Source organism: Acidiphilium iwatense, assembly GCF_021556475.1.
Lineage (GTDB): Bacteria > Pseudomonadota > Alphaproteobacteria > Acetobacterales > Acetobacteraceae > Acidiphilium > Acidiphilium iwatense.
Genome location: NZ_JAKGBZ010000026.1, coordinates 1 through 49,119, shown reverse-complemented (window position 1 = coordinate 49,119; position 49,119 = coordinate 1). Strand labels below are relative to the sequence as shown.

Genomic DNA, 49,119 nt, shown 5'->3' with positions numbered 1-49,119 from the left:
CCATGGCTGTTCCTCGATGATGCTTGGGGCCGACCCATTCGGACCCCCGTTCAACACACCATCACTCTGGGGGACAGCCACCACGCCGCCTATAGCTCGGCCACAGGCCCATTACGGCATCTAATCTTTGACGGGAGAAAGCCCGGCGCTTGCGCGCCGGGTTGGAGCAAAATCAGCTCATTTTCATCGTCTTGAGGTCGAAGTTCACCACGCTCTGGGTGCCTTGCGTGCCGTCGTCCTTCATCGGGATGCTGACGAAGCTGATCGACGAATAGTTGAGCGAGAGGGATTCGCTCGGCTTATCACCGCCCGAGCTCATGCTCAGGCCCGACATGATGACGTCCTTCAGTTTCACTTCGAGATATTTATCGACGCCGGAGCCAGATTTGTTGGTACGGGTGAAGACGATATCGACATCCTTCGCACCGCCGCTCAGCCCTTCCTTCAGGAGGTCGGGGCTCGAAACGTCATAATCCTTGGTGACGGTCACTTCGGACAGACTCGGCAGGCTGGATTCGCGGCCTTCGCCGCTGCCCGACTGCATCGCGACACCACGGCCGACACCCCATTGCACGCTGTTCAGCTCGATATATTTCGAATATCCCTCGGTGGTCACATCGCCGTCGATCGATGCGTATTTCATATAGATAGCCATAGTCTCTCTCCTGCTGGGTTGTGAAAAGCCTAGCCAAGCTCGTAACGGAACGATCCCTGCGGATCGATGCCGACAGTCACGCGGGAAATCGTCTCGCCCTCCGCCAACCGGGCCAGCACCTCCGCCGACAGCTCCGGCAGCAGGCTGCGCGAGAGGATGTTTTCCACGTTGCGCGCGCCGGACGAGCTTTCCTTGCAGCGCGCCGCGATGGTCTCGACCAGTTCGGGAACGTAATCGAAGCTCGCCTTGTAGGATTCGCGCACCCGGCGCGCGATCCGGTTGAGCTGCAGCCCGACGATCTGGCGGATCACCGCGTCCGATAGCGGGAAATACGGCACGAGCGTCACCCGGCCGAGAAAGGCCGGCTTGAAATATTTCATCAGCTCCGGGCGCAGCGCCTCGGCCAGCCCCGCCGCGTCGGGCGCGGTTTCGGGATCGGCGAACAGCTTGTCGATCAACTCGGTGCCGGCGTTGGAGGTCATGATGATGACGGTGTTCTTGAAGTCGATGTCGCGCCCTTCGCCGTCCTTCATGTTGCCCTTGTCGAACACCTGGAAGAACACGTCCTGCACGCCGGGATGCGCCTTTTCCATCTCGTCGAGCAGAATGACCGAATAGGGCCGCCGCCGCACCGCCTCGGTCAGCACGCCGCCCTCGCCATAGCCGACATAGCCGGGCGGGCTGCCCATCAGGAGCGAAACCTTATGCTCCTCCTTGAACTCGGTCATGTTGATCGTGGTGACGTTCTGCTCGCCGCCATAGAGCAGGTCAGCGAGGGTCAGCGCGGTTTCGGTCTTGCCGGTGCCCGAGGTCCCGACCATCAGGAACACGCCGATCGGCTTGCGCGGATCGGTCAGGCGGGCGCGCGAGGTGCGGATCGCCTGGGCGACGGCTTCCAGCGCGTGCGGCTGGCCGACGATGCGGCGCTCCATCGCCGCGCGCAGGTTGAGCACCGTGTTGATCTCATCGGACTGCATTCGTCCCGCCGGAATCCCGGTCCAACTTTCGACGATTTCCGCGACCGCCTGGCCGTCGACCACCGGAAAGATCAGCGGTTCCTCGCCCTGCAGGGCCTTCAGCGCGGCGGTTCGCTCGGCAAGTTCGGCGCGCAGTGCGTCCTTGTCCTCGGCGGAATCAGGGGTTTCGAGCTTGCCGCGCAATTCGGCTATCTTGGCCGCGAGGGTCTTTTCCTCGGCAAAGCGCGCGGTGAGCGCGGCGAGTTCGTCGGTCAGTTTCGCGCGTTCCTCGGCGAGTTCGCCGCGCCGCGCCGCGTGGTCGCCGCCGCTCGCCATCTCGCGGTCGAGAATGCCGGTTTCGGTGTCGATCAGGGCAATGCGGCGCCGGCGATCCTCGATCGGCGCGGGCTCGGTCACCTGGCTCATCGCCACGCGCGCGCAGGCGGTGTCGATCAGGGAAATCGCCTTGTCCGGTAACTGGCGCGACGGGATGTAGCGTGCGGAAAGCCGCACCGCCTCGCTGACCGCTTCGTCGAGAATGCGCACTTTGTGGTGTTTTTCCAAAGTGCCGACCAGGCCGCGGATCATCGCGGTCGCCATCGGTTCGGCCGGCTCCTCGACCTTCACCACCTGAAAGCGGCGGGTGAGTGCCGCGTCGCGCTCGAAATATTTCTTGTATTCGGCCCAGGTCGTCGCCGCGATGGTGCGCAATTCGCCGCGCGCGAGGGCGGGTTTCAGGATATTGGCGGCGTCGTTCTGGCCGGCCGCTCCGCCGGCGCCGATCAGCGTATGTGCCTCGTCGATGAACAGGACGATCGGCTTGGGCGAGGCTTTCACCTCGTCGATCACCGATTTCAGCCGGTTCTCGAATTCGCCCTTCACCCCCGCGCCGGCCTGGAGCAGCGTCATGTCGAGCGTGCGGATGGTGACGGGCTTCAGCGCCTCCGGCACGTCGCCCTCGGCGATCTTCAGCGCCAAGCCTTCGACCACGGCGGTCTTGCCCACCCCGGCCTCGCCGGTGAAGATCGGATTGTTCTGGCGCCTGCGCGTGAGGATGTCGATCGCCTGGCGGATTTCGAAGTCGCGGCCGAGGATCGGGTCGATCTTGCCGACGCGCGCGCGGGCGGTCAGATCGTCGGTGAACTGGTCGAGCGCCGCCGAACCGCCGGGGCGCGCCGCGCCGTCCTCGCCGCCAGCGGCGGGCGCGCCGTCCGCCGCGAGGGTCGCGCTCTGCGCCTCGGCGGAATTGCCGGTAATCGCGGCGAAATCGCGTTTCAGCGCGTCGGGCTGGATTTTCAGCAACTGGCCCGATGCGTCGCGGGCGCGGCGGGCCAGCCCTTCATCGGCCAGCAGCGCCCAGAGCAGATGGCCGGAGCGGGTGCGCGACAGCCCGTGCTCGATGGAGGCGAGCAGCCAGCCCTGTTTCGCGAGATCGACGATGTCGGGCGACAAAGCGGGGGCGCGGGCATTGCCGGTTTTCATCCGGTCGAGCCCGCGGTTGAGATCGATCAGGAAGCGTCCGTGATCGATCTCGTAATGGCGCAGGATGAGCGGAATGTCGGTGTCGGTGCCGTCGGCGAGCTTGAGCAGCCAGTGCTCGATCTCGACATTGTAATGGCTGCGCGACAGGGTAAGCCCCGCAGCGGCCTCCAGGCTGCGACGGCAATGATCATCCAGCCGTGCGATCAACGATTTCAGATCAATCGCCGCCATGACCTCCCTCTCGAATTTTTGCAGACCGAAACCATCCCGCGTCGTTCCGGCGCAAGAATAGTCACGTTCGATGTTATGTGTTAATGGTCTGCTTGTCCAGATCGGATCGGAAAACTTCGCTTTCGTATGACCTGTGTTACCTTGGAGACGCGTGGGCATGGCGCTCGACCTTACCGTTTTGTTAGAACCGATCGAGGGCGATGCGCCCTGCGGCGCCGATCTGCGCGCGGATTACGCGCCTCAGTCGCTTTACTACCGGCTGCGCGACGCGCGCTCTGACGCGCGGGCCGCCGAACGTGCGGCGGACGCCGATCCGTCGCTGGAGCCGGATGCCGCGCAGCATTGGCGCACTGTCCTGCAAGTTTCACAATCGGTGCTCGGGAAAACCCGCGATCTCGAGGTCGCGGCGTGGCTGACCGAGGCGCTGCTGCGCGAGGAGGGGCTTGGCGGTCTCGCGCAGGGCGCGCGGCTCATCGAAGGGCTGGCGAGAGGCTTCTGGGACGGTTTGCATCCGCTGCCCGACGAGGACGGGATGGAGACGCGGCTTGCCCCGGTCGCCGGGCTGAACGGGGTGGGCGGCGACGGCACGCTGATGCAGCCCTTGCGCAAGCTGCCGCTGTTCGCGATGCCCGACGGGACGCCGGTGGCGCTGTTCCAGTTCCAGCAGGCGGAGGAAACCGCGGGGCTCGGCGACGAGAAGCGCAAGGCCGCGCGAATTGCCGCGGGCGTTCCCGAATTCGCCAAGCTGGAGGTTGCGGCGCGCGCCGCCGGTGCGGCGCATTTCGCCGGCCTCGCGCGCGCGGCGCAGGATGCGGCGACCGCATGGCGCGCCATGGCTGCGGCGCTCGACGAGGTGGCCGGCGCGGATTCGCCGCCGACCGGGCGGGTGAGCGAATTGCTCGACCAGATTGCCGCGATCGCCCGGCGTTACGCGCCGGCGGTCGTGCCCGAAGCGGCGGCGCCCACGGAAGCCGAGGCTGAAACGATGGCAATGCCCGATCAGGCCGGCGGTGTGCCGCAGGCGCGCGGCCCGGTGCGCTCGCGCGAGGACGCGCTGCGCCAGCTTAGCGAAATCGCCGAATTTTTCCGCCGCACCGAGCCGCAATCGCCGATCCCGCTCACCATCGACGAGGCGGTGCGCCGCGCGCGGCTATCCTGGCCGGAACTGATCGAGGATATCCTGGCCGATCCGGCGACCCGGCAGGCGATGCTGACGGCGCTCGGGATTAAGCCGGGGCAGTGAGGAAAATTTAGGATTTTATTAGATCGAAACTCGCTCTCACTGATCGGCTGTCGCGAGTTGGAAGTATTGCGAGCCGGAGGCGAAGCAATTTATCTTGCCAACCCCGGAATGGACCGCTTCGCTTTCAGCTCGCGATGACGCAACGCGGGGAAACGGCGGAAGGAGAGCATTTGTCATGAGAAAAATCCATTGGCCAAATGGTAACGCTATTATCAAATTTATTGATTCAGGGGGCGTTGAATCCATCATATTTGCATTTTCAACGTTGTCATTCTTTTTTGTGACATTCCGCTCAATAATTGTTCGTGGTGCTGTGTTTAACTATTTGGCCTACTCAATCAATTTTACAATAATCCTGTGGAGCGGCGCTTATGTATTAATTAAAAATGATATTACAGCCCAAAACAAATCAAAAATTTCTGAAAAACTACATCAATTAGAACTTCGTTTAGAAAAATTAGAAAAAACTAAAGAACAATAACAATCTTGGAATACCATTTCGGACTCGTCTCGTTCAAAAATATTGAACAAATCAACGAACGCGTCTTACCCAACGCCCGGAGCAGACAGTTCGGTGACCAGCCGGAACGAGGCGGCGATGTCGTCGAGCTGATAGTGCGGCTGCAACAGGATGGTGCAGCCGAACGAGCCGGGTTTCGCCGGCAGTTCGCGCACCTGGACCGACGCGTCGAGCAGCGGGTAGCGCGCCCTGGTTTCCGCCCCGGCATCGCGATTGGCATTGGTGTAGCGGCGCAGCCAGGCGGACAATTCGCGCTCGATCTCGGCGGCGGTGCGGAACGCGCCGGTCATGTCCCGGCCCATCACCTTGATGAAATGGGCGAAGCGGGCGACGCAGACGATGGTGTTGAACTGCGCGGAGAGGCGCGCATTCGCCTCGGCGGCCTCGCCGCGCGGACCGGCATAGCGGCGCGGGGTTTGCAGGCTGCGCGCGGCGCCCAGCACGGTCTGGCCGCCGAAGCCGAGGGATGACAGCGCCATCAGCCCGGCATCGACCAGGGCGCGCTCCTGCGCGTCGGTCAAGGCAAGCTCGGTCTCGAACCGATCGAGCCCTTCCGGCGGATCGGGCGAGAAATGCGGCGCGGTGCCGGCCTCGATCAGGCCGCTGCCCGGCCAGTCCTGGATGTAGCCGCGCATGTCGGCCGGCCACTCATAGGTCGTCATCGCGCGGGCGACGGCGAAGGCGATGGCGTAGCCGGCGGCGAACCAGACGATGTCGTCGCCCGTGTCCACCTGCTCGGCATAGCGAAAGCCGCGCTGCGCCGCCGGCGCCTCATCCCAGAGCGGGCGGGCGCGCAGGCGCGGCAGGGCGATGCCGACGAAGCGCATATCCTCCCGGTTGCCGAGATTGCGGAACCGCTGATAGTCGGGCCCGGCGAAAATCGCCGCCGGGTTGAGCACGCCGGACAGCTCGTCGATCCGGTCCACCCCTAACAGCGCGGGTGCCGCGCCGAACACCATGGGCGAGAACGCGGCGGCGGCGACCGCCGACAAGGCGGCGAGGGCGGCGACATCGTCGGTCGCGGCACCAGGGCCGGGACGGTGGCGGATATCGTAATCCATCACCATCAGCCCATAGGGCTCGCCGCCTGGGCTGCCGAACTCATCCTCGTAGATCCGGCGAAACAGGTTGCTCTGGTCGAATTCCGGCGCGCGTTCGAGGTCGCGGCAAAGCTCCGGCCAGGACGCGTGCAGAACGCGCAGCCGGACGCGCCCGTTCACCTCGATCCGCGATGCGAGCCAGTCGAGGCCGCGCCAGCTTCCTTCGAGCCGGGTGAGGCGCGGATGGTGCAGGATCGCGTCGATCTGGCGGTTCAGCATCGCGTCGATCGTCGCGATGTCGTGGTCGAGGATCGCGCCGAACCGGTCGGGATCGCGCAGGATGCCGGCGGTATCGGCGCCGAGCCAGAGCGACAGCGCCGCCGGGGCCGAGGCGGTGAGAAATCGCGCGAGATCACCGGCCGCCGCCTGATGCCGGTCGCCGAAATAGCGGCCGGACAAAACGGCCTCGCGCAGCATCTTGATTAGAGAGTGTTGGGGAATTCGCTCTGGCGAGTGAGCCGGCGGTGTTTTGCGAGCACCGGAGCGGAGCGTACGTCAGTACGTGAGCACCGGAGCGCGGCAAAACGCCGTCGGATCGCCGCCAGAGTAGGATTCATGCCTTTTGCGGGATGCGGGCGACCATCCGCATCGACGTGGTCAATTCCTCCATCTGCAGCCAGGGGCGCAGATAGGCGACCGCGTTGTAGGAGCCGGGCTTGCCGGGGATTTCCTTGACCTCGACCTTCGCCTCGCGCAGCGGATACTTGGCCTTCATTTCCGGCCCGGCATCGGGGTTGCCGTTGACATAGTTGCCGATCCAGCGATTCAGCCAGTTCTCGCAATCCTTGGCTTCCATGAACGAGCCGATCTTGTCGCGCGCCATGACCTTGAGGAAATGGGCGAACCGGCTGGACGCCATGATATAGGGCAGGCGGGCGGAAATCGCGGCGTTCGCGGTGGCGTCCGGCCGGTCGTATTTCTTGGGTTTCTGCGCCGACTGCGCGCCGAAGAACACGGCATAGTCGGTGTTCTTGTAGTGGCAGAGCGGCAGGAATCCGAGATTCGAAAGCTCGAACTCGCGCCGGTCGGTGATGCCGATTTCGGTCGGGCATTTGGCGTCCATGTCGCCATCGTCGGACTGGAAGACGTGGAACGGCAGGTTCTCGACCTTGCCGCCGCCCTCGGCGCCGCGGATCGCCACACAGAAGCCCGACGTGGCGAAGCTCGCGGTCAGCCGCTCGCCCATCATGTAGGCGGCGTTCATCCAGCAATAATCGTGATGCCCCATCGGCCGCGCCGCACCCGACGGGTCCTGCGGCGCTTCCTCGTAATTGAAGTCCTCGACCGGCGCGGTCGCGGCGCCGTAGGGCATCCGGGCGAGCACCCGTGGCATCACCAGCGAGACGAAGCGGGAATCCTCGGTGTCGCGGAAGCCGCGCCATTTCGCGTATTCCGCCGTGTCGAAGATCTTGGCGAGATCGCGCGGTTTCGACAGCTCGTTCCAGTCCGAGAAGCCGAACATGCCGGCGCCGGCGGCGGAGATGAACGGCGCGAAGGACGCGGCGGCGACGTTGGAGATCAGCCGTAGCGATTCGATGTCGTCCGGGTGGTTGGTCCATTCATAGTCGCCGATCAGCGCGCCATAGGGCTCACCGCCCGGCGTGCCGAATTCGTTCTCGTAGAGCTTCTTGAACAACTGGCTCTGGTCGAACTCGACCGCCTTGGTCAGGTCGCGGTTCAGCTCCCGCTTGGTCATATTCACGACCTTGATCTTGAGCGAGGTGCCGGTTTCCGAGTTCATCACCAGATGATGCAGGCCGCGCCAGCTTCCTTCGAGCTGAAGGAAGCGCGGATTGTGCATCACCTCGTTGAGCTGGACCGAAAGTTTGTGGTCGATCGCGGCGATCGCGCGGTCGATCGTGCGGGTCAGGTTCTTGTCGAAGGTGACGGTGCCGGTCAGCGCTTCCTGGACCAGCGTTCTCACCAATTCCTGCGCGCGATCGGGCTCGGTCTGCTTGGTCGCGCCCACCACCTGGTCGAGCAGGCTGACGGTTTCGGTCGTCGTCGTCGTGGCGGCGGCGGGGTCTGACTGGGTGCCGGACATCGATCAACCCTCCTGCTTGCCGAGGCCGAGTTCGCCGGACAGCGCCTTCAGCTCCGCATCGTTCTGCAGCACCTGTTCGAGCAGGGATTCGAGCTGCTCGGAACGGTCGGCCTTGCTCATCAGGTCGCGCAATTTGTTGCGCGTCTCCAGCAGCGCCTTGAGCGCCGGCACCTGCTGCACCACCCGCTCCGGGTCGAAATCCTCGATGCCGTTGAATTTGAGATCGACCGCCATCTGGCTGCCGTCGTCGGCGAGCTTGTTGTCGACCTTGAGCTTGAGGCCGGGCGTCATCCGCGCCATCACGTCGTTGAAATTGTCGCGGTCGATCTGGATGAATTTCCGGTCGGCCAGCGGCTTCAGCGGCTGGGTCGGATCGCCGGAGAAATCGCCCATGACGCCCATGACGAAGGGCAGTTCGCGTTCGATCTGCGCGCCTTCGGTTTCGACATCGTAGGTGATATGCACGCGCGGCTTGCGCACGCGTTTGAGTTTTTCATGAATACTGCCGCTCATCGTCCGGTCCCCCAAAAGGCGCCTGTGTCGCGAGCCGTCACTGTTTCGGGTGAAACATCGGCCATAAGTCGTGCCGGATCGCACGACCCGGCCGGTTCCGTTCTTTTGCCGGATCGTATGCCGCCGCCGCACGCAAGGTCAACCGTAATCGGCTCGGCTTCGATCGTCGCACGGTCCCGCCGGGATGTTAGCGCACCCTTGCGGGGCCGTAAACATCACGATTGCGATGGCATTGCGCCGGCGCCGGTGTTTCAATACGATCGTTCGTAACGTAACGGGCAGGGGCGTTGACAATGCAGGGCAACACGATACCGACGGAAGGCAGTGCGGGAGCCGCGTTCCGGGCCGGGCGTCTCGACGATGCGATCGCCGCCGCGACCGTTGCGGTGAAGGCGAAGCCCGCCGATGTCGCCGCACGGGTTCTGCTCGCGGAAATGCTGGTCTTCGCAGGCAATTTCGAACGCGCCGACGTACTGCTCGACGCCGCCGGCCAGCTCGATCCCGGCGCCGCGGTGGTGGTTGCCGAGTTCCGCCAGTTGCTGCGCGCCGAGATGGCGCGCCGCCAGCTTTATCGCGACGGGCGGGTGCCGGAGTTTCTGGACGAGCCGGGGCCGGTCGAACGCGCATTGCTGGAAGCGCTGGTCGCGCTCCGGGCCGGCGACGCGGCGGCGGCACGCAAGGCGGCCGATGCGGCCGAAGCCGGCCGCAAGACAATGACGGGCGAAGCCGACGGCGTTAAGTTCGAGGATTTCCGCGACGCGAGCGATATCACCTCCGGCATTCTCGAAGTTCTGACCACGACCGGGAAATATTTCTGGGTGCCGATCGCCCGCGTCGCCGAGATCACCTTCCATAAGCCCGTGCGGCCGCGCGACCTGATCTGGCGCCGGGCCAGCCTTGCCGTCGCGTCCGGGCCGGACGGCGATGTCTATATCCCGGTCACCTATGCGTCGGATGATCCGGCACTCGGCGCGGAATACCGCCTCGGCCGCGCCACGGTCTGGACCGAAGGCGACGGGCCGGTTGCCGGGGTCGGTCAGCGCGAGTTCCTGGTGGGTGACGAGGCGGTGCCGATCATGGAACTCGGCGCGCTGCGCTTCGCCGAATGATGAGCGCCGGATTTCCGTGAGCGGCAAGGCCGCCTTCAATGACCGGGTGCGCGATGCCGGGGCGCGGGTGCAGCTTTCGCCGCTCGACCGGCTGCTCGACGACGCGCCGGACCGCGACCGCGACCGGCCGATTTCGCCCGGCGAGGCGCTCGCCGTGCTGCGCCGCGCGGTGCGGCGCGATCTCGAAGCCCTGCTCAACGCCAAGCGCCGCTGGCGGTCGCTGCCGCCTCTGCTCGGCGAGTTGCAATCCTCGATCGCCGGCTACGGGTTGCCCGATTATACCTCGGGCAGCATGGCCGATCCGGGGGCGCGGGAGGCGTTCCGCGCCGAGGTCGAGCGCACGATCAAGCTGTTCGAGCCGCGTTTCGCGCAAGTGACGGTGCGGCTGGTGCCGGCGGAAAATCCGCTCGACCCGACACTGCATATGCGGATCGACGGGTTGCTGCACGCCGATCCGGCGCCCGAGCCGATCAGCTTCGATACCGTGGTGGACGCGACCTCTGCCGAGATCGAAGTGAAAGGCGAGCGTTTTGTCTGACGCGCTGCTGCCTTATTTCAACCGCGAACTGCTCGCGATCCGCAAGCTCGCGGCGGAGTTCGCCGAGACCCATCCCAAGATCGCCGGACGGCTGCGGCTGTCGCCGGATGCGGTGGACGATCCGCATGTCGCCCGCCTGCTCGACGGCGTCGCGTTCCTGTCGGCGCGGGTCCATAAACGTTTGGACGACGAGTTTCCCGAGCTGACCGACGCGCTGCTCGGCGCGCTCTATCCGGGATTTCTGGCGCCGATCCCCTCGGCGGCGATCGCACAGTTCGAATGCCGGCCCGATTTGCAGGCGAATGTTCATCTGAAAGCCGGTTTCGTGCTGGAGACCGAGCGGGTGCGCGGCCAGGCGTGCCGGTTCCAGACCGCCTATCCGGTTTCGCTCTGGCCGGTACGGATCGAGCAGGTCCGGCTCGCCGGCCAGCCTTTCGTGGCGCCGGTCAATCCGCTCGCGCCGGGTGCGGCGTCGGTGCTGCGCATCGTGCTCGGCACCATGGCGCCGGAGCTGAGCTTCGCAGCACTCGGGCTCGACCGGCTGCGGTTTTATCTGCGCGGCGGTCCGGCGATCGCGCCGCATCTGTACGAATTGCTTGCCGCCCATACGATCGGGGTGGCGCTGGCCGAGGCGCCGGGCGATCCGAACCCGGTGATCCTGGGGCGCGAGGCGGTGGTGCCGGTGGGTTTCGCCGAGGACGAGGCGCTGTTGCCCTGGCCCTCGCGCGGCTTCACCGGATTCCGGCTGCTCGCCGAGTATTTCGCGTTTTCCGAAAAATTCATGTTCTTCGATCTCGACGGGCTCGACCGCAAGACGCTCGCGCATTCGGGCAACCGGCTGGAGATTTTCATCTATCTCGACCGTTCGGCGATCGAGCTGGAGCGTGCGGTGAGCGCCGAGCACCTCGCCCTCGGCTGCACGCCGGTGGTGAACATCTTTTCCCAGCATTGCGAGCCGATCCGCCTGGATCACACCGATACCGAATATCGGGTGGTGCCGGACGCACGGCGTGCCACCGGCATGGAGGTCTGGGGCATTACCGGCGTGCGGGAGACCGATCGTGAAGGCAATGTGAAGCCGTGGCTGCCCTTCTATCGCGCCGGTCATGGCGAGGGCGCGGCGCCGGGCGGGTATTATCTCGAAGCGCGCCGCCCGGCGACGGCGGCGCTGGGGGGAACCGAGACGTTCCTCGCACCCTTCGCGCCGGAATTCGACCCGCAGACCAGCGCAGATACGGTGCTGTCGGTCGAGGCGCTGTGCGTCAATCGCGATCTGCCGGCGGCGCTGCCGTTCGGCGGCGGCCATCCACATCTGACGCCGCTATCGCCGCATGATGGGGTTTCGCGCATCGCCTGCCTGACGCCGCCGGGGGCGACGTTACGGCCGCGCCTTGCCGAGCGCGGCGCGTGGCGGCTGATTTCGCATCTCTCGCTCGGGCATTTGTCGGTGGTCGGCGGGGCGGAGGGTGCGGCGGCGCTGCGCGACGTGCTGCGCCTGTACGACCGGGCGGAGACGGCGGAAACACGGGCGGCGATCGAGGCGCTGATCGGCGTTTCGGCGAAGCCGGGCATCGCGCGGGTGCCGGGCGGGCGGCTCGGCAGCTTCTGCCGCGGGCTCGACGTGACGCTCGAATTCGACCCGAAACCCTACCAGGAAAACGGGCTGTTTCTGCTCGGCGCGGTGCTGGAACGGTTTCTCGCGCTGCACGGCACGATCAATTCCTTCGTCCGCACCACGCTGCGGCTGCGCGGCCGGACCGATCCAGCGATGCGGTTTCCGCCGCGCGCCGGGCATCGCACCCTGTTATGACGGAAGGGCCGTTCGCCCGGCTGGTGCGCGTGCCGGCGCGGTTTCGCTTCGGCGCGGCGGTGCGGCTGCTCTGGATCGCGTCGGGCAGGCGCGATGCGGGCGAGGCGATCGGCTTTTCGGCGCCGGTGTCGCTCGCGCATCCGGTTGCCGAAGTCGATGCGGCGGCACCGGGACGGCTTTCGACAAGGCTGATCGGGCTAATCGGCGCATCGGGGCCGCTGCCGCGCTGGTATACCGAGCTGGTCGCCCAGGCGAACCGGGCCCGCTCGCCGGCGATGGCGGATTTCCTCGCGCTGCTGGCGCAGCGGCTGGTTGCGGGCTTCGCCGTCGCGGGGGTGAAATATCGTCCGCATCTCGCGGCGGAGATCGGGCACCGGACGGTGATGCGCCACAACGGGGCGGCGGACGATCCGGCGGCAAGCGATCCCGCCGGGCGGATCCTGCTGGCGCTGACCGGGTTCGATACCAGGCACCTGATCGGGCGCCTGGCCGCCGGGGCGCCGGCGATCCAGCATTACGCGGGTTTCTTTGCGAGCCGGCCGCGCTCGGCGGACCGGCTGCGGGCGCTGGTGTCGGACTGGCTGGAACGGAAGGTGGAGATCGAGGAATTCGCCGGGAGCTGGCTCCGGCTCGATCCCGACGAGCAGAGCCGCATGCCGCGCGGCCGCTCGCCCGGCCAGTTCAACCGGCTGGGCGTGGATTGCGCGGCGGGCGCGCGCGCCTTCGACCAGCAGGCGCGATTTCTGCTGCGCATCGGTCCGCTGTCGCGGAGCGAATTCGAGGCGCTGCTGCCGGACAAGCCGGTGCTGCGGCGGCTGGTCTCGATGGTGCGCGCCTATGTGGGCATGGAGGCCGATTTCGCGGTGAACCTGATTCTCGACCCCGCCGAAATCCCGGTGATGAAGCTGGGCGGCGCTTCGGCGCCCAGACTGTCCTGGACCGGCTGGCTGCCCTCGCCCGCTTCGGCGCTGACCGGGCCGCCGCGCGCCGATCAGGCGACCTTCAGTGCGGCGACGATCGAATCCGCGAGGACGGCATGAGCTGGGGGGGCGGCTATGTGACCGATATCGCCTATGCGCCCGGATTTTATGCCGAGCAGTCGCCGCGCCAGATGGCGCTGACCGCGCTGGTCGCGGGATTCGCGGCGCCGATTCCGAACCGGGATGGGGCGTTCCATTTCGTCGATATCGGCTGCGGGCGCGGTTTCACCGCGCTGATCCTGGCGGCGGCGAATCCCGGCTGGCAGGTGACCGGGCTCGATTTCAACCCCGCCCATGTCGCGGCGGCACGCTCGCTCGCCGCGCGGGCGGGCATCGCCAATTGCCGGTTCGTCGAGGCCGATCTTGCGCGGTTCGCCGAAAGTCCCACCGCGATGGCGCTGCCCGAGATCGATGCCGCGAGTCTACACGGGGTCTGGACCTGGGTGGCGCCGCCGGTGCGGGACGGCGTGCTGCGGCTGCTCGATGCGAAGTTGAAGCCGGGCGGCCTGTGCCATGTCAGCTACGACGTGCTGCCGGCCTGGCGCGGGATGCTCGGGCTGCAGCGGCTGATGCGCGAAAGCGGGTCGCGCCTCGCGTTTCGCGCCGATCGTCAGGCCGAGCGCGGTTTCGGTCTGGTGCGGCGGCTGGCCGAAGCGGGGGACGACGTGGTCGAACCCTGGGCGCGGCGGATCATCGAACATATCGCCGACAAGCCCGCCGCCTATCTCGCCCATGAATTCATGAACGAGAACTGGGCGCCGTGCTTTCATATCGATGTCGCGGTGCGGTTCGCCGAAGCAAAACTGTCCTATGCCGGCTCGGCGCGGCTGCTGGAGAATTTCCCGGATCTGATCATCGGCGATGTCGCGCGCGCGATTGCCGCCGAGTTCGAGGACCCGGTGATGCTGGAGCTGATCAAGGATGTCTGCACCGGGCAGCCGCTGCGCCACGACGTGTTCATCCGCGGCGCGATGCGGCTGGAGCCGGCGCGGCGGGACGCGATGCTGAGCGGGATATGGCTCGGCCTCGCAGTGCCTCATGCGCGCCGGAAGCTGGAATTCAACACGTCGTCAGGCCGGGCGACGATGAACGAAGCCCTCTACGAGCCGGTTTTCGCGCGGCTTGCCCAGGGGCCGGCGAGCATCGGCGAGTTGCTCGATGTCGCGCGGCGCGGCGATCCGGCCAGGACGACCGTGACGCAGCCGGCGGAGCTTGCCGCCATGCTAGTCGGCACCGGGCAGGCGGTGGCCGTGGCCGATCCGGCGGCGCGGATGGACCCGGCCTCGGTGCGGCTGAATGCCGCGATGTTTGCCGAAATCGCGCAGGGCGGCAGCGTGATGCAGCCGGTCGGTTTGGCGGTGCCCGCGCTCGGCGGCGGGTTCACCCTGCCGGGCCTCGCCGCCTTCGCCGTGTTGCGCCAGCAGGATTGGCTGAACGAGGCGACGATCGGACAGGCGCTGCCCCGGCCGGACCGTGCGACCCTCACGCGCTGGGCCGAGGATGTCGCCGAGCGGACGGACGCCGAGACCCACGAAAAAATCACGGACGCCTTCGCCTCGTTTTTCGAGGATCAGGCTGAGATGCTGAACGCGCTCGGGCTGGTGTGCTGAAGGTGCGCGGGTGGTTTTTTGGCGGCGCTGAGGTTTCGGTTGTTTGATCTGGAAGGGTCAAAAGAGGCTATTTGGGTAGATTGGGTGGAACGAAGTTCGGGACATTCGTTCTGGCTACGTATTATCGTGACATAGGCAATGAAACGATTGCCATGCCGAGCGGCCTTCGAGAGCTTGTCCGCTCCAGTACCGCGCCTTTGGGATCGCGTGACGTGAGTGAGGTTCCGGGGCGGTACTGGCAAGACCAACGGCGGAAACAGTCACCGTTTCCGTCGCATCCGCATCTGGAGTTGCGCGACGGGCTCGATGTCTATCTGGTGCTGCCGCATTCGTTCGACACCCACGAAGCGCGGCGGTTCCAGGTGTTCGGGGATGGGTGGCACCAGGATTACATCGGCGGGATCGGCCTCGATCGTCTGCTGGATGCCCTGAAGCACGGCCACCGGGTCAGCGGGAGCGTTGGCAACGAGATCGACGCGATCCGCGACTTCTACATGGACTGGCAGCATGTCTGGTCCATGGATCAGGCGCCGCAACTGATCGACCGGCTGAAGCGGGACGTCGAGAACCGGTCCGTCGCGGTGTTCTGTTTCCGGCGCTCACCGCACCAGGGCATCATCCGCCGGGACCCCGGCCGGCCGATCCCGCCGGCGGCCGGCGCGGTTTCCGGCTGGAGCGGGCGGCAGAAGATCGTCGCGATGTTCAAGGCGATCCCCGACTGTCTGGTCGGCGCTGCGAAGGGCGAGTTCGAGGCGTTTCTGACGCCTGAGAACCTGACCATCATGGCGGTGTTCCTTGGTGGCATCGGGGCGCTCCAGGCTGTTCCGGGGGCAGATGCTGCCGTGGATATGATGATCGCGAGTCTGGCCTGGTGGCAGTTCGGCTGGGCGGGGGTGATCGCCGGCAAGGATTTCATCGAGGCGGTGATCAAGGCCGACCGAGCGACCACGCGAGACGAGATTTTGCTGGCGGCCAAGCTGGCAGCGGCGGCGCTGGTTTCTCTCGGTATTACAGTCCTGCTCAAAAAAATCACCGAGAATGTGCATGAGGTCCGGTTGGCCAAGGACGAGCCACAAGAAGAACCGCCGTCTAATCCGGTGCAAAAGGACAAAATTCGCACAGAGCGATCTCCAATTAAGAGTCCAAAACTTCGTTCAGATCTGTCGAATGAATGGTTTGATCCGAAGACTGGAAAATTATCATGGCCACCGAACGACGGGTTTTCATCGGACCAGGTTGGTCAAACACTTGATCCCGGAACGCAAATTGACCGGTATGGATCGAATTTTGGTAGATTTTTGTCACCGAAAGGAGCTTCTTTCGGAGCGCGCGCACTTCCGTATGACGAGGCTTCGATGCCATATCATGCGTTTGAGGTTCTGAAACCACTCACTGTTCAGTCTGGACGGGCTGCGGCATGGTTTGATGAAGAAGGCGGGGCAACACAATATATGACATCCAGTTCGGTTGATGAATTGATAAAAAATGGCTTTCTAAAGGAGATCGCTCCATGAATAAGAATGACATGAAAAAAATATTAGAAAAAAATGGGATAAAAGAAAACGTCGTATACGAAATAACAGACACTAATATTGGTGATCTTTTTGGTGTTGAAGAGACCATACAAGGATGGTCTGTGTATTATAGCGAGCGTGGAAAAAAACAAATATTAGCAACATTTGATAATGAGGATTCTGCGTGCAGAGCAATGCTACAGAAGGTTTCGCAGAGAATGATGGAAGACTATGGGGAAGAGGTGGATTTTCAAAAATGAGATTTTCAGAAAATTTGCTTGATCCAATGGCAATGGGTTGATCCATCTCGGGGTATAGGAAATTATTTTGCACCGGACGGAACAACGCCATACCAACTTGGTATAAATAATGTTGGCCGTATTTTACAAATAACCGATCCCGGAAACCACGGCAAGCCGTTTCAGGGCCATGATCGCGGCGAACAGGTTGGCCAAATCGTCCTTGTCGGTCAGGTAAATGCTGACCTGGACCCGATCGAAGCCATAGCCCGCCAAGATGCCACCGATATCGGCATAGGTTTGCGACACCCTCTTGGGATAGTTCGCGACCGAGGCAATCCACCGGTTGGAAAGACCGGATTGCTTCACCCGCAGCGCGGGTTCGCAATGACGCGTGCCGAAAACCGCGACGCTCTCGATTCTTTCCCGCGGTTGACAGGGCTTGGTTGGGCGGATCGACTGGCGTGGTTTCGGGAGATCGCGCTCATGCTGGAAACCCTGTTGGCCCTGCTCGCGGCGACGGTGATCACCGTGCCGATCGCCCGCCGCCTCGGCGTGGGCAGCATCGTCGGCTATCTCGTCGCCGGCCTCGCGATCGGCCCGGCCGGGCTGCGGCTGGTCACCGGCGTCGCGCAGATCCAGAACGTCACCGAACTCGGCGTGATCATGCTGCTGTTCCTGATCGGGCTGGAAATCCGGCCGCACCGACTCTGGATTCTGCGCAAGACCATTCTCGGCCTCGGTTTCGGTCAGATGCTGCCGAGTGCGGCGATTCTCGCTTTGCTCGGCCATCTCGCCGGTCTCGCCTGGCTGGTGGCCGCGCTGATCGGGCTCGGCCTTGCGTTGTCATCCACAGCCATCGTCCTGCCGATGCTGAAGGAGCGCAGCTTGCTCAGCGCCGCTTCGGGGCGGGACGCGTTCGCGGTCCTGCTGTTCCAGGACATGGCGTTCATTCCGCTGGTGGCGTTGGTGCCGCTGTTCGGTGCCGCGCATCTGCCGAGCCATCTTCCGGCCCATCTGCCGTGGCTTGCCGCCGGGCGGGCGGTGCTCGCCGTGATTGCCATTCTGGCGGGCGGGATGTTCCTGGTCGAGCGCATTTTTCGGCTGATCGGCGGCGCGCGGAACCCAGAGGTGTTTACCGCGATGACCTTGCTGATCGTGATCGGCACCGCGGTCCTCGCTCATTGGTCGGGGCTGTCGGCTTCGCTCGGCGCCTTCATGGCCGGGGCGCTGCTGTCCGATTCCGAGTTTCGCCATGCGATCCAGGCCGATATCGAACCGTTCGAAGGGCTGCTGCTCGGGTTTTTCTTCATCTCGGTCGGCATGTCGGTCGATGTCCATTTGCTGGCGGCACAGCCTTTGACGATCCTGGCCGCCGTCGCGGCGATGCTCGCGGTGAAAGCGCTGGTCGGGTTCGCCGTCTCCTTCGTCAAGCGCCGCAATGGGCCCACCGCGCTGCGCTTCGCCGCCGCCCTGCCGGAAGGCAGCGAATTCAGCTTCGTCCTGTTCGGGGTCGCCGTGACCGCCGGCGTGCTGCCCAAGACCACCGCCGATCTCGCGACGCTCGCGGTCGCCGCGTCGATGATCGTAACCCCGCTTATCTTTGCCGCGATCGAGCGGCTGGCGATTCCGCGCATGGGAAAGCGGCCCGCGCCGGCGGACGACATCGCGTCCGGTGCGCCGGCGCCTGTGATCATCTGCGGGTTCGGCCGGGTCGGGCAGATCGTCGGGCGGCTGCTCTCGGTGCGCCGGATTCCGTTCACGGCACTCGATCAGAATGCCGGGCAGGTCGCTTTCGTGCGTCGGTTCGGCGCGCGCGTGTTTTTCGGTGACCCGACGCGGCTTTCCGTGCTGCGCGCGGCGGGGGGCGATGCGGCGCAAGTGCTGGTGATCGCGCTGGACGACGCCGAGGCGGCGCTGAAACTCGCTGAGCTCGCGCGCCGGTATCTGCCGCATCTCACCATTCTCGCCCGCGCGCGCAACCGCCGCCATGCCCAGCTCCTGCTCGATCTCGGCGTGTCGCACATCGTGCGCGAAACCCTGCTCTCCAGCCTGAAACTCGGCGAAATGACGCTGACCGCGCTCGATATTGGCGCCGGCGAGGCGGCGCGGACCGTCGAGGCATTCCGCGAGCACGACGAACGGATTCTGACCGACACCAGGAGTTTCGCCGCCGATGAAGGCCGGGTGATCGCGAGCTTGCAGCAGAGTATCGCCGAATTGCAGGAATTGTTCGAGGCGGATCGCCGATAGCCCTCGTGGGTATACGCTGGCGCCGGCCCAGGCGAGAATGTCAGAGTATCGCATGATGCATAACGCGGGGTCAGTTAGGGAATTTTCAAGGCGGTTCCACCCGCCGGCAGGAATCTCGCTGCCTGATCGGCGGCCCAGAAATCGCTTGCGTGCCAACTCATATTGCCGCTATCGTCCTTAACCGGATTGAATAAAAATGCTGGCCTGGACGATGGCGATCCGATCTGGGTCGTAGCAGAGGGCGGCTGTGTGGGTAAAGGGCCGAAGCAATGCTTGACAAGCGATTCACCCGCCGCGTATTTCTCGTATCCTCGACCTCCTGTGCGGCACTTCTCGGCAGTTTAACACGAGCGAGCGCCGATACCTATCACGGCGCGCTGCCCTGGTCCCCTGACCAGGATCATGCGCCGGTGCCGGTTTCGGAAAGTGGGTGGACCTATTTCACGCCGGCGGAAGCGGCGACGATCGAGGCGCTGGTGGACCGGCTGATTCCGGCGGACGATCTTTCCCCCGGCGGCAAGGAGGTCGGCATCGCCGTCTATATCGACAGGCAGCTTTCGGGCGCGTTCGGCCAGGATAAGGGGCTCTACATGGCGCCGCCGTTCGCCGAGGGATTGCCGGGGCAGGGGTCACAAAGCCCGATCACGCCGGCGCAGCGCTATCGGAAAACCATCGACGCGCTGAATGAATATTGTGCCGATGCCTATTTCGGCAAGTCATTCGCTCAGCTCGCCGCAACCGAGCAGGACAAGATCATCGTCAAGATGGAATCGGGAATGCTTCGACTGAAAGGGCTCAGCAGCAAGGCGTTTTTTCAGATCCTTTGGCAGAACACCAAGGAAGGTTTTTTCGCCGATCCGGTCTATGGCGGCAATCGCGGCATGGCGGGATGGAAGATGATCGGGTTTCCAGGCGCGCGCTATGATTACCTGGATTGGGTCGATCGGCACAACGAGCATTATCCCAAGCCACCGATCGGCATTGAATCGCATCCCGACTGGTCCGCTCACTCCTGAGCCGAGGTATACATCCATGGCGCGTACTCTTCCACGAACGGACGTCGCAATCATCGGGCTGGGCTGGACCGGCGCCATCCTGGCCTATGAGCTGAGCGGCGCGGGGCTCAATGTCGTCGCGATCGAGCGCGGCGCGTGGCGCGACACCGCGACGGATTTTCCGCCGTCTTGGGCACCTGACGAATTGCGCTATGCGATTCGCCTCGATCTGTTCCAGCGGCCCGCGCAAAGCACGGTGACGTTGCGCAACAAGATCAGCCAGACGGCTTTACCTGTGCGCCAGTTCAGTTCGTTTCTGCCCGGCGACGGCGTGGGCGGCGCGGGCGTGCATTGGAACGGCATGACCTATCGGTTTCTGGAAACCGATTTCCGGCTTCGGTCGCATTTAACCAAGCGTTATGGCAGCCATATTCTGCCTGAAGACATGACGATTCAGGACTGGCCGGTCGATTACAAGGATCTTGAGCCGCACTATGACCGATTCGAGAAGTTGGCCGGAATCTCTGGCAAGGCCGGTAACATCGACGGCAAGATCCAGCCGGGCGGCAATCCGTTCGAAGCTCCGCGCAGCGCCGAATATCCCACGCCTGCCAACAAACAGCCGCTGGGCTCCACGCTTTATAGCAAGGCCGCGAAATCGCTCGGCTATCATCCGTTTCCGGTGCCCTCGGGGAATCTGTCGCAAAGCTATACCAACCCGCTTGGCGTAACGCTTGGGCAATGCACCTATTGCGGCTTTTGCGAGCGGTTCGGCTGCGGCAATTATTCGAAGGCGAGTCCGCAGACCCGCGTGTTGCCGGCATTGATGCTGCGCAAGAATTTCGAGGCGCGGACGAATTGCAATGTGACGCGGATCAATCTGGACAGCACCGGCAAGAAGGCGACCGGGGTTACCTATGTCGATAAATCGGGGGAGACATGGGTACAGCCCGCCGATATGGTGATGGTGTGCGCCTTCGCGTTCAACTGCGTTCATTTGCTGCTGGTTTCCGGCATCGGCAAACCCTATGATCCGGTATCCAATACCGGAACCGTGGGGCGCAATTACGCCTATCAATGCACTTCCGGCGTTCTGGTAAAGCTGAAGGATACGATCCTGAATCCCTTTATTTCCGGCGGCGCGATCGGCATGTCCGTCGATGATTTCAACGGCGACAATTTCGATCATTCCGGGCTCGGTTTCGTCGGCGGTGGTGTCATATCGGCGACCCAAACCGGCGGCCGGCCGATCGGCCAGATTTCGTATTTTCCAGACGATCCGAAATGGGGCTCCGGCTGGAAGAAGGCGACCAAGGAAAATTATCAATCAGTCTATGCGCTGGGCATTCAGGGCAGCGTTTACAGTTATCGGGATGCCTATCTCGATCTGGACCCGACCTATAAAGATCCCTATGGCAGTCCGCTTCTGCGCATGACGTTCGACTGGCACGAGAACGAGCTGAAAATGTCCGCGTTCGTGACGAAGAAACTGGCCGGGATCGGCAAGGCCATGGGTGCGTCACGGCTGGCAGCCTATCCGCGAACCGCGCCCTATTCCGTGGTTCCCTATCAGACGACACATAATACGGGCGGCGCGGTGATGGGTGACAATCCATCGAACAGCGTGGTCAACAGATATCTGCAAAGCTGGGACGTATCGAACGTCTTCGTTTTCGGAGCCAGCGTGTTTCCGCAAAACGCCGGATATAATCCCACCGGAACCGTGGGAGCGACGACCTATTGGGCGCTGGACGCGATCAAGACGAAATACCTGAAAAATCCTGGGCCGATGGTGCCCATGTGAAAGCGGAAGATCATGAGACAGGCCATTTCGTCATGCCTATTCGTTCTGATGTGCTTCGCTTTCGAAGCCGTACTGGTTCCGCCGACTTCGGCGGCGTCGTCGCAGTCGGGGACCGCGAGCGCGCAAACGCTCGCGCAGGGCAAAAAGCTGGTCATGTCGAATGGCTGCGCCGGCTGTCATAACGCTCCGGGCGGAGCTACGCTGGTGGGTGGGCGGGTTATCGGCGGTTGGACCGCTCCGGGACTGACCAACGACAAGCGCACTGGCCTCGGGAACTGGTCGGCCGGGGAAATCGCGGATTATCTGAAGACCGGGCGGAATTCCTATGCTGCGGCGGCTGGGCCGATGGCAGGGATTGTGACCAATGTGACCGCAAAAATGAGCGAGGCGGAGGTCGACGCCATCGCGGCGTATCTGAAATCCCTGCCGGGTAAAGCGGCTAACATCCGTCCGGTCGCGGCCAGCAACCCGGCGATGATAAGGGGCGGGGCGGTATACGCCGACGAATGCGCGGCGTGTCACACGCTTCGGGGCGTCGGCCAGGCGCGGCTTTTCCCGGCCCTGAAGGGCAGCCCTGAGGTTCAGGCGGATAATCCGACGACCTTACTGCGCGTGGTTCTGCAGGGCGCTCAAAGCGTCGGCACCGAGGCGGCGCCGACGGCAAGCGCGATGCCCGCCTTCGGAAAGCTGTTGAACGATCAACAGATCGCCGATGTTCTGACCTATATCCGCAATGACTGGGGCAATGCGGCGGCTCCTGTCGCCAAGGATGCGGTGGCGGCCGCGCGCAAGACGCTGCAGAAAACCCCGTGAGAATAGCTGCGTGTTTTCTGCGTGCGGGTCATCATGCGGCGTTCGCCTGGTTTTCCGTCCACGTTCCGGTATTCTCCGTGGTGGGTGCATAGTTCAGGAAAGCCCAGCGCAGAGGCAGCACGCCGCGCCGGCGCCATCCGTGAGAGACTTGCAGGCGCCAGAGCCGTTCGGCGCCCTTGAACCGGCGCACCGGCGACGAGATGAGGGGCGATCGGATCGTCCGGGTCTGGACGCGCGCCGATGCGCAGGGTTTGCGGGTCGGGGCTGGCGACGAAACCCGGAGATCCGGTCAGAATCGTCGCGACCGGCCAGCCCGCGCCGTCGAGCGTCGCGATGGGCAGGAACGGCAGCATGGCGAAGAAGGCCCGGTGCTGGTCCGGCATGAAATTGCGGATCGCGGCGCCGGAAAGCCGGGTGCCGGCAAGACGCTGCGCCTCGCGCTCGCCCGCATGGAACGGATCGGCATTCATGGCCGGCATCTATGCGGCGGATGGAACCGGCGAGCGCGGCACCGATGCGGCCTCGTACGGATCGTCAGGCAGCCAGATTTCCCCGGAATCATAGCGTTTCGCCAGATGAACCAGATCGCGTTCGAATCCGCGGGCACGCGCGTGCCGTCCTCGGAACCGGAATCTGACCCAGCGGATTCAAGGCCAGAAAGCCGGGCTCTGCCGGAATTCGGCCGGCGCTGCGACGATCCGATAGGGTAACCCCAGCATCCGCAGCAGCAACTCGACCCGGTGGCAATGGCCGGACAGCTTGGTGGCGTAGAGCGTGATGTCGGGTTGAGGCATGGTCGGTTTCATCCTTCGCGATAGTCGCGAAGGTAATTCTTGTTGTTTTATTGTAGAATGTACAAATATCGAAATTGAATCTTCCATTATTCGGAACAATCATGGACCGCCTGGACGAACTCGCCGTTTTCATCGCCATTCTGGATGCCGGCAGCCTCGCCGCGGCGGGCCGGCGCCTGCGCCGCTCGCCCCCGGCGATCACCCGCCTGCTGGCGGGGCTGGAAGAGCGGGTCGGCGCGCGGCTGTTCGAGCGCACCACGCGGCGGCTGGCCCCGACCGATGCCGGGCGGCGTTTCGCCGAGCAGGCGCGCCGGCTGCTCGGCGATTATCATGCGGTGATGCAAGGCGCCGCGGATTCGGATGTGTCACTGCATGGGATGTTGCGGCTGACGGCTCCCGTGGTGTTCGGACGCCGGCATGTAACGCCGGTGGCGACTTCCTTTCTCGATATGTGGCCTGCACTGCGCATCGAAATGCTGCTGTCGGATCGCAATCTCGATCTGATCGAGGAGGGGTTGGATGTCGCGGTGCGGATCGGCCGGCTGGCCGATTCCGGGCTGATGGTCCGGCGGGTCGGCGAGGTGCGCCGCGTGCTGGTGGCGAGCCCGGCTTACCTCGCGGCGCGCGGGCAGCCGCGACATCCTGACGACCTCGCGGGCCATGACATCATATTCACGTCCAGCCTGCTCGGCCCGCTGGTGTGGCGGTTCCATGTCGACGGACAGGAGCGTGCGTTCCGGGTCGAACCCAGGCTGATGGTGAACGACATCGAGGCCAAGCTGGTTGCGGTGCGCGCCGGCCAGGGCATTGCCGCGGCATTGTCCTACCAGGTGGTGGACGATCTCGCCTCCGGTACGCTCATCCGCCTGTTGGAGGCTTTCGAATCGCCGCCGTTGCCGGTTCAGCTCGTCGTGCCCAGCGTGCGCCACATGCCCGCGCGCGTGCGGGCTTTTCTCGACCATGCGGCGCGGCAACTGGGGGCACTCGCCGTCCTGACATGACGGCTTCGCGGGGTTAGCGCGGTCGCGAGACGCTTGGCACCGGCGAACCCATTCTTGTCGCCCGCTTGATCGCCTGCGGCGGCTGACCGAACCGGCGGAGGAAAGCGCGCCGCATCCGCTCGGGATCGGCAAAGCCGACGGATGCCGCGATCGCCTCGATCGGTTCGGTGCCGGCCTCCACCCGCATCCGCGCGGCCTCCGCCCTGAGACGCTCGACCGCCCTGGCGGGGGTTTCGTCGGTTTCGGCGCGGAACACCCGGCCGAATTGGCGGGGACTGAGGCAGGCGGCTTCCGCCAGGCGCTCGACAGGCAAGGCTTCGCCCAGATGTTCGCGGGCGAAGCTCAAGACTTGGCGTACCCTATCGGAGTCCGGTTCGAGATCGAGCATGGCGGAGAATTGCGACTGGCCGCCGGGCCGGCGGTGATAGACCACCAGTTCCCGAGCGACGGTGCGCGCGAGCGCGCTGCCGTGATCCTCCTCGATCATGGCGAGAGCCAGATCGATGCCCGCAGTAATGCCGGCGGAGGTCCAGACCGGACCGTCCTTGACGAAGATCCTGTCGCCATCGACCCGGATCGAAGGATAATGCCGCTGGAGCGATGCCGCGTGGCGCCAATGCGTCGTGGCGGAGCGTCCGTCGAGCAGGCCGGTCGCCGCGAGAATGAACGCCCCGGTGCAGACGCTGGCGACACGGCGCGCCCCGGAAGCCGCCGACCGGACAGCGGCGAGACGGCCGGGCGGTTGCGCTGCGGGCCGGGTGCCGCGCCCGCCGGCAATAATCAGCGTGTCGAGGCGTCGCGCGTCTACCGGCTTCGTTACGACCTCCAGCCCCGCCGTCGCCGTCACGCCGCCGCCGTGCTGGGACAGCACGTGCAGCCGGTAATGCTCGGCTTCCGCGACCATGCCAGCGATCTGGAACGCCGCGAGCGGTCCGGTCAGGTCGAGAATCTGGAAATCCGGGAAGATGAAGAAGCCGATATCGCGAGTCATGGCGTGAATTGAGGGATCTACGTCATTTGAGCCGAAAGCCTGCGGCCTCATGATGCGGATGTCAACCGAAAGGATTCTCCATGACCGAACAAATCACCATCGTTTTTCCGATCTATACCGGCGTTACCCACCTCGATTTCACCGGGCCGCACCAGTTCGTCTCCCGGCTTGCGGGGGCGAAAGTGATCGTAGCATCGGTTGGCGGTGCATTGGTGACTGCCGACGGCCTGACTTTTGCCGATCTGGCCGATCTGGGCGCGATCGGACAATGCGACGTGCTGTGCGTGCCGGGTGGCGTCGGCTGCGTCGCCGCCATGCGGGACGCGGTCTACATGGATGCCATAAGGTGGCTGGCCGCCACGGCGCGGTACGTCACCTCGGTCTGCACCGGCTCGCTCATTCTCGGCGCGGCGGGATTGCTGAAGGGCAGGCGCGCCGCCTGCCACTGGGCCTGGCGCGACATGCTGCCGGCATTCGGCGCCATTCCCGATCCGGGCCGGGTGGTTCGCGACGGCAGCATCCTGACCGGCGGCGGCGTGACCGCTGGCATCGATTTCTCCCTGGCGCTGATCGGCGAACTCGCCGGAGCGGAGGTTGCCCAGTCGATCCAGTTGGGGCTCGAATACGCGCCAGAGCCGCCCTTCCATGCCGGACGGCCGGAAATCGCGCCGCCTGCGATCCTTGAGGCGGTTACGGCCCGGATGGCGCCCGCGATGGCGGACCGGCGCGACGCCGTTCAGCGCGCGGCAGAAGCGCTGCGCGCCGGCGCCCGGCCCGCCGGTGCCTGATCAGGGCAGGAGGGTTTGGGCGGTGTCCCAGATATCGCGGGCCACCTCGGCCGCCGGTTTCGCTTCGGCCAGGAACGCCGCCTGTCCGGCCCAGGCCTGCATGCGCTGGATGTCGCCCGCGCGTGCCGCCTCCGCCCGCATCGGCGCGGTCAGGCCGCGCTGCACCGGGTAGGGCGCGGGAGGTGCGATCGCGGTCGCCGCCGCGCGAACGTAATCGGTCGCGATCGCGCGCCCGAGTCGCCCGCTGAAGGCGCGGGTCAACCTTGTGGCTTCCGGCTCGACCGAGGCCAGCGCGTCGGCCCAGGCTTGATTGGTTTTGGCCTCCGGGCAGCGCAGGAAGGCGGTGCCGATCTGCACGGCGCTGGCACCCAGGATGAGGGCGGCCGCCGTGCCGCGCCCATCCGCGATGCCGCCGGTGGCGATGACGGGTATCGAGAGCCTGTCGGCAAGCCGCGGCAGCAGGGCGAAAAGTCCCACGCTTTGCTGTTCCGCCTCGGCGGCCTCGAAGCTGCCGCGATGACCGCCGGCTTCGGCGCCCTGCGCGACGATGGCGTCCGCACCGGCGGCCTCGGCCGCGAGGGCTTCGTTGAGAGTCGTGGCGCAGGCGAACCAGGCGATCCCGCGCGCTTTGAGCGCGGCGACGAAATCCGGCGGGTAAAGGCCCATGATCGAGGACACCACCGGCGGCGCGGCGGCGAGCAGGGCCTCGCACTGCGCGGCGAAATCGGGCGGCTTGGCCTCGGCCGCTTCGGGCGGAACCGGGGGCCCCCAGCCGCCGAGAAATTCCCGCACCCGCGCTTCCGCCGCCGCGTCGCGCCGGGGCGGAGGGTCCGGCACCCAGAGATTGACCTGGAACGCGCCGTTGCTGCCGCCGCGGAAATCGGCGGCCCAGTCGGCGATCTCGTCCGGTGTCGATAACAGGGCACCCATGCCGCCCATGCCGCCGGCATTGGCGACCGCACTGGCGAGGCTTGCCGGGCAGGCCCCCGCCATGGGGGCCTGGAGGATCGGCATATCGAGGCCAAAGCGCTCGCAGAACGCCGCCGCACGGTTACGAGGGGTCAGGTTCGGCATCTGGCGTCTCCGAATGATCGGTTGCTCGAAAGCGGGATAAGCCAAAGCGGCGATTCGGCAAAATGAACGTATGAGGTCGTTAACCCGGCGCTCGCGATGCGGTTTTCGGTGTCGCGCGCCCGGCTTCGAGCCGGGCGCGGGTGCGCGCATCGGCCGCGGGTCCTGGGGCGGTGCGGAAACGGGATGTCGCGAGCGGCTTGCCGCTGAGTTTGTCGATCATCATCGGCTGCGCTTCGGCGCCGGTTTCGCGGTCCAGCAGAACGACACTCGGCCCCTCTGGCGCGAAATGCTTGTTGCCCCAGGCGAGCAATGCCAGGAGTATCGGGCTGAAATCGCGTCCGCGTTCGGTCAATACGTAATCATGGCGCGGCGGATGCTCGCTGTAGAGGCGGCGCTCCAGCAGGCCGGACTCGACCAGCGCATTGAGCCGTCGCGTCAGCATGTTCGGCGCGATGTCCAGGCTTTTCTGGAACTGATCGAACCGTGTCAGGCCGTGGAAGGCGTCGCGCAAGATCAGGATGCTCCACCATTCGCCAACCCGTTCGAGGCTGCGGGCGATCGGGCACTGCATGGTGCCGAAGCTCTTGCGCTGCATGGCAGACCCTTGCGCGGTTTCTGAGGGTGACAAGCATTTACGCTTGCGACTATTATAATGCAAGTGATAGATCGACATGATCAACCCGGAGAGGAAAACCATGATGAACGACATCGCTCTTGATGCCCGGCCAAGCGGCCTCGATCAGTTGCGCGCCCTGATGGACGCGAAGCTGAGGGTTGGAATCGGGCAGACTCTCGGTTTCAATCTGGTCGAGATTGAAGCCGGCCGCGCCGTGTTCGAGGGAAGGCCGGGCCATGGGGTTTATAACCCGATCGGCACGGTGCATGGCGGCTACGCCGCGACCCTGCTCGATTCCGCCTGCGGCTGCGCCGTGCACTCGAAGCTGATGCCGGGGCAAGCCTATTCGACGCTGGAATTGAAGATCGCCTATCATAAGGCACTCACAGCGGAAACCGGGACGGTGCGCGCCGAAGGCATGGTTGTTTCGATGGGGCGGCGCGCGGCCTTCGCCGAAGCGCGGCTGACCGATGAAGCGGGACGACTTTACGCCTCGGCGACCTCGACCCTGATCGTCATGGATCGCTGAGGCGATGCGCATTCTTGTCGTCGGTGCCGGCGGTACCGGTGGTTATTTCGGCGGCAGGCTTTTGCAAGCCGGCGCCGATGTGACGTTTCTGGTGCGAGCCGGGCGTGCCGCGTCGCTCGCCCGTAACGGCCTCGTGATCCGCAGCGCGCGCGGCGACGTCGATCTGCCGGCGCCGCCGGTTGTTACGGCTGACGCATTGCGGGAAAATTTCGATCTGATTCTTTTGAGCTGCAAAGCCTACGATCTCGAAAGCGCGATGGATGCTTTCGCCGCGGCGGTCGGGCCGCAAACGGCGATTCTGCCGCTGCTGAACGGTATGCGCCATCTCGATGCGCTGGACGCCCGTTTCGGTGCCGCGCACGTGCTTGGCGGGCAATGCGCGATTTCGGCCGCACTCGGCTCCGAAGGCGAGATTCTGCATCTCAACGATGCTCACACGCTCACCTTCGGCGAACGCGACGGGGTGCGCACTGCCCGCGCGGAAGCAATCGAAGCCGTGTTCGCCAAGGCAAATTTCGACACTCGCCACAGTTCCGTGATTCTCCAGGAGATGTGGGAGAAATGGATATTCATCGCGACGCTCGCCGGCATCACCTGCCTGATGCGGGCGGCAATCGGCGATATCGTCGCGGCGGGGAACGCGGATCTTGCCGCCGCGCTGTTCGATGAGTGCGCCGTCATCGCGGAACGAAACGGTTTTCCGCCGCGTGCGGCCATGATTGAGCGCAGCCGCGCCATGCTCACGGCGGCGGGGTCTCCTTTCACCGCATCGATGCTGCGCGACATCGAACGCGGCGGGAGGATCGAGGCCGATCATGTCGTCGGCGATCTGCTCGATCGCGGCGAACCACATCGCGGCGGTGCGCTGCTGCGCATCGCCTATGCTCACCTCAAATCCTACGAGGCGCGGCGGACACGCGAGGCGGTAGTGCCGGCATGACCGATTCCGTCGGTGCGCGTTCATGAACCTTGCGGCCGGCGACATAGGTTGCCTTGACGGCGGTTTCGCTGCCCAGCGTCATCAGAACGAATAACTGTTCCTCGAGCGATTCCGAAAATTCCTGACGGGCGGCGAGCAGCGGCGTAGCCTTCGGGTCGAGCACGACGAGGTCGGCGTCCTTCCCGGCTTCGATGCTGCCGATATGCGCGTCCTGATAGATCGCGCGGGCCGATCCGAGTGTTGCCAGATAGAAGGCCTGATGCGCGGATAGCGCGTAGCCGTTCAACTGGGCGATCTTGTAGGCTTCGTTCAGCGTGGTGAGCGGCGAAAAACTGGTGCCGGCACCGAGATCGGAACCGAGCGCGGTGCGCACCGGGTTGGCGGAAACCAGCGCCCGCTTCAGATTGAACAGGCCCGAGCCGAGAAACAGATTGGAGGTCGGGCAGTGGACCACGGTGGCGCCGGCCTGGGCGAGGCGCCGCCATTCGCGTTCGCAGAGATGCACGGCGTGACCGAACAGGCAGCGCGGGCCGACGAGATTATGCCGGTCATAGACATCGAGATAGTCGTGGCTGCCTGGAAACAAGGCGGCGACCCATTGCAGTTCGCTGGTGTTTTCCGCCAGATGGGTCTGCATGTAGAGGCCTGGAATTTCGCGCAATAGTGCGCCCGCCAGGTCGAGTTGCGCCTCGGTGCTGGTGGGTGCGAAGCGCGGCGTGACCACGTAGAAGAAGCGGCCGTCGCCATGCCAGCGTTCGGCAAGCCGTTTCGATTGATCGTAGCCCGATTGCGCGGAATCGCGCAAAGCCTCGGGCGCGTTCCGGTCCATCAGAACCTTGCCGGCGCCGGTCCGCAGACCCAGGAGCGACGCTTCCTCGAAATAGGCGTCCACCGATTCAGGATGGACCGTGCAATAGGTGATCGGCGTGGTGACGCCCGCTCTTATCTGTTCGCGCAGGAACAGCTTTGCGATGGCCCGTGCGAAGACTTTATCGTTGTAGCGCTGTTCGATAACGAAAACATAGTTTTCCAGCCATTCCAGCAATTGCTTGCCGAAGGCGCCGATCATCGGGGTCTGCGGATAATGCACATGGGCATCGATAAAGCCGGGCAGGATCAGCGCATCGGGGTGATGGTCCGGCACCACTCCGTGCGGCACATGATCGGCCGTGAAGGCTCCGGCATGGATGATCCTGCCGTTATCGATCACGATCAAGCCGTCGGACTCGTATCGATAACAGGAGGCAGGATCATCCTGGAACGGATTGCCGGTATAGGTCAGGAACGGGCCGCGCAGCGCCGATTTCATCACGGTGTTTCCAGATCGACGCTTGACGGAACGGCTTCGCGCGCTTCGGCGAATTTCGGCGCGGTCAGCACGAGATAGGCGATCGTCGTCGCGAAGGCGCCGACGAAGAAGGAGATATCGCCGCATTGCGGATAGGCGCGGGCAAACGGTCCGACGAACAGCGGATACTGGTTGAAGAACGGGATGCTGCATAGCACGCCGATCAGCCAGGCGAAAAATCCGAGATGGCCGATCCCGATGCCGGACCAGCGCGACCGGCGCGGCCAGAAATGGGCGATGATCATGACCGGGAAGCGGGGAATGATGACATAGCCAAGGAAAAACAGCAGAAGTTCATAGTGCTTGTAGAAATTGTTGTGTCCGAAAATGGCGATCGCCAGACCCACCAAGCCGGTCAAAAGCGCTGCCTGATATTGCTTCAGTTTGATGCCGGATGCCAGCGCGGACAAGGACGCCGAATAGATGTTCAGGATGTTCGGGCTGACCGTGCCGACGATGATGGCAAGGATCAGAAGCGGACGGAACCATTCGGGAATCCAGGCGGTGAACAGGTCGGACGGGCTGTTGAGCTGAACCGTTGCACCGATGAACGCACCGAGGCATTCCAGCCACACGCAGGAGATGAAGGCACCGAGGAAGGTGTTGAGAAAAACCCGGCGCTTCATCTGCGGGCGGTTCTCCCGGAAGCACAGATAACGCGTATAGTCGGACGAATAGAGAATCCAGCCGCCGAGCCATGACAGCATGATCGAGACGGTGAGCAGGAAAGCGCCCGAGACGCCGCCGACTTCGGCGAGACTTTTCGCATTCGGCACCGGGAAATGGGTGATGTGCAGAAACGACAAAACGGTGAGAATGACGAAAACGGCGGTAAGGAAATAGAAGAACCAGCGTTCCGCCGCGACGATGAAATCATGGCCGATCAGCGCGATGAAGACCTGGACGATGGTGAGCACGATGATGGTTTGGTCGATATTGGTGCCCAAGGTCGCGTGCAACGCGTAGCTGCCGATGACCGTGTTCACCGCGAACCAGGAAAATCCGTTCAGGAAGTTCAGGAACGACAGAAACCGATTGCCGGGCTTACCAAACCAGTTCACGCACTGAATCATCTGTGGTAGGCCATATTCGACGCCATAGGTCGAAAACAGGCCGAGCAGGGTACAGCCGATGAGATTTGCCACGACGATGGCAGCGATTGCGTCGAATGCGGACAAACCGAAGACGCCGGTGGCGATCGCGCCGGTGGTGATGGTTGCGAATTCGACATTCGCCGCCGCCCATAGCCTGAACAGGGCGCGCGGCGTGCCATGGGCTTCGTCGGGATCGATGCGTGCGATCCCTTTTGATTCAACTGTTAGTATGTCGGCGGTTTTCATGGTCGTCGTTTCCCTCGTTCGTATTGTTGCTTATGCTACTGGTTGTTGTGGATCGTGGATGCGGCGCCGCAGCCGGAAGTTGGCGATCCTGATCACCTCGTCGAGGGCCAGCTTCGCTTCGGCGGATTGATCGTGGGCAAGGCGTTGTTGCAGTCTTTCGATGATGGCTTCGGCATTCTTCTGACCCCGCACCGCGATGATGAACGGAAAGCCGAAACGGGTCCGATAGGCGCGATTGAGTGTCGCGAGCCGTTCGGCATCACCTTGCGTCATGCGATCGAAGCCGGCGAAGCGCTGCTCGATCGTCGATGCCGAGGTCAGGGTGCCGGACTGGCCGAGTTCGGGATGCGCGTTCAGGAGTGCCAGTTGCTTTTCTTGATCGGCGGTGAGAACGATCTCGGCCATCGCTTCGACGAGATCGTCGGTGCCGACGAAAGGACGCTCGGCGGCGGCTTTCGCCGCGATCCATGGCGAGTGCTCATAGATATCGGCGAGCGCTTCGACGAACATCGTCTCCGCCATCCGGTTGAGCGCATCGATCGTCAGCGGAGCCTCGGCGACTGCTTTGTTCATGACGGTCATTTCGCACCACCCTGAAACCACCGGCCTATCTTGGCACGTTCGGCCTTGGTGATGTGCGTGATGTTGCCTGGTGGCATCGATTTTGCCTGCACCGCCTGCTGATAGATCAGCGCGGCGTGCTGATGGATTTCGCTCGCCGTGTCGAAGATCAACCCGTCCGGTGCGCTGGACATCATTGTCGGGTGCGCCGAGTGGCATTTCCCGCAGCGATCCTGGATGATCGGCGTGACCGCGGCGGTGTCGACGGTCGGACCAGGTGCGTTGGCCGCAGCGGTCTGGGCGTGCACTGCCCCGCCGATCAAGTGGGCGGGTGCGACCAGGACCATCACGATGACGATCAGTCCGGCCGCCATCGTGGGCAATTGCCAGATCTCGCTCTTGGTATGGCGCATGACGAAATACTGACGGATCAGCGCGCCCGCGACCATCACCAGCCAGAGGCTGAGCCAGTTGGCGGCGCCGCCGTAGAGCATGCTGAAATGGCTGCTCAGCATCGCGAACACGACCGGCAGGGTGAAATAGGTATTGTGCACGGACCGCTGTTTGGCGCGCTTGCCGGGGATCGGGTCCGGCGTTTCACCGCGCGCCAGGGCGTTCACCATCTTCTTCTGTCCTGGAATGATCCAGAAGAAGACGTTGGCGGACATGATCGTGCCGATCATCGCGCCGACGATGAGGAAGGCCGCCTGCGGCGCGAACAGATGAGTCGCGAGGAAGGCGGCGGCCGCCACGAAAATCGCGATCACGACGCCGAGCACAAAATCGTTCTTGCCGAGCAGCCGGCACGCGATGTCATAGACGACCCAGCCCGCGAGCAGAAAGCCAAGCACGCAGATGATTGCGAGAGACGGTGTGAGATGGGCAACCGACGGGTCGATCAGATAGGTGCCCGGCTGCATCAGATACATCACTGTCAGCAAGGCGAATCCCGAAAGCCAGGTCGCATAGGATTTCCATTTCGACCAGTGCAGATCGTCCGGCATACGTGCCGGCGAGACGAGATATTTCTGCGAATGATAGAATCCGCCGCCATGCACGGCCCACAACTCGCCGAACACGCCTTTGCGCCGTTCGGCCTCCTCTTCGGGTTCGTGCAGGCTGTTGTCGAGCATGACGAAGTAGAACGACTCGCCGATCCAGGCGATCGCCGCGATCACGTGCAGCCAGATCAGCAGGCCCATTGCCCAGCCGGTTAGATATGAAAACATGGAATTCAGCTTCCGCGATAGGTTGTGTAGCTCCAGGGCGAGACCAGAAGCGGGATATGATAGTGAGGTTCTTCGGCGTTCATGCCGAAGCGCAGCACGATGTCGTCGAGAAAGGTTTGGGGTGCGGGCTCTCGGCTTTGCGCCGCGAAATAGGGACCGATCGAAAAGACCAGATCATAGACGCCGCTGGGCAATCCGGCCGCGTCCTGGGGCGTGCAGGCGGCGCGGCCGTTCGCGTCGGTGACGGCTTCAGCGAGTAGCTTGCCCGGCTGCGCCTGCGCATAGAGGCGGATGCGCACGCCGGAAGCCGGGCGGCCATTCGCCGTGTCGAGAATATGGGTGGTCAGACGTGTCATTGTCCTCTCCGATCCGCGATACCGGATTAAGTGATAAATCGATCAGGCTGGAGGCGATAACCGAAATGCGCGTCATAGCGCCTGGATTATGATGCCCCACACAGGGTCGTCGCGGATGCGCATCCGGCGCAGGAATGCTCGGCGAGTAGCGGCTCTCTGCGTGGCGCCGCGGCGGGGCCGCCAGCCTGCAGCAGCAATTGCGCCGCGACCGCGACGGCCAGAACCTCCGGCTGCTTGCCGGCAATGCCGCCGATTCCGATCGGGCAGGTCAACCCGGCAATCGCCTCTGCCGAAAGACCTTGACGCCGCCAGCGATGTTCGAATCGCGCACGCTTGGTCGCCGAGCCGATCAGACCGATATAGGGGAGATCGTCACGGCGCAGCGCCGTTTCGCAGATGGCGGCGTCGAGTGCATGGCTATGGGTCATCACCAGGATCATGCAGCCGGACGGTGCCGCCTCGATCATGACTTCCGGCTCATCGACACGGTGACAGTCTATTGCCGCTGTCGTGTCGCCCGGTGCGATCGGCGGGAACGCGTCGGGGCGGACATCCACCCAGTCGATCGTGCAGGGGAGATCGCACAGCACGCGCACGAGGGCGCGCCCGACATGACCGGCTCCGTGCAGCTGCAAACGGAACAGGGAAGGCGGCGGCGGCAGATGGGGTTCGAGCCAGGGGGTATAGGCGAGCGTCACGACGCCGCCGCAGCATTGGCCGAGATGCGGGCCCAGCGCACGGGTTTCGACATCGTCGATGATCGGGCCGTTGCCCGAAACCCAATCGGCGAGAATGTCGCGGGCGCGGGTGGTCGCAGTGTGTTCGAGCTGGCCGCCGCCGATGCTGCCTTCTGTCCCGTTCGGCTTCACCAGCATCCGTGCGCCGACCTCGCGCGGCGCCGAGCCGCGCACCGCGCGCACCTCGACGCAGACCCCGTATGGGAATCGGGCGATCATGTCGCGGCACTCCTTACGGCGTCGACCGCGTCCAGGATCGCTTCGGGCGTTGCCGGCGCGCGCAATGGCGGGTCCGCACCTTGGCCACCGGTCGCGGCGATCGCGTCGCGGATCGCGAGCAATACTGAAAACGCGAGGAGCATCGGCGGTTCGCCGACCGCCTTCGAGCGATGGATGGTCGGTTCGGCGTTGGGATTGTCGAACAGCCGGACGTTCAGCGCGTCCGGGCAGTCATTCGCGGTCGGGATTTTGTAGGTGCTCGGGGCATGGGTGAGCAGCATGCCGGATTGCGGATGCCAGACCAGTTCCTCCATGGTCAGCCAGCCCATGCTCTGGATGAAAGCGCCCTCGATCTGGCCGATATCGATCGCCGGGTTCAGCGAACGTCCGGCATCGTGCAGGATATCGGCGCGCAGCAGCGAAAACTCGCCGGTCAGCGTATCGACAACGACCTCGCTGACCGCCGCGCCATAGGCGAAATAGTAGAACGGCCGGCCGCGCAGGGTTTTCGGGTCCCAGTGGACCTTCGGTGTCGCGTAGAACCCGTCGCTCCAAAGCTGCACCCGCGCTTCGTAGGCCTGACGGACCAGGGTGGCGAAGGGCAGGATAGTCGTGCCGATTTTCACCTCGTCGTTAGCGAAACGAACATTTTCGGCGCTGCCGCCGTAGCGCTGTGCGGCAAAGCCAGCGAGGCGGGCGCGGATGGTCAGCGCGGCATCCTGCGCGGCCATACCGTTCAGGTCCGCACCGGTGGAGGCGGCGGTTGCCGAGGTGTTGGCGACTTTCGACGTATCGGTCGCGGTGCAGCGCACGGCGGCGAAGCCGACACCCAGCGCGTCGGCGACGATTTGCGCGACCTTGGTGTTAAGCCCCTGGCCCATTTCGGTGCCGCCGTGGTTCACCAGGATGCTGCCGTCGACATAGACGTGAACCAGCGCGCCGGCCTGGTTGAGATGCGGCACGTTGAACGAAATGCCGAATTTCACCGGGGTGAGTGCGATTCCCTTTTTCAGGACTTCGCTGTGGCGGTTGAACGCCTCGATGGCCGCGCGCCGCTTGCGATAGTCGCTGTCGGCGAGGAGATCATCGACGATCTTGTGGACCACGTTGTCTTCGACGACCTGACCGTAGGGGGTGACGTTGCGCTCGTCGGTGCCGTAGAAATTTGCCCGCCTGACATCGAGCGGGTCGCGGCCAAGGGCGCGGGCGATCCGGTCCATCACGATCTCGATCAGCAGCGCGCCCTGCGGGCCGCCGAAGCCGCGAAACGCGGTGTTGCTCTGGGTGTTGGTGCGCGCGTTGTAGCCGTGGATCGCGACCTCGGGCAGGAAATACGCATTGTCGAGATGGCAGAGCGCGCGGGTCATCACCGCACCCGACAGATCGGCGGAGTGGCCGGCATTGGCGATCAAGTCAGCCTCGATCGCAAGAATCCGGCCGGTTTCTTCGAAGGCGACGTCGTAATCGTATTCGAACCCGTGACGCCGTCCGGTGATCAGGAAATCGTCGTCGCGGTCGAGGCGCAGCTTCACCGGGCGCTGCAGCCGATGCGCGGCGAGGGCGGCGGCGCAGGCGAACAGCGCGGATTGCGATTCCTTGCCGCCGAAACCGCCGCCCATGCGGCGGCATTCCACCAGAACCTGATGGCTGCGCCAGCCGAGCGCATGAGCGATGACGTGCTGCATCTCGCTCGGGTGCTGGGTGGAGCAGAGCACGCGCATCCCGTCGTTTTCCGCCGGGATCGCATAGGAGATTTGCCCTTCGAGATAGAACTGCTCCTGGCCGCCGAGGCTGAACTGGCCGCGCAGGCGGTGCGGCGCCGCGACGCGCGCCCGTTCGAGCGCACCCTCGGTGGATTCGCGGATCAGATGGGCGGGCTTGAGCACGTAATCGCCGCGCGCGTGAGCGGCGCGCTGGGTCAGGACCGGCGCGGCAGGTTCGATGATCAGGCAGTCCTTGATCAGCGCGGCGGCGCGCCGGGCCAGATCGCGTTCGGTGGCGACGATGAGGGCCACCGGCTGACCGAGATAGCGCAACGTGCCGTCGGCAAGGATCGGATCGTCATGGACGACGGGTCCGCAATCGTTGACGCCCGGTAGGTCGGATGCGGTGAACACCGCGACCACGCCGGGCATCGCCATCAGTCTTTCCCGGTCGATGTTAACAAGCCGCCCGGCGGCAACGGGCGACAGGCCGAGCGCCGCGTGCAGCGTGCCGGCGGCTTCCGGGATATCGTCGATATAGGGCGCGGCGCCGGCCACATGGAGATGGGCCGATTCATGCGGCGGGCTGACGCCGACGCGCGCGCCCGCGCTCAAGGCTGCCGCATCGGCGTCGGCCCAGGAGGCTGGAATATGGCCGGCGAAGCCGGGCTTCAGGGCGACATCCTGGTTCATGCGACGGCCTCCCGATGCTCGATGCGCTGCGCGCGGGTCTCTTCTTGCGGCAAAGGCGCGATCGGGCGGTTTTCCACCCAGAAGCGCCAGAGCAGGTTGCGTGCGACCCGTAGCCGATAATCCTTGGAGGCGCGCAGATCGGTGAGCGGTGCAAAGTCGCGTCCGAGAGCGTCCATCGCGGCGCGGATAGCGGTTTCGGACCAGGTCTCGCCGAGCAGAGCGGCCTCGGCCTCGCGGGCGCGCCGGACGGTCGCGGCCATGCCGCCGAAGGCGAGGCGGATCGACGCAACCTGATCGTCCCGCAGCGTGAGCGCGAAACCGCAACTGACGGCCGAGATATCGCAATCGGTTCGTTTGGAAATCTTGTAGGCGCGCAAATGTGTTTCCGGTGCCGGCAGAGCAACGTCGATGCTGTGGAGGAATTCGCCTGGCTCAAGCGCGTTGCGCATATAGTCGAGGTAGAAATCGGTGAGAGCCAGGCGCCGGATGCGCACGCCTTGTTGCAGCACCAGGGTTGCGTCCAGTGCCATCAGCACCGGCGCTGCATCGCCGATCGGCGAGCCGTTCGCGACATTGCCGCCCATGGTGCCGGCGTGGCGCACCGGCGGCCCGGCGAAGCGGAGCGCCATCTCCTCTAGCTCGGGCATGGTCTCGATCAGGGCGCCCCAGGCGTCTTCCAGCGGAACGGCGGCGCCGATGCGCAGCAGCGAACCGTCCCGCTCGATCGCGCGCAGTTCGACGACATCGCCGAGATAGATCAGATCGCCGACATCGCGGAACAGCTTGTTCACCCAGAGGCCGATATCGGTAGCGCCGGCGAGCAGCCGCGCCCGCGGCTTTTCGGCATAGAGAGCGGCTAGGCCGGCGAGGGTTTTCGGCGCGTGGAAGTGATCGATCCGTGCGCCATCGGCCACCGGATAGGCCGGGTTGGGCGCCGCATAGACGAATGGCTCCTCGGTTTCCGCAGCGATGGCGCGCAGGGCGGAGGCGATCGGCGCGGCGTCGACATGCTCGGCGGGAAACTCGAACATTTTGGCAGCGGCATCAAGGATCGGGCGGTAGCCGGTGCAGCGGCAGAGATTGCCGGCAAGATCGTCGGCGACCTGCTGGCGGGTCGGGCGGGTGCCGGCCTCGATATGCTTCGTGTAGGTCGCGAACAGCGACATCACGAAACCGGGCGTGCAGAAGCCGCATTGCGAGGCGTGGCAATCGACCATCGCCTGCTGCACCGGGTGCAGCGCCCGATCGGTAAGCGAGCGCAGGTCTTCGACCGTCAGCAACGCCTTGCCGTGCAGCGTGGGCAGGAAGCGGATGCAGGCATTGATCGGGCGCAGCGCCAGATCGCCGACGCGAATCGCGCCTTGTGCCGGGTCGGCGGCGTCCGCCAGCTCGGCGACGACGATCGTGCAGGCGCCGCAATCACCTTCGGCGCAGCCTTCCTTGGTTCCGGGGCGGCCGGCATGGATGCGCAGCCAGTCCAGCACCGTGGTCGTGGTCGGCAGCCCGTCGACGCGGGCGATTTGATTTCTGAAATAGAACTTGATCGGTTGCGGCGTCATGACCTGATTTTCTTGGACAAAGCGGAACGGAAACGCCCTTGAGGAGGCGCCTTCCAGCCAGCTTAATCAAGTGAAATCAGGGATATGAGCGCAAATGTCGCCCATAAGCGGGAGGTTATGGCGCGGCGCGCCGATTCAGGTTGGTTTTTTCACCGCGAGCTTCAGCAGAACCGGCAGTGCCAGCAGAACCAGCGGGAACTGCACGATGAAGCCGGAGATGATCGCGATCGCCAGCGGTTGCTGCATCCCCGAGCCTTCGCCGATATCGAGAGCGAGCGGCAACAGCGTTAGGATAGCGGCGAGCGTGGTCATCGCGATCGGGCGCAGCCGGTTGCGGCTGGCGGTGACGAGCGATTCGAGCGGGTCGTTGTGTTCCGCGAGAGACTGATATTCCGAGACGTAGAAAATCGCCATTTCGGTGGCGAGCCCGACGATCATCGTCATGCCCATCAGGGCGGTGATGTTGAGCTGCACGCCGGAGACGAACAACCCGATAAATACCGCGAGGCTGGCGAGCAGGGCGGTCGAGAGGATTGTCCCGGCAATGATGAAGCTGCGGTACAGGAACAAGAGGAGAATGAATTCGGCGGCGATCGCCGCGACGAAGACCTTGGCGAGGCCGAGAAAGGCGATCTGCTGCTGCTTGTAGAGTCCGCCGAGCGTGTAGTGCATTCCGGGCGGCAGCATGCCCGGCCTGGCGAGGGTGTGCCGCACATCGGCGATCACCCCGCCGATGCCTCGTCCGCTGATCCGCCCGGTGACCGCGACGATGCGCTGGAGATTGTCGCGGTCGATCTCCGGCTGGCCGGACACCACGTTGAACGTTGCGAAATCGCCCATCGGGATCAGCGCGCCGGATGGTGTCGCCACCGGGATGCGCGCGAGATCGCCGATATGCCGCTTGGCATCCTGCGGCAGGGTGACGCGGATGCCGGTGAAGCGATACTGGCCGGGTAACGCCGACACAACGCTGCCCTGAAGCGCGGTGCGCAGGGTCTGGCGCACCGAGGCGGGGTCGAGACCGAGCATCGCGGCCCGCGCGGTATCGACATGGATGTCGATCGCATCGCCGGCGAGGACGACGCCGTTGTTTACCGAAACCACGCCCCGGATGCCGCCGATCGCTGTCGCGACGCGTCGCGCGGTCGAGAGCAGTTGGGCGGGCGCGCCGCTCAGCTTGATCTCGATCGGTTCGGGCACGCCGGTGAGATCGCCGAGCAGATCGCTCAGCATTTGCGATTCGTCGAAATCGATTCCCGGCACCTTCGCTTCGATGTTTCGCCGGACCCGGTCCATCACCGGCCAGATCAACGGCCGGTCGCCATGCGGCTTGAGCTGGACGAAAATATCGCCCTGGTAGGGCTCGTTCAGATCGCCGCCGAGCCCCGCGCCGGTGCGCCGCGAGAAGGTTTTCACCGCCGGATCGGCACGCAGGATTGCCTCCACCTGGTTCACCTCGCGCACGCTTTCGGCGAGCGAAGTTCCCGGCCGGGTCTGATAGTTCAGCACAAAACCGCCTTCGTCGAGATGCGGCATGAATCCGGTGGGCACCGCGCGATAGGTAAGGAAACCGGCGACGATAAGTGGGGCGATGCCCAGAGCGAGCAGTCCGGGCCGGGCGATCAGCCTGGGCAGCAGTGCCGCGTGCGTGCGGGTGAGCCAGCCCGCGTGGTCGGCGGCATCGTGCGCTTCCAACGGGTCGTGCCATTTGTCGAAATCGATCAGGGCGCGGGCGAGCACCGGTACAGCGAAGGCCGACAGCAGCCACGAGGCGGCGAGGGTGGCCGCCATGGTGATCGACAGCGCCTTGAAGAATGCGCCGGTCACCCCGGACAGAAGGGCGAGCGGGGCGAACACGATGAGCGTGGCCATCGAGGAGCCGGACAGCGGCGGCAGGAACTCGGCGGCGGCGGCGAGAACCGCCCCCTTCGCGGCATTGCCGGCGGCATGGCCAGCGCGGCGCGCGACATGCTCGATCATGACGATCGCATCGTCGATCACCAGACCGACCGAGGCGGCCAATCCGCCGAGCGTCATGATGTTGAAGCTCATCCCCGCAAGCGACAGCAGCAGAACCGCTGATGCCATCGAGGCGGGGACGACGAGGAGCGCGATCAGCGTGACGCGCCAACTGCGCAGAAAGCCGATCAGCACCAGGCCGGCGAGCATCACGCCGATCAGGATGGCATCGCGCACCGAACCGGCGGCGGCGCTGACCAACCGGCTCTGGTCATACCATTTTACCAATGTCACGCCGTGCGGCAGATTGGCTTTATAGGCGGTGAGTGCCTTGCGCACCGCCGCGTCGACCGCGACCGCATTGCCGTTCGGCTGCTGGAACACCTGGAGCGTGACTGCCGGAACGCCATTCTGGGCGACCCGGTAATAGACCGGCACGGTGCCCATGCGCACCGTGGCGACCTGATCGAGCCGCACCACGCCGTCTGGCCCGGCGCGCACCACGATGCGTTTCACCGCGCGCACCGAGTTCAGCGTGTTGTTCTGGACCAGCAGATAGAGCCGGTCGCGATCCGCCATGCGGCCGACGGCGGCGAGGACGTTCGATTTGCTGACCGCCTGCTCGACCTGCGCCAGCGTGACATGCATCGCGGCGAGGCGCTGCGGCGCGACCAGGACATGCACCTCGGGCGTCGTACCGCCCTGCACGCTGACCTTGGCGACGCCCGGAATCCGCGTCAGCACGGGAACGATGTGGTATTGCGCGATGGTGCGCAGCCTGGTTTCCGAAATACTGTGCGAGGTCATCGCATAGGCGATGATCGGGAACACGGTCGGGTCCATCCGGCGCACGACATAGGTGGTGCCCGGCGGGAAGTCGGGCAGCTTCCGGGCGATCGCGGCGTCGACCTCGGTCGTCGCGTGGCCCATGTTCTGGCCCCAGTTGAAGTCGACATAGATCTGCGCCGAGCCGCGCGAGGTCGACGACCGCACCGAAACCACATCTGGGATGGCGCGCAGCGCCTGTTCCGCCGGCTTGGTCACTTGCAACACCATCTGCTGGGCAGGACGTGCGCCGGCATCGATATTGACGCGCACGCGGGGAAACGAGGTGCGTGGGAACAGGCCGACGGGCAGGGACATCGCCGCGACCGCGCCAGCGAGGGCGAGGCTCGCCATCAGGAACAGGATCGCCCGCTGGTGGCGCGCGAGGAACCGGGCGAAACCCATTACCGCTGTACCCGGACCGCGATTCCCGGCGTGAGCTGATAGTTGCCGGTCGTCACGATGGGCAAAGCGGGGTCGATCCTGCCGCTGACCACCGACGAATTTCCGGCGCTGGCGCGAACGTCCACCGGAACCGGCGTCGCATGGCCGCTTTTCACCTGCCAGAGCGTATAGCCGTGCCCGTCCGGCAAGGCCGCGTCGCGCGGCACGATGATGCCGCGCGCCGAGCCGATATCGATCCGGGCGGTGACCTGCTCGCCTACCAGGACGTGCGCCGGAGGCAGCTTGATCGTGGCATCGACGAGGCCGCTTTGCGGATTGACCATGGTGGATACCGCGAGCACCACGCCGCGCAGCGTGCCGCGCCCGTTGCCGGCGACCGGGATGACCGCGACCTTGTCGCTCGCGCGCACCTGTCCGGCCTGAAACGGATCGAGTCCGACGGTGGCGACGAGGGCATCGCCGCGCAGAACGGTGGCGATCGCCGCGCCCGGCAGCAACTGCGCGCCCGGCGCCACTGCGATGGCGGCGACGATCCCGTCATAGGGTGCTACGATCGGTGCTGTGGCGCGATCGGCGCCCTCGCGGCGCAGTGCGTTCCGCGCCGAAAGCGCTGAGGTTGCCGCCTGTTCCGCCTGGCCGAGCTGCATCCGGGTCGCGAGGTGGGAGGCGACCAGGCCTCTGGTGTGCGCGAGCGTCTGCTTCGCCGCGCGCAACGCGGCTTCGGCCTGGACATAGGTGGATTGCGCGCTCGGCGCGGTGCCGATCAGCGCGATGGCCTGGCCGCGATGCACCGAGGCGCCCGGCACCACATCGACCCGCTTGACGATGCCCGCATAGGCGACGGCAAGCGTATCGGACGCTCCGGGACCGGCCTGGACCGTGCCGTAGGCGGTGATGCTCCGCTCGATGCTGCCGGATTTGACCGGTGCTGTGGTGACCAGGACGCTGGGCGCGGGTTCGGCCAGCGCGGACGAGGATATCGCCAGGATCAGCGCGAGTGGGAGCATCATCCATGTCATGGCGCACCTCCGGTATGAGAAACGACGGGCAGGCCGGCACCCAGCAAACTCGCCAGCGCGATGCGCCCGGCCGCGTTTTTCTGGTCCAACGCGATCAGTTCGGTCTGGCGGGTCGCGGCCTGGTCGATCAGGTCGGTTTCGATCCGCGCATCGATCAGGCCTGCGCGATAGGCGCGGCGCGCGGCGTGCGCGGCGGTTGCGGCGGAAACCAGACGGGCTTTGGCGGCTCGCCGCTCCGCCCCGAGCAGTGCCAGCGCCTGTTCGGCGGAATCGGTCTGGCCCTGGGCGACGCCAAGTGCGGCGGTAAAGGCCGCGTCGAGCTGCCGCCGCGTCGCTTTCGCCACCGCGATATTGCCCCGGTTGCCGTTGAAGATCGGCAGGTTGAGCGAGATCGTCGGCCCCAGGCTGGCGACCCGGCTGGTATCCGACCCGCCATTGACCGAGAGCGAGAGCAGCGGGAATTGCGCGAGAATCGCCGCGCGCAGATCGGCGTCGGCGGCGCGATAGCCATAGCGGAGCGCGATCAGGTCGGGCCGGCGCCGCGCGAGCGTGACGACGAGGTTTCGCGTCACACCGTGCGGCAGGCGCGGGATGCGCGGCCGGGCGAGCGGGATCGGGGTGTTCGGCGTGACGCCGAGCAACGCGGCCAAGGCGGCGTGGTCGGTCTGTTCCTGCTGAGCAACGGCGTCGTGCGCCGTATCCAGGCTAGCGAGGCTGGCTTGCGCCGCCGAGGCCTGATCGATCGCGAGATTGCCGGAAGCGACCGCCTGGCGGGAGGTCGCGACCAACCCTCGCAAAGTCGAACGCGCGGCATCGAGCGTGGCGAGGCTGCGCCGGTCCGCCCAGAGCGACACCGCTAGGGTTTCGGCCTGAGAGGCAACCTGCCATTCTTGCCACATCACATTGGCGCCGGTTTCCGCCGCGCGCGCTCGTGCGGCGTGCAGCCTCGCGCCGCGGGTGATCAAAGAAGCGAGATCCTGCGCGAGCGCGCCGCTGATCGAAGGCGCCGTTCCCGGACCGCCGAGCAATGCGCCGAATCCGCCCTGGATATTGGGGTCGGGCAACAGGCCGGCGGCGAAGATCTGAGCACGGCCGATGCCGATTTGTGCCCGTGCGGCGGCGAGCGCGGGGTCGTTCAGCACGGCGAGGGCGGCGAGCGCCTGCGGCGAAAGCGGGCGCGTCGCATCGATCACCCGCCCACCTTGCGGGGTGCGGTCGAGCGATGCCAGATCGATCCTGAGCGGCGGCGCGAGCGAGAGCGGCCGCGCCCGATAACTGGCGCAGCCGGCGAGAGTCATGGCGGCAGCCAACAGGATCGCGCTCGGGATGAAGGGATTGGTCGGATTGCGGAAAATCATGATGCGTGCGGTTGCTGAGCGGGAGGGTTTGGCGGCGCCCGCTTGCCCTGCGGTTTGCGTGGCGTTTGTCGTTTTGTAATTTTGCCGAAATCGGCTTGACCCAGCTCTCGAACGGCCGATCCTGCGATGTCATGGACCCGAAACGAGAACTGCGCATCCTGTTGATCGAGGACGATCCCCGCACCGCTGAACTCGTGCGTGCCGGGCTGGAGCCCGAAGGCCATGTGGTCTCGGTCGCGCCCGACGGGCGGCCCGGCCTGCTACGGGCCGCCGGAGAATCCTGGGACATCCTGATCGTGGACCGGATGCTGCCGGGGCTTGACGGGCTGGGGCTCGTCAGGACGCTGCGCAGCGCGGGCGTGACAACGCCGGCGCTGTTTCTGACCGCGCTCGGCGGTGTGGATGACCGGGTGGACGGTTTGCGCGCCGGCGGAGACGACTATCTGGTCAAGCCCTTCGCGGTGGCGGAGTTGAGCGCGCGGATCGCGGCACTTGCCCGGCGCGGCGCACTAAAGCCGGAGGATGCGGTCCTGCGCGTCGCCGATCTCGAACTCGACCGGCTGAGCCGCGAAGTGACCCGCGCCGGCCAGACCATTCCCCTCAAGCCGCGCGAATACGCGGTGCTCGAATATCTGATGCGCCATGCCGGCCAGGTGGTGACCCGCACCATGCTGCTCGAAGATGTCTGGGATTTTCATTTCGACCCGCAGACCAGCGTGGTCGAGTCTCACATTTCACGGCTGCGCGCCAAGATCGATCGGGGGTTCGGGCGCGAACTCGTGCAGACGATCCGCGGCGCAGGCTATCGGCTGGGCGATGCTGCCTAAGCTGTTCCAGACCACCAGCGTTCGGCTCGCGGCCCTTGGCCTGGGCCTCGCCTCGGCCAGCGCGGCGGTGGTGTTCGCGGTGATTTATTACGGCACGCTGGGCACGATGCGGGCGACGCTGGATGCCGACATCGCCAACGAGATATCCGAGATTTTGATCGCCGGGCCGATGACCCCGCGAAGCATCGTGATCGCCGGCGTGCGCGCGGCGCTGGCCCAGCATCCCGCCAATATATTTTTCCTGCTCGACGACGCGGGTGGGCGGAAGATCGCCGGCAATCTTCGTCTCGCCATGCCGCGCCCCGGCTGGCACACGCTCGCCGCGCCGCCGGGCCAGGTTTTCGCGCCGCACACCCATGTGCTGCGCGGTCGCGCCGTGCCGGTCGCCGGAGGCGATCGTCTGTTCGTCGCCGCCGATGCGACCATGCTCGACGAGCTGAACGAGCTGATCCGGCGCAGCTTCATGATCGGGTTCGGCATCACTCTCGCGATCGGGCTGGCCGCCGGCATCGGCTTCGGCCGGCGCGCGCTTGCCCGCGTCGAGGCGGTGAGCGCCGCGAGCCGGGAGATCATGGCCGGCGATTTCACCCGCCGGATTCCGCACTCCGGTTCGGGCGACGAATTCGATCATCTCGCCGCCAGCATCAACGCGATGCTCGCGCGCATCGAGCAATTGATGGCCAACATTCGCGCGGTCGGCGACGAGATCGCGCATGATTTACGTTCGCCCCTGGCGCGCTTGCGCGAATCGCTGGAACTCTCGTTACGCGCGGCCGATCCGGCGGTCATGCGCGCGACGATGGAGGACGCGATCGGTCAGGTCGATGCGGCGCTCGGCCTGTCGGCGGCGATATTGCGGCTCGCCCAGATCGAGAGCGGGGCGCGGCGGGCATCGTTCACCCGGATCGATTTTTCGCTCCTGCTCGAAGAGATCGCCGAGACTTACGAGACGGTTGCCGAGGACGCCGGCGGGCGGTTTACCGCGACGATCGAGCCGGGATTGATTCTGACCGGCGATGCCGCATTGCTCAACCAGATGGTCGCCAACCTGATCGAGAACGCGATCAGGCATGGCGGGGAGGGTCCGGCGATTGTGCTCGCTGCCGCTCGCGTCGGGCGGGATATCGAAGTGACAGTGACTGACGACGGCCCCGGCATTTCGGCCGAGCGCCACGCTTTGGCGCTGCGCCGGTTCGGCCGGCTGGATGCGAGCCGGGCAACCGACGGTCACGGGCTCGGGCTGCCGCTCGCCGCCGCGATCGCGGCACTGCACGATGCGACGCTCACCCTGTCCGCCGAGCGGGACGATCCGGTCCGGCCAGGATTGCGGGTGGCTTTACGATTTGCCAACCCTTCGCCACGCTGAGGCAGAAAGCAAGGATCAGGCGGCCTTCTGCTCGACGCGCGCGGCTTCGGCCCGGAACCCATCGACAATGAAGGCCGCGAGCGCATCCACCGTCTTGGTATTCTCGCTAACCCCCTTCATCAGCAGGATGCCGTATTCCGGCAGCGGCGGCAGGCCGAATTCGCCGGGGCGCAGCAGCCGGACGCCGGCCGGCATCAGGGTCGGCACGACGACGGTGACCGCCAGCCCGGCGATCACCGGCACGAGTGTGCCGACATGGGTTGCCGACGTATATGCAACGCGATAGCGGCGGCCGGCGGATTCGAGCGCGCGGGTCGCGGCGCGGCGCCACGTGCAGCCCTCATGCGCGAGCGCAACCGGCAAGGGATCGCAGAGGTGCGGATCATGCAGGGCCGATGTCGCCCAGGCGAGCTTGCCGCGCCAGAGCAGGGTCATCGCCGCATGATCCGGCTCAAATCCTTCGGAAAGCAGGGCGAGATCGAGCTTGCCGTCCGCCACGGCTGGAGCCAGCTTCTCGGATTCCGCGCAATGGACGGCAATCTGGACCGCGGGATGCGCATCGGCGAAGCGCCGCAGAATCTCGGGAAGGAATTCCAGCGCATAATCGTCCGGCGTGCCGAGCCGGACTTCGCCGCTGATCTCCGGCGCCCGGAACGTGGTCCAGACCTGATCGTTGATCGCGAGCATCTCCTTGGCGCGTCCGAGAAGATAGACGCCGTGGGCGGTCAGCTCCACACCCTCGCCGCGCCCGCGATGGAGCAGCCGGTGGCCGAGCACATCCTCGAGCTTGCGGATCTGCATGGATACGGCGGATTGCGTGCGCCCGATGCGGGACGCGGCGCGGGTGAAGCTCCGCTCCTCGGCGACGCAGACGAAGGCACGCAGAACGTCGGATTCGAGGGTAGGGGTCAATTGCATGGAATCAGAATAGCTGATTTCTCAGATAATAAAAATTCGTTTTACTAATACCTGCCATCGCCCCAAGTTCAGCGCAACCCCGGATGCGGGGGTCTTCGCCCAGGCGACACAAGCGTCTCGCCCTCCGGCGATAACGGGAATGGAGAATAATCATGTCGCGTCTTTCAGTCTTTTTGCGGTCCCTGCTGCGCGCCGCTGGGCACTTCGTTCGCGAGACCAATCATTCCAGCCTGATGTACTGGGCTCGGGTCGGGGGATTCAGCGCGGCGAATGGCGAGCTTCAATCGATCCTCTCCGCGTGGGAGGATGAAAGCAGGCGCGCTTCGGAAACACGCCATGGCAAGCCGCCAGTCGGAGTTTCGTGACACTGGCACCGGATCGCTATGACCTCGTCGTGTTCAACATACGTACGCGGCGGAACACTCGCCCATCGATCGCGACGAGGCCGAGAGCGATCAGCGCCATACCGGCGAAGGCGTTGGGACGGAGGGTTTCGCCGAGCAGGAGTGCTGCCAGGATCAGCGCGCTCACCGGCACCAGCAACGTCACCAGCAGCATGTTGGTGGCGCCGGCGACGCGCATGATCCGAAAATACATGACATAGGTCAGAGCCGTGCAGGCGAGGCCGATGGCGGCGAGCGAGAGTAGCGCCGCCGGCCCCGGCATCGGCATTGTCCAGGGCCGGTCGAAGACGACGACAAGCGGGATCATCACCAGCGCGGCGGCGGTGGCCTGGCCGGTCGCGATCCGCAACGCCGAATGCCCGGACAGCCGGCGGCTGAACACGCCGCCGAACGCGTAAGCCACCGCCGAGCTGAGACAGGCGGCTTCGGCGAGCAGCCGCCCGCCCGAGCCGGCGGCGCCGGAATCGAACAATCCGGGGCCAAGCAATACCGCGACTCCGCCGAAGCCGAGCAGCACCCCGGCGAGACGTGGGCCGGTCAGTCGTTCGTTGTCGGTCAGCATATGGGCGACCAGGATGCCGAAAATCGGCGTGGTCGCGTTCAGGATCGAGGCGAGCCCGGCGCTCAGCCGGATTTCGCCGAACGCGATCAGGCTGAACGGCAGGGCGTTGTTGAGAATGCCGCAGATGAGAAACCAGAACGCGTCCCACCGGGTCGCGGCAATCCGCTCGCCTCGTGCGCGCAGCACGAGATTGAGTGCCAAGGCGGCGATCGCGGTGCGGCCGAGCGCGATCGTCATCGGCGGTATCTGGGCAACCATGATCTTGTAGAACGGGAAGCTGGAGCCCCAGATCGCGGCGAGGCCGAACAGCAGCAGCCATTCCGATCGTCCCATCCGAAGCTCGCCAGTCATCGTCCACCCGCCCGATTCCGGCTCCAGGGTAGGAGACGGGACGCCGGCTTGTCGCGTGCGCGGCGCGCAAGCCTGCCCGGCGCCAGGGGGATCGGTTCAAAACCTATCTTGCTTCTAATCTTACTGTGTCATAAATCGAGCATTCTCGATTTGTCGTTGGCAACACGGGCATCTAGGCAGGGTTCTGGCGAGGGTGCGGGCGATTGTTGTTCTGAGCGTGGTCATTGATGTTGCGAGG

At 65.0% G+C, this 49,119-nt stretch carries 43 protein-coding genes; 20 read left to right on the top strand and 23 right to left on the bottom strand.

Features of this window, described 5'->3' with window-relative positions; genetic code table 11:
* Window positions 1–172: 172 nt before the first annotated feature.
* Window positions 173–655 (bottom strand): Hcp family type VI secretion system effector, encoded by a 483-nt coding sequence (locus tag L2A60_RS13170; protein WP_235704871.1) that lies wholly within the window; start codon window positions 653–655, stop codon window positions 173–175.
* Between the two features lie 29 nt (window positions 656–684).
* Window positions 685–3,324, bottom strand: a complete 2,640-nt coding sequence (gene tssH, locus L2A60_RS13165; RefSeq protein WP_235704870.1) for a type VI secretion system ATPase TssH — start codon at window positions 3,322–3,324, stop codon at window positions 685–687.
* A gap of 157 nt (window positions 3,325–3,481) precedes the next feature.
* Here tssH and tssA point away from each other — a divergent pair, with 157 nt between their 5' ends.
* Together tssA and L2A60_RS13155 are read left to right on the top strand one after the other, a co-directional pair.
* Window positions 3,482–4,567: a type VI secretion system protein TssA gene (gene tssA, locus L2A60_RS13160; protein WP_235704869.1), complete on the top strand. Its 1,086-nt coding sequence runs from the start codon at window positions 3,482–3,484 to the stop codon at window positions 4,565–4,567.
* A gap of 94 nt (window positions 4,568–4,661) precedes the next feature.
* Complete coding sequence (locus tag L2A60_RS13155) at window positions 4,662–5,048, top strand: hypothetical protein (protein ID WP_235704868.1); 387 nt, start codon at window positions 4,662–4,664, stop codon at window positions 5,046–5,048.
* Window positions 5,049–5,113: 65 nt separating this feature from the next.
* Here the strand turns inward: L2A60_RS13155 and tssC (L2A60_RS13150) are convergent, their stop codons facing one another.
* The 3 genes from tssC (L2A60_RS13150) to tssB all read right to left on the bottom strand — a co-directional run bounded on the left by tssC (L2A60_RS13150) (window position 5,114) and on the right by tssB (window position 8,744).
* On the bottom strand, window positions 5,114–6,604 hold the full coding sequence (gene tssC / locus L2A60_RS13150) for a type VI secretion system contractile sheath large subunit (RefSeq protein ID WP_235704867.1): 1,491 nt from the start codon (window positions 6,602–6,604) through the stop codon (window positions 5,114–5,116).
* Between the two features lie 136 nt (window positions 6,605–6,740).
* Entirely contained in the window at window positions 6,741–8,231 is a 1,491-nt protein-coding gene (tssC, locus tag L2A60_RS13145; protein ID WP_235704866.1) for a type VI secretion system contractile sheath large subunit, read from the bottom strand.
* 3 nt (window positions 8,232–8,234) lie between these two features.
* Entirely contained in the window at window positions 8,235–8,744 is a 510-nt protein-coding gene (tssB, locus tag L2A60_RS13140) for a type VI secretion system contractile sheath small subunit (RefSeq protein ID WP_235704865.1), read from the bottom strand.
* Window positions 8,745–9,037: 293 nt separating this feature from the next.
* Here tssB and L2A60_RS13135 point away from each other — a divergent pair, with 293 nt between their 5' ends.
* The 7 genes from L2A60_RS13135 (at window position 9,038) to L2A60_RS13105 (ending at window position 16,565) form a co-directional block, all read left to right on the top strand.
* On the top strand, window positions 9,038–9,853 hold the full coding sequence (locus L2A60_RS13135) for a type VI secretion system accessory protein TagJ (protein WP_235704864.1): 816 nt from the start codon (window positions 9,038–9,040) through the stop codon (window positions 9,851–9,853).
* A 16-nt stretch (window positions 9,854–9,869) separates the two neighbouring features.
* Window positions 9,870–10,391, top strand: a complete 522-nt coding sequence (gene tssE, locus L2A60_RS13130) for a type VI secretion system baseplate subunit TssE (protein WP_235704863.1) — start codon at window positions 9,870–9,872, stop codon at window positions 10,389–10,391.
* Window positions 10,384–12,201 (top strand): type VI secretion system baseplate subunit TssF, encoded by a 1,818-nt coding sequence (gene tssF, locus L2A60_RS13125; protein WP_235704862.1) that lies wholly within the window; start codon window positions 10,384–10,386, stop codon window positions 12,199–12,201. Before tssE ends, tssF begins: the two co-directional genes overlap by 8 nt.
* Entirely contained in the window at window positions 12,198–13,241 is a 1,044-nt protein-coding gene (gene tssG, locus L2A60_RS13120) for a type VI secretion system baseplate subunit TssG (protein WP_235704861.1), read from the top strand. Before tssF ends, tssG begins: the two co-directional genes overlap by 4 nt.
* A complete protein-coding gene (locus tag L2A60_RS13115) occupies window positions 13,238–14,791 on the top strand; it encodes a class I SAM-dependent methyltransferase (RefSeq protein WP_235704860.1) in 1,554 nt (517 codons plus the stop codon). The genes tssG and L2A60_RS13115 overlap by 4 nt, the downstream gene beginning before the upstream one ends.
* 212 nt (window positions 14,792–15,003) lie before the next feature.
* Window positions 15,004–16,305 (top strand): TNT domain-containing protein, encoded by a 1,302-nt coding sequence (locus L2A60_RS20755; protein ID WP_235704859.1) that lies wholly within the window; start codon window positions 15,004–15,006, stop codon window positions 16,303–16,305.
* On the top strand, window positions 16,302–16,565 hold the full coding sequence (locus L2A60_RS13105; protein ID WP_235704858.1) for a hypothetical protein: 264 nt from the start codon (window positions 16,302–16,304) through the stop codon (window positions 16,563–16,565). The genes L2A60_RS20755 and L2A60_RS13105 overlap by 4 nt, the downstream gene beginning before the upstream one ends.
* Window positions 16,566–16,688: 123 nt before the next feature.
* On the opposite strand, the gene L2A60_RS13100 is transcribed toward L2A60_RS13105, so the two are convergent.
* Window positions 16,689–16,853 (bottom strand): hypothetical protein, encoded by a 165-nt coding sequence (locus L2A60_RS13100; RefSeq protein ID WP_235704857.1) that lies wholly within the window; start codon window positions 16,851–16,853, stop codon window positions 16,689–16,691.
* 177 nt (window positions 16,854–17,030) lie between these two features.
* Between L2A60_RS13100 and L2A60_RS13095 the strand changes: the two genes are divergently transcribed.
* The 5 genes from L2A60_RS13095 (at window position 17,031) to L2A60_RS13075 (ending at window position 22,973) form a co-directional block, all read left to right on the top strand.
* On the top strand, window positions 17,031–18,797 hold the full coding sequence (locus tag L2A60_RS13095) for a monovalent cation:proton antiporter-2 (CPA2) family protein (protein ID WP_235704856.1): 1,767 nt from the start codon (window positions 17,031–17,033) through the stop codon (window positions 18,795–18,797).
* A 269-nt stretch (window positions 18,798–19,066) separates the two neighbouring features.
* Window positions 19,067–19,813: a gluconate 2-dehydrogenase subunit 3 family protein gene (locus tag L2A60_RS13090; protein ID WP_235704855.1), complete on the top strand. Its 747-nt coding sequence runs from the start codon at window positions 19,067–19,069 to the stop codon at window positions 19,811–19,813.
* Between the two features lie 16 nt (window positions 19,814–19,829).
* Window positions 19,830–21,596 carry a GMC family oxidoreductase gene (locus L2A60_RS13085; protein ID WP_235704854.1) on the top strand — a complete coding sequence of 589 codons (1,767 nt, stop codon included), beginning with the start codon at window positions 19,830–19,832 and terminating at the stop codon, window positions 21,594–21,596.
* Between the two features lie 48 nt (window positions 21,597–21,644).
* Window positions 21,645–22,409, top strand: coding sequence for a c-type cytochrome (locus L2A60_RS13080; protein ID WP_235704853.1), 765 nt, complete (start codon window positions 21,645–21,647; stop codon window positions 22,407–22,409).
* 240 nt (window positions 22,410–22,649) lie between these two features.
* Window positions 22,650–22,973 (top strand): hypothetical protein, encoded by a 324-nt coding sequence (locus L2A60_RS13075; RefSeq protein ID WP_235704852.1) that lies wholly within the window; start codon window positions 22,650–22,652, stop codon window positions 22,971–22,973.
* 83 nt (window positions 22,974–23,056) lie between these two features.
* Here L2A60_RS13075 and L2A60_RS13070 read toward each other — a convergent pair whose 3' ends face one another.
* Window positions 23,057–23,215 (bottom strand): thioredoxin domain-containing protein, encoded by a 159-nt coding sequence (locus tag L2A60_RS13070; RefSeq protein WP_235704851.1) that lies wholly within the window; start codon window positions 23,213–23,215, stop codon window positions 23,057–23,059.
* An 89-nt stretch (window positions 23,216–23,304) separates the two neighbouring features.
* Between L2A60_RS13070 and L2A60_RS13065 the strand changes: the two genes are divergently transcribed.
* Entirely contained in the window at window positions 23,305–24,204 is a 900-nt protein-coding gene (locus L2A60_RS13065) for a LysR family transcriptional regulator (RefSeq protein WP_235704850.1), read from the top strand.
* 13 nt (window positions 24,205–24,217) lie between these two features.
* Here the strand turns inward: L2A60_RS13065 and L2A60_RS13060 are convergent, their stop codons facing one another.
* Window positions 24,218–25,195, bottom strand: coding sequence for a GlxA family transcriptional regulator (locus L2A60_RS13060; RefSeq protein WP_235704849.1), 978 nt, complete (start codon window positions 25,193–25,195; stop codon window positions 24,218–24,220).
* An 80-nt stretch (window positions 25,196–25,275) separates the two neighbouring features.
* On the opposite strand from L2A60_RS13060, the gene L2A60_RS13055 reads away from it, so the two are divergent.
* On the top strand, window positions 25,276–25,983 hold the full coding sequence (locus L2A60_RS13055) for a DJ-1/PfpI family protein (RefSeq protein ID WP_235704848.1): 708 nt from the start codon (window positions 25,276–25,278) through the stop codon (window positions 25,981–25,983).
* Here the strand turns inward: L2A60_RS13055 and L2A60_RS13050 are convergent, their stop codons facing one another.
* Both L2A60_RS13050 and L2A60_RS13045 read right to left on the bottom strand, forming a co-directional pair.
* Window positions 25,984–27,057, bottom strand: coding sequence for an NAD(P)H-dependent flavin oxidoreductase (locus L2A60_RS13050; RefSeq protein WP_235704847.1), 1,074 nt, complete (start codon window positions 27,055–27,057; stop codon window positions 25,984–25,986).
* A gap of 79 nt (window positions 27,058–27,136) precedes the next feature.
* Window positions 27,137–27,652 (bottom strand): winged helix-turn-helix transcriptional regulator, encoded by a 516-nt coding sequence (locus L2A60_RS13045; RefSeq protein WP_235704846.1) that lies wholly within the window; start codon window positions 27,650–27,652, stop codon window positions 27,137–27,139.
* 103 nt (window positions 27,653–27,755) lie between these two features.
* On the opposite strand from L2A60_RS13045, the gene L2A60_RS13040 reads away from it, so the two are divergent.
* Window positions 27,756–28,202, top strand: a complete 447-nt coding sequence (locus L2A60_RS13040; RefSeq protein ID WP_235704845.1) for a PaaI family thioesterase — start codon at window positions 27,756–27,758, stop codon at window positions 28,200–28,202.
* A 4-nt stretch (window positions 28,203–28,206) separates the two neighbouring features.
* A complete protein-coding gene (panE, locus tag L2A60_RS13035; protein ID WP_235704844.1) occupies window positions 28,207–29,142 on the top strand; it encodes a 2-dehydropantoate 2-reductase in 936 nt (311 codons plus the stop codon).
* Here the strand turns inward: panE and guaD are convergent.
* From guaD to L2A60_RS12980, 11 genes are all read right to left on the bottom strand, one after another.
* A complete protein-coding gene (gene guaD, locus L2A60_RS13030) occupies window positions 29,093–30,451 on the bottom strand; it encodes a guanine deaminase (RefSeq protein WP_235704843.1) in 1,359 nt (452 codons plus the stop codon). The two genes, panE and guaD, sit on opposite strands and share 50 nt — an antisense overlap.
* Complete coding sequence (locus L2A60_RS13025) at window positions 30,451–31,830, bottom strand: purine-cytosine permease family protein (protein WP_235704842.1); 1,380 nt, start codon at window positions 31,828–31,830, stop codon at window positions 30,451–30,453. The genes guaD and L2A60_RS13025 overlap by 1 nt, the downstream gene beginning before the upstream one ends.
* A gap of 30 nt (window positions 31,831–31,860) precedes the next feature.
* Window positions 31,861–32,403 carry a 2-oxo-4-hydroxy-4-carboxy-5-ureidoimidazoline decarboxylase gene (gene uraD, locus L2A60_RS13020; RefSeq protein WP_235704841.1) on the bottom strand — a complete coding sequence of 181 codons (543 nt, stop codon included), beginning with the start codon at window positions 32,401–32,403 and terminating at the stop codon, window positions 31,861–31,863.
* Window positions 32,404–32,408: 5 nt separating this feature from the next.
* Complete coding sequence (locus L2A60_RS13015; RefSeq protein ID WP_235704840.1) at window positions 32,409–33,620, bottom strand: urate hydroxylase PuuD; 1,212 nt, start codon at window positions 33,618–33,620, stop codon at window positions 32,409–32,411.
* A 5-nt stretch (window positions 33,621–33,625) separates the two neighbouring features.
* Window positions 33,626–33,976 carry a hydroxyisourate hydrolase gene (gene uraH / locus L2A60_RS13010; RefSeq protein WP_235704839.1) on the bottom strand — a complete coding sequence of 117 codons (351 nt, stop codon included), beginning with the start codon at window positions 33,974–33,976 and terminating at the stop codon, window positions 33,626–33,628.
* A gap of 86 nt (window positions 33,977–34,062) precedes the next feature.
* A complete protein-coding gene (gene xdhC, locus L2A60_RS13005) occupies window positions 34,063–34,932 on the bottom strand; it encodes a xanthine dehydrogenase accessory protein XdhC (protein ID WP_235704838.1) in 870 nt (289 codons plus the stop codon).
* Window positions 34,929–37,328 (bottom strand): xanthine dehydrogenase molybdopterin binding subunit, encoded by a 2,400-nt coding sequence (gene xdhB, locus L2A60_RS13000; protein WP_235704837.1) that lies wholly within the window; start codon window positions 37,326–37,328, stop codon window positions 34,929–34,931. Before xdhB ends, xdhC begins: the two co-directional genes overlap by 4 nt.
* On the bottom strand, window positions 37,325–38,887 hold the full coding sequence (xdhA, locus tag L2A60_RS12995) for a xanthine dehydrogenase small subunit (protein WP_235704836.1): 1,563 nt from the start codon (window positions 38,885–38,887) through the stop codon (window positions 37,325–37,327). The genes xdhB and xdhA overlap by 4 nt, the downstream gene beginning before the upstream one ends.
* A gap of 135 nt (window positions 38,888–39,022) precedes the next feature.
* Window positions 39,023–42,076, bottom strand: coding sequence for an efflux RND transporter permease subunit (locus L2A60_RS12990; RefSeq protein ID WP_235704835.1), 3,054 nt, complete (start codon window positions 42,074–42,076; stop codon window positions 39,023–39,025).
* On the bottom strand, window positions 42,076–43,095 hold the full coding sequence (locus L2A60_RS12985) for an efflux RND transporter periplasmic adaptor subunit (protein WP_235704834.1): 1,020 nt from the start codon (window positions 43,093–43,095) through the stop codon (window positions 42,076–42,078). Before L2A60_RS12985 ends, L2A60_RS12990 begins: the two co-directional genes overlap by 1 nt.
* Window positions 43,092–44,453, bottom strand: a complete 1,362-nt coding sequence (locus L2A60_RS12980) for a TolC family protein (RefSeq protein WP_235704833.1) — start codon at window positions 44,451–44,453, stop codon at window positions 43,092–43,094. Before L2A60_RS12980 ends, L2A60_RS12985 begins: the two co-directional genes overlap by 4 nt.
* A gap of 149 nt (window positions 44,454–44,602) precedes the next feature.
* Between L2A60_RS12980 and L2A60_RS12975 the strand changes: the two genes are divergently transcribed.
* Window positions 44,603–45,280, top strand: a complete 678-nt coding sequence (locus L2A60_RS12975; protein WP_235704872.1) for a response regulator transcription factor — start codon at window positions 44,603–44,605, stop codon at window positions 45,278–45,280.
* On the top strand, window positions 45,270–46,646 hold the full coding sequence (locus L2A60_RS12970; RefSeq protein WP_235704832.1) for a sensor histidine kinase: 1,377 nt from the start codon (window positions 45,270–45,272) through the stop codon (window positions 46,644–46,646). The genes L2A60_RS12975 and L2A60_RS12970 overlap by 11 nt, the downstream gene beginning before the upstream one ends.
* A gap of 15 nt (window positions 46,647–46,661) precedes the next feature.
* On the opposite strand, the gene L2A60_RS12965 is transcribed toward L2A60_RS12970, so the two are convergent.
* Both L2A60_RS12965 and L2A60_RS12960 read right to left on the bottom strand, forming a co-directional pair.
* Window positions 46,662–47,564, bottom strand: a complete 903-nt coding sequence (locus L2A60_RS12965) for a LysR substrate-binding domain-containing protein (RefSeq protein ID WP_235704831.1) — start codon at window positions 47,562–47,564, stop codon at window positions 46,662–46,664.
* Between the two features lie 381 nt (window positions 47,565–47,945).
* A complete protein-coding gene (locus L2A60_RS12960; protein WP_235704830.1) occupies window positions 47,946–48,881 on the bottom strand; it encodes a DMT family transporter in 936 nt (311 codons plus the stop codon).
* Window positions 48,882–49,119 lie beyond the last annotated feature (238 nt).

Excerpts from the sequence above, each read along its gene's own strand:
- L2A60_RS13065 (WP_235704850.1), top strand. The coding sequence starts at position 23,305 with ATGGACCGCCTGGACGAACTCGCCGTTTTCATCGCCATTCTGGATGCC.
- L2A60_RS13040 (WP_235704845.1), top strand. The coding sequence starts at position 27,756 with ATGAACGACATCGCTCTTGATGCCCGGCCAAGCGGCCTCGATCAGTTG.
- L2A60_RS13080 (WP_235704853.1), top strand. The coding sequence starts at position 21,645 with ATGTGCTTCGCTTTCGAAGCCGTACTGGTTCCGCCGACTTCGGCGGCG.
- panE (WP_235704844.1), top strand. The coding sequence starts at position 28,207 with ATGCGCATTCTTGTCGTCGGTGCCGGCGGTACCGGTGGTTATTTCGGC.
- L2A60_RS13085 (WP_235704854.1), top strand. The coding sequence starts at position 19,830 with ATGGCGCGTACTCTTCCACGAACGGACGTCGCAATCATCGGGCTGGGC.
- L2A60_RS13025 (WP_235704842.1), bottom strand. The coding sequence starts at position 31,830 with ATGAAAACCGCCGACATACTAACAGTTGAATCAAAAGGGATCGCACGC.
- tssC (WP_235704866.1), bottom strand. The coding sequence starts at position 8,231 with ATGTCCGGCACCCAGTCAGACCCCGCCGCCGCCACGACGACGACGACC.
- L2A60_RS13015 (WP_235704840.1), bottom strand. The coding sequence starts at position 33,620 with ATGTTTTCATATCTAACCGGCTGGGCAATGGGCCTGCTGATCTGGCTG.
- L2A60_RS13095 (WP_235704856.1), top strand. The coding sequence starts at position 17,031 with ATGCTGGAAACCCTGTTGGCCCTGCTCGCGGCGACGGTGATCACCGTG.
- tssC (WP_235704867.1), bottom strand. The coding sequence starts at position 6,604 with ATGCTGCGCGAGGCCGTTTTGTCCGGCCGCTATTTCGGCGACCGGCAT.
- L2A60_RS13115 (WP_235704860.1), top strand. The coding sequence starts at position 13,238 with ATGAGCTGGGGGGGCGGCTATGTGACCGATATCGCCTATGCGCCCGGA.
- tssA (WP_235704869.1), top strand. The coding sequence starts at position 3,482 with ATGGCGCTCGACCTTACCGTTTTGTTAGAACCGATCGAGGGCGATGCG.
- L2A60_RS13090 (WP_235704855.1), top strand. The coding sequence starts at position 19,067 with ATGCTTGACAAGCGATTCACCCGCCGCGTATTTCTCGTATCCTCGACC.
- L2A60_RS12990 (WP_235704835.1), bottom strand. The coding sequence starts at position 42,076 with ATGGGTTTCGCCCGGTTCCTCGCGCGCCACCAGCGGGCGATCCTGTTC.
- tssG (WP_235704861.1), top strand. The coding sequence starts at position 12,198 with ATGACGGAAGGGCCGTTCGCCCGGCTGGTGCGCGTGCCGGCGCGGTTT.
- L2A60_RS13045 (WP_235704846.1), bottom strand. The coding sequence starts at position 27,652 with ATGCAGCGCAAGAGCTTCGGCACCATGCAGTGCCCGATCGCCCGCAGC.
- xdhA (WP_235704836.1), bottom strand. The coding sequence starts at position 38,887 with ATGACGCCGCAACCGATCAAGTTCTATTTCAGAAATCAAATCGCCCGC.
- L2A60_RS12965 (WP_235704831.1), bottom strand. The coding sequence starts at position 47,564 with ATGCAATTGACCCCTACCCTCGAATCCGACGTTCTGCGTGCCTTCGTC.
- L2A60_RS13055 (WP_235704848.1), top strand. The coding sequence starts at position 25,276 with ATGACCGAACAAATCACCATCGTTTTTCCGATCTATACCGGCGTTACC.
- L2A60_RS13170 (WP_235704871.1), bottom strand. The coding sequence starts at position 655 with ATGGCTATCTATATGAAATACGCATCGATCGACGGCGATGTGACCACC.
- uraD (WP_235704841.1), bottom strand. The coding sequence starts at position 32,403 with ATGAACAAAGCAGTCGCCGAGGCTCCGCTGACGATCGATGCGCTCAAC.
- L2A60_RS13060 (WP_235704849.1), bottom strand. The coding sequence starts at position 25,195 with ATGACTCGCGATATCGGCTTCTTCATCTTCCCGGATTTCCAGATTCTC.
- tssB (WP_235704865.1), bottom strand. The coding sequence starts at position 8,744 with ATGAGCGGCAGTATTCATGAAAAACTCAAACGCGTGCGCAAGCCGCGC.
- L2A60_RS13075 (WP_235704852.1), top strand. The coding sequence starts at position 22,650 with ATGCGCAGGGTTTGCGGGTCGGGGCTGGCGACGAAACCCGGAGATCCG.
- uraH (WP_235704839.1), bottom strand. The coding sequence starts at position 33,976 with ATGACACGTCTGACCACCCATATTCTCGACACGGCGAATGGCCGCCCG.
- L2A60_RS12985 (WP_235704834.1), bottom strand. The coding sequence starts at position 43,095 with ATGACATGGATGATGCTCCCACTCGCGCTGATCCTGGCGATATCCTCG.
- tssH (WP_235704870.1), bottom strand. The coding sequence starts at position 3,324 with ATGGCGGCGATTGATCTGAAATCGTTGATCGCACGGCTGGATGATCAT.
- L2A60_RS13050 (WP_235704847.1), bottom strand. The coding sequence starts at position 27,057 with ATGCCGAACCTGACCCCTCGTAACCGTGCGGCGGCGTTCTGCGAGCGC.
- guaD (WP_235704843.1), bottom strand. The coding sequence starts at position 30,451 with ATGAAATCGGCGCTGCGCGGCCCGTTCCTGACCTATACCGGCAATCCG.
- L2A60_RS13105 (WP_235704858.1), top strand. The coding sequence starts at position 16,302 with ATGAATAAGAATGACATGAAAAAAATATTAGAAAAAAATGGGATAAAA.
- L2A60_RS12970 (WP_235704832.1), top strand. The coding sequence starts at position 45,270 with ATGCTGCCTAAGCTGTTCCAGACCACCAGCGTTCGGCTCGCGGCCCTT.
- L2A60_RS12960 (WP_235704830.1), bottom strand. The coding sequence starts at position 48,881 with ATGACTGGCGAGCTTCGGATGGGACGATCGGAATGGCTGCTGCTGTTC.
- L2A60_RS13135 (WP_235704864.1), top strand. The coding sequence starts at position 9,038 with ATGCAGGGCAACACGATACCGACGGAAGGCAGTGCGGGAGCCGCGTTC.
- xdhB (WP_235704837.1), bottom strand. The coding sequence starts at position 37,328 with ATGAACCAGGATGTCGCCCTGAAGCCCGGCTTCGCCGGCCATATTCCA.
- L2A60_RS12980 (WP_235704833.1), bottom strand. The coding sequence starts at position 44,453 with ATGATTTTCCGCAATCCGACCAATCCCTTCATCCCGAGCGCGATCCTG.
- L2A60_RS13070 (WP_235704851.1), bottom strand. The coding sequence starts at position 23,215 with ATGAAACCGACCATGCCTCAACCCGACATCACGCTCTACGCCACCAAG.
- xdhC (WP_235704838.1), bottom strand. The coding sequence starts at position 34,932 with ATGATCGCCCGATTCCCATACGGGGTCTGCGTCGAGGTGCGCGCGGTG.